Annotated in this window: 53 protein-coding genes, 3 pseudogenes and 1 riboswitch (2 of these 57 cut by a window edge); of the genes and pseudogenes, 32 read left to right on the forward strand and 24 right to left on the reverse strand. The window is 66.2% G+C overall.

The annotated features are described in order from the left end of the window. The 3 genes in view from OHQ90_RS24415 to OHQ90_RS24425 are tightly spaced (at most 57 nt apart) and all read right to left on the reverse strand, a layout consistent with a single transcriptional unit that may run on beyond the window. Positions 1-475, reverse strand: partial view of a (2Fe-2S)-binding protein gene (locus OHQ90_RS24415; RefSeq protein ID WP_328401185.1) — the 5' portion only. Its footprint begins 44 nt before the window's first position; only the first 475 of its 519 coding nucleotides appear in the window; it begins with the start codon at positions 473-475; the stop codon falls past the left edge of the window. Between the two features lie 2 nt (positions 476-477). Continuing rightward, entirely contained in the window at positions 478-1368 is an 891-nt protein-coding gene (locus tag OHQ90_RS24420; RefSeq protein WP_328401187.1) for an FAD binding domain-containing protein, read from the reverse strand. A gap of 57 nt (positions 1369-1425) precedes the next feature. Beyond that, positions 1426-2586, reverse strand: a complete 1161-nt coding sequence (locus OHQ90_RS24425) for an XdhC/CoxI family protein (RefSeq protein ID WP_328401189.1) — start codon at positions 2584-2586, stop codon at positions 1426-1428. Positions 2587-2650: 64 nt separating this feature from the next. Here OHQ90_RS24425 and OHQ90_RS24430 point away from each other — a divergent pair, with 64 nt between their 5' ends. Beyond that, positions 2651-3607: a LysR family transcriptional regulator gene (locus tag OHQ90_RS24430; protein WP_328401191.1), complete on the forward strand. Its 957-nt coding sequence runs from the start codon at positions 2651-2653 to the stop codon at positions 3605-3607. Positions 3608-3643: 36 nt separating this feature from the next. On the opposite strand, the gene OHQ90_RS24435 is transcribed toward OHQ90_RS24430, so the two are convergent. Continuing rightward, positions 3644-4513, reverse strand: coding sequence for a DUF6924 domain-containing protein (locus OHQ90_RS24435; RefSeq protein WP_328401193.1), 870 nt, complete (start codon positions 4511-4513; stop codon positions 3644-3646). Between the two features lie 14 nt (positions 4514-4527). Between OHQ90_RS24435 and OHQ90_RS24440 the strand changes: the two genes are divergently transcribed. Continuing rightward, positions 4528-4803 carry a hypothetical protein gene (locus OHQ90_RS24440; protein ID WP_328401195.1) on the forward strand — a complete coding sequence of 92 codons (276 nt, stop codon included), beginning with the start codon at positions 4528-4530 and terminating at the stop codon, positions 4801-4803. 130 nt (positions 4804-4933) lie between these two features. Here OHQ90_RS24440 and OHQ90_RS24445 read toward each other — a convergent pair. After that, a pseudogene (locus OHQ90_RS24445) lies at positions 4934-5590 on the reverse strand (dienelactone hydrolase family protein); the annotation flags it as partial. A gap of 616 nt (positions 5591-6206) precedes the next feature. Between OHQ90_RS24445 and OHQ90_RS24450 the strand changes: the two are divergent. After that, complete coding sequence (locus tag OHQ90_RS24450; RefSeq protein ID WP_328401197.1) at positions 6207-6983, forward strand: HNH/ENDO VII family nuclease; 777 nt, start codon at positions 6207-6209, stop codon at positions 6981-6983. Next, on the forward strand, positions 6980-7552 hold the full coding sequence (locus OHQ90_RS24455; RefSeq protein ID WP_328401199.1) for a suppressor of fused domain protein: 573 nt from the start codon (positions 6980-6982) through the stop codon (positions 7550-7552). Before OHQ90_RS24450 ends, OHQ90_RS24455 begins: the two co-directional genes overlap by 4 nt. Before the next feature lie 60 nt (positions 7553-7612). On the opposite strand, the gene OHQ90_RS24460 is transcribed toward OHQ90_RS24455, so the two are convergent. After that, positions 7613-16531, reverse strand: coding sequence for a non-ribosomal peptide synthetase (locus tag OHQ90_RS24460; RefSeq protein WP_328401201.1), 8919 nt, complete (start codon positions 16529-16531; stop codon positions 7613-7615). A 1000-nt stretch (positions 16532-17531) separates the two neighbouring features. After that, positions 17532-18173 carry a class I SAM-dependent methyltransferase gene (locus OHQ90_RS24465; RefSeq protein ID WP_328401203.1) on the reverse strand — a complete coding sequence of 214 codons (642 nt, stop codon included), beginning with the start codon at positions 18171-18173 and terminating at the stop codon, positions 17532-17534. A 97-nt stretch (positions 18174-18270) separates the two neighbouring features. Here OHQ90_RS24465 and OHQ90_RS24470 point away from each other — a divergent pair, with 97 nt between their 5' ends. The 8 genes and pseudogenes from OHQ90_RS24470 (at position 18271) to OHQ90_RS24505 (ending at position 22557) form a co-directional block, all read left to right on the forward strand. Continuing rightward, positions 18271-18783 (forward strand): GNAT family N-acetyltransferase, encoded by a 513-nt coding sequence (locus OHQ90_RS24470; RefSeq protein WP_328401205.1) that lies wholly within the window; start codon positions 18271-18273, stop codon positions 18781-18783. Positions 18784-19079: 296 nt separating this feature from the next. Beyond that, positions 19080-19469: an MmcQ/YjbR family DNA-binding protein gene (locus OHQ90_RS24475; RefSeq protein ID WP_328401207.1), complete on the forward strand. Its 390-nt coding sequence runs from the start codon at positions 19080-19082 to the stop codon at positions 19467-19469. A gap of 83 nt (positions 19470-19552) precedes the next feature. Then, positions 19553-19978, forward strand: a complete 426-nt coding sequence (locus OHQ90_RS24480; RefSeq protein WP_328401209.1) for a pyridoxamine 5'-phosphate oxidase family protein — start codon at positions 19553-19555, stop codon at positions 19976-19978. A gap of 62 nt (positions 19979-20040) precedes the next feature. Next, a pseudogene (locus OHQ90_RS24485) lies at positions 20041-20499 on the forward strand (LysR substrate-binding domain-containing protein); the annotation flags it as partial. Between the two features lie 10 nt (positions 20500-20509). After that, positions 20510-21172 (forward strand): hypothetical protein, encoded by a 663-nt coding sequence (locus OHQ90_RS24490; protein WP_328401211.1) that lies wholly within the window; start codon positions 20510-20512, stop codon positions 21170-21172. Further along, positions 21169-21543 (forward strand): hypothetical protein, encoded by a 375-nt coding sequence (locus tag OHQ90_RS24495; protein ID WP_328401213.1) that lies wholly within the window; start codon positions 21169-21171, stop codon positions 21541-21543. Before OHQ90_RS24490 ends, OHQ90_RS24495 begins: the two co-directional genes overlap by 4 nt. Before the next feature lie 145 nt (positions 21544-21688). Then, complete coding sequence (locus OHQ90_RS24500) at positions 21689-21835, forward strand: hypothetical protein (protein ID WP_328401215.1); 147 nt, start codon at positions 21689-21691, stop codon at positions 21833-21835. An 83-nt stretch (positions 21836-21918) separates the two neighbouring features. Continuing rightward, positions 21919-22557: a LysE family translocator gene (locus OHQ90_RS24505; protein WP_328401217.1), complete on the forward strand. Its 639-nt coding sequence runs from the start codon at positions 21919-21921 to the stop codon at positions 22555-22557. Positions 22558-22566: 9 nt separating this feature from the next. Here OHQ90_RS24505 and OHQ90_RS24510 read toward each other — a convergent pair whose 3' ends face one another. Then, a complete protein-coding gene (locus OHQ90_RS24510) occupies positions 22567-24165 on the reverse strand; it encodes a peptide ABC transporter substrate-binding protein (RefSeq protein ID WP_328401219.1) in 1599 nt (532 codons plus the stop codon). Then, positions 24162-24596 carry a dienelactone hydrolase family protein gene (locus OHQ90_RS24515; RefSeq protein ID WP_328401221.1) on the reverse strand — a complete coding sequence of 145 codons (435 nt, stop codon included), beginning with the start codon at positions 24594-24596 and terminating at the stop codon, positions 24162-24164. Before OHQ90_RS24515 ends, OHQ90_RS24510 begins: the two co-directional genes overlap by 4 nt. Before the next feature lie 71 nt (positions 24597-24667). Here OHQ90_RS24515 and OHQ90_RS24520 point away from each other — a divergent pair, with 71 nt between their 5' ends. From OHQ90_RS24520 to OHQ90_RS24555, 8 genes are all read left to right on the forward strand, one after another. Further along, complete coding sequence (locus OHQ90_RS24520) at positions 24668-25606, forward strand: N-acetylglucosamine kinase (RefSeq protein ID WP_328401223.1); 939 nt, start codon at positions 24668-24670, stop codon at positions 25604-25606. A gap of 72 nt (positions 25607-25678) precedes the next feature. Continuing rightward, entirely contained in the window at positions 25679-27208 is a 1530-nt protein-coding gene (locus OHQ90_RS24525) for a sodium:solute symporter (protein WP_328401225.1), read from the forward strand. Next, on the forward strand, positions 27208-28368 hold the full coding sequence (locus OHQ90_RS24530; RefSeq protein WP_328401227.1) for an anhydro-N-acetylmuramic acid kinase: 1161 nt from the start codon (positions 27208-27210) through the stop codon (positions 28366-28368). Before OHQ90_RS24525 ends, OHQ90_RS24530 begins: the two co-directional genes overlap by 1 nt. Before the next feature lie 3 nt (positions 28369-28371). Continuing rightward, positions 28372-29235: a MurR/RpiR family transcriptional regulator gene (locus tag OHQ90_RS24535; protein ID WP_328401229.1), complete on the forward strand. Its 864-nt coding sequence runs from the start codon at positions 28372-28374 to the stop codon at positions 29233-29235. A 148-nt stretch (positions 29236-29383) separates the two neighbouring features. Continuing rightward, a complete protein-coding gene (gene murQ, locus OHQ90_RS24540; protein WP_328413073.1) occupies positions 29384-30214 on the forward strand; it encodes an N-acetylmuramic acid 6-phosphate etherase in 831 nt (276 codons plus the stop codon). Between the two features lie 979 nt (positions 30215-31193). Beyond that, on the forward strand, positions 31194-31835 hold the full coding sequence (locus OHQ90_RS24545; RefSeq protein WP_328413075.1) for a CatB-related O-acetyltransferase: 642 nt from the start codon (positions 31194-31196) through the stop codon (positions 31833-31835). After that, the gene (locus OHQ90_RS24550) at positions 31832-32716 is read left to right on the forward strand and encodes a Vgb family protein (protein ID WP_328401231.1); all 885 of its coding nucleotides are present in this window, start codon (positions 31832-31834) and stop codon (positions 32714-32716) included. The genes OHQ90_RS24545 and OHQ90_RS24550 overlap by 4 nt, the downstream gene beginning before the upstream one ends. Before the next feature lie 50 nt (positions 32717-32766). Further along, the gene (locus OHQ90_RS24555; protein ID WP_328401233.1) at positions 32767-33162 is read left to right on the forward strand and encodes a DUF3224 domain-containing protein; all 396 of its coding nucleotides are present in this window, start codon (positions 32767-32769) and stop codon (positions 33160-33162) included. A gap of 180 nt (positions 33163-33342) precedes the next feature. On the opposite strand, the gene OHQ90_RS24560 is transcribed toward OHQ90_RS24555, so the two are convergent. Beyond that, positions 33343-33501, reverse strand: a complete 159-nt coding sequence (locus OHQ90_RS24560) for a hypothetical protein (protein WP_328401235.1) — start codon at positions 33499-33501, stop codon at positions 33343-33345. Between the two features lie 230 nt (positions 33502-33731). On the opposite strand from OHQ90_RS24560, the gene OHQ90_RS24565 reads away from it, so the two are divergent. Further along, positions 33732-34184 (forward strand): MarR family winged helix-turn-helix transcriptional regulator, encoded by a 453-nt coding sequence (locus OHQ90_RS24565; RefSeq protein WP_328401237.1) that lies wholly within the window; start codon positions 33732-33734, stop codon positions 34182-34184. A gap of 93 nt (positions 34185-34277) precedes the next feature. On the opposite strand, the gene OHQ90_RS24570 is transcribed toward OHQ90_RS24565, so the two are convergent. Continuing rightward, positions 34278-34997, reverse strand: a complete 720-nt coding sequence (locus OHQ90_RS24570) for an esterase/lipase family protein (protein ID WP_328401240.1) — start codon at positions 34995-34997, stop codon at positions 34278-34280. 111 nt (positions 34998-35108) lie between these two features. Between OHQ90_RS24570 and OHQ90_RS24575 the strand changes: the two genes are divergently transcribed. After that, positions 35109-35768, forward strand: a complete 660-nt coding sequence (locus tag OHQ90_RS24575; protein WP_328401242.1) for an RraA family protein — start codon at positions 35109-35111, stop codon at positions 35766-35768. A 33-nt stretch (positions 35769-35801) separates the two neighbouring features. Here the strand turns inward: OHQ90_RS24575 and add are convergent, their stop codons facing one another. Beyond that, a complete protein-coding gene (gene add / locus OHQ90_RS24580; RefSeq protein ID WP_328401244.1) occupies positions 35802-36827 on the reverse strand; it encodes an adenosine deaminase in 1026 nt (341 codons plus the stop codon). 304 nt (positions 36828-37131) lie between these two features. Continuing rightward, a pseudogene (locus OHQ90_RS24585) lies at positions 37132-37661 on the reverse strand (J-domain-containing protein). Between the two features lie 149 nt (positions 37662-37810). Between OHQ90_RS24585 and OHQ90_RS24595 the strand changes: the two are divergent. Beyond that, positions 37811-38332, forward strand: a complete 522-nt coding sequence (locus OHQ90_RS24595) for an ester cyclase (RefSeq protein ID WP_328401250.1) — start codon at positions 37811-37813, stop codon at positions 38330-38332. Positions 38333-38414: 82 nt separating this feature from the next. Here OHQ90_RS24595 and OHQ90_RS24600 read toward each other — a convergent pair whose 3' ends face one another. Continuing rightward, the gene (locus OHQ90_RS24600) at positions 38415-38771 is read right to left on the reverse strand and encodes a hypothetical protein (RefSeq protein WP_328401252.1); all 357 of its coding nucleotides are present in this window, start codon (positions 38769-38771) and stop codon (positions 38415-38417) included. A gap of 253 nt (positions 38772-39024) precedes the next feature. Here OHQ90_RS24600 and OHQ90_RS24605 point away from each other — a divergent pair, with 253 nt between their 5' ends. Further along, complete coding sequence (locus tag OHQ90_RS24605) at positions 39025-39423, forward strand: hypothetical protein (protein ID WP_328401255.1); 399 nt, start codon at positions 39025-39027, stop codon at positions 39421-39423. A 15-nt stretch (positions 39424-39438) separates the two neighbouring features. Here OHQ90_RS24605 and OHQ90_RS24610 read toward each other — a convergent pair whose 3' ends face one another. The 6 genes from OHQ90_RS24610 to OHQ90_RS24635 form a co-directional block, all read right to left on the reverse strand. Next, positions 39439-39783, reverse strand: a complete 345-nt coding sequence (locus OHQ90_RS24610) for a hypothetical protein (protein WP_328401257.1) — start codon at positions 39781-39783, stop codon at positions 39439-39441. Then, the gene (locus OHQ90_RS24615; protein WP_328401259.1) at positions 39780-40103 is read right to left on the reverse strand and encodes a hypothetical protein; all 324 of its coding nucleotides are present in this window, start codon (positions 40101-40103) and stop codon (positions 39780-39782) included. The genes OHQ90_RS24610 and OHQ90_RS24615 overlap by 4 nt, the downstream gene beginning before the upstream one ends. A gap of 174 nt (positions 40104-40277) precedes the next feature. Then, on the reverse strand, positions 40278-40964 hold the full coding sequence (locus tag OHQ90_RS24620; protein ID WP_328401261.1) for a GntR family transcriptional regulator: 687 nt from the start codon (positions 40962-40964) through the stop codon (positions 40278-40280). Between the two features lie 72 nt (positions 40965-41036). Next, the gene (locus OHQ90_RS24625) at positions 41037-41888 is read right to left on the reverse strand and encodes a hypothetical protein (protein WP_328401264.1); all 852 of its coding nucleotides are present in this window, start codon (positions 41886-41888) and stop codon (positions 41037-41039) included. Positions 41889-41971: 83 nt separating this feature from the next. Then, the gene (glpK, locus tag OHQ90_RS24630) at positions 41972-43504 is read right to left on the reverse strand and encodes a glycerol kinase GlpK (RefSeq protein WP_328401266.1); all 1533 of its coding nucleotides are present in this window, start codon (positions 43502-43504) and stop codon (positions 41972-41974) included. 88 nt (positions 43505-43592) lie between these two features. Next, entirely contained in the window at positions 43593-44357 is a 765-nt protein-coding gene (locus OHQ90_RS24635; RefSeq protein ID WP_328401268.1) for an IclR family transcriptional regulator, read from the reverse strand. Positions 44358-44614: 257 nt separating this feature from the next. On the opposite strand from OHQ90_RS24635, the gene OHQ90_RS24640 reads away from it, so the two are divergent. The 4 genes from OHQ90_RS24640 to OHQ90_RS24655 are packed head-to-tail and all read left to right on the forward strand — an operon-like array spanning position 44615 to position 48577. Continuing rightward, the gene (locus OHQ90_RS24640) at positions 44615-44806 is read left to right on the forward strand and encodes a hypothetical protein (protein WP_328401270.1); all 192 of its coding nucleotides are present in this window, start codon (positions 44615-44617) and stop codon (positions 44804-44806) included. After that, positions 44803-46323 (forward strand): glycerol kinase GlpK, encoded by a 1521-nt coding sequence (gene glpK, locus OHQ90_RS24645; protein WP_328401272.1) that lies wholly within the window; start codon positions 44803-44805, stop codon positions 46321-46323. The genes OHQ90_RS24640 and glpK (OHQ90_RS24645) overlap by 4 nt, the downstream gene beginning before the upstream one ends. A 56-nt stretch (positions 46324-46379) precedes the next feature. Then, positions 46380-48059, forward strand: a complete 1680-nt coding sequence (gene glpD, locus OHQ90_RS24650; RefSeq protein WP_328401274.1) for a glycerol-3-phosphate dehydrogenase — start codon at positions 46380-46382, stop codon at positions 48057-48059. 38 nt (positions 48060-48097) lie between these two features. Next, complete coding sequence (locus OHQ90_RS24655) at positions 48098-48577, forward strand: YbaK/EbsC family protein (protein ID WP_328401276.1); 480 nt, start codon at positions 48098-48100, stop codon at positions 48575-48577. A 73-nt stretch (positions 48578-48650) separates the two neighbouring features. Here the strand turns inward: OHQ90_RS24655 and OHQ90_RS24660 are convergent, their stop codons facing one another. Beyond that, positions 48651-49787: a metallophosphoesterase gene (locus tag OHQ90_RS24660; RefSeq protein ID WP_328401278.1), complete on the reverse strand. Its 1137-nt coding sequence runs from the start codon at positions 49785-49787 to the stop codon at positions 48651-48653. A gap of 121 nt (positions 49788-49908) precedes the next feature. Then, the gene (locus OHQ90_RS24665; protein ID WP_328401280.1) at positions 49909-50391 is read right to left on the reverse strand and encodes a group II truncated hemoglobin; all 483 of its coding nucleotides are present in this window, start codon (positions 50389-50391) and stop codon (positions 49909-49911) included. Between the two features lie 165 nt (positions 50392-50556). Here OHQ90_RS24665 and OHQ90_RS24670 point away from each other — a divergent pair, with 165 nt between their 5' ends. The 4 genes from OHQ90_RS24670 (at position 50557) to OHQ90_RS24685 (ending at position 54395) form a co-directional block, all read left to right on the forward strand. Further along, complete coding sequence (locus tag OHQ90_RS24670; RefSeq protein ID WP_328401282.1) at positions 50557-52176, forward strand: hypothetical protein; 1620 nt, start codon at positions 50557-50559, stop codon at positions 52174-52176. Next, positions 52173-52616, forward strand: coding sequence for a FixH family protein (locus OHQ90_RS24675; RefSeq protein WP_328401284.1), 444 nt, complete (start codon positions 52173-52175; stop codon positions 52614-52616). The genes OHQ90_RS24670 and OHQ90_RS24675 overlap by 4 nt, the downstream gene beginning before the upstream one ends. Before the next feature lie 64 nt (positions 52617-52680). Next, entirely contained in the window at positions 52681-53853 is a 1173-nt protein-coding gene (locus OHQ90_RS24680) for a hypothetical protein (RefSeq protein ID WP_328401286.1), read from the forward strand. Continuing rightward, positions 53850-54395 carry a hypothetical protein gene (locus tag OHQ90_RS24685; RefSeq protein ID WP_328401288.1) on the forward strand — a complete coding sequence of 182 codons (546 nt, stop codon included), beginning with the start codon at positions 53850-53852 and terminating at the stop codon, positions 54393-54395. Before OHQ90_RS24680 ends, OHQ90_RS24685 begins: the two co-directional genes overlap by 4 nt. Positions 54396-54422: 27 nt before the next feature. On the opposite strand, the gene OHQ90_RS24690 is transcribed toward OHQ90_RS24685, so the two are convergent. Continuing rightward, on the reverse strand, positions 54423-55793 hold the full coding sequence (locus tag OHQ90_RS24690; protein ID WP_328401290.1) for a purine-cytosine permease family protein: 1371 nt from the start codon (positions 55791-55793) through the stop codon (positions 54423-54425). Next, a riboswitch (TPP riboswitch) is annotated at positions 55788-55904 on the reverse strand. (Overlaps the previous gene by 6 nt.) 294 nt (positions 55905-56198) lie before the next feature. After that, positions 56199-56335, reverse strand: the 3' portion of a protein-coding gene (locus OHQ90_RS24695; protein ID WP_328401292.1) for a hypothetical protein. 13 nt of this gene lie beyond the right edge of the window; the window shows 137 of its 150 coding nt (coding positions 14-150); the start codon falls outside the window, past its right edge; it ends in the stop codon at positions 56199-56201.

Genomic DNA, 56335 nt, shown 5'->3' on the forward strand with positions numbered 1-56335 from the left:
GCTCCGCTGCTTCGCCTCGTTGCTTCGCCGCGGCCCACTGGATCGACCGCACGATGGTGGTATATCCGGTGCAGCGGCAGATTTGGCCCGAGATCGCCTCCCGGATGGTCTGCTCGTCGGGATTCGGGTTGCGGTCGAGCAGGGCGCGGGCAGTGATCATCATTCCGGGCGTGCAGAATCCGCACTGCAACCCGTGACACTGCATGAAGCCCTCCTGCACGGGATCGAGTTGGCCGTCCACCTCGAGCCCCTCGACGGTGCGCACCGCATGACCGCCGGCCATGACGGCCAGCATCGTGCACGACTTCACCGGTTCGCCGTCGACCTCCACCACGCAGGTGCCGCAGTTGCTGGTGTCACAGCCCCAGTGGGTTCCGGTGAGCCGCAACTGGTCTCGCAGGAAATGCACGAGCAGGGTACGTGGCTCGACCTCCGCGGTCACCGGCTCGCCGTTGACGGTCATGGTTACCTGCATGGCTAATTCCCTTCCAGCGCAGGATGATTCAGAACGCGCTCGACGGCGGTGCGCAGCACGCGAATCGTCAGTTCGGACGCGAGATGGCGTTTGTAGTCCGCGCTGCCGCGCGCATCGGAGCCAGGTGAGCACGCTGCGCTCGCCCGGCGGCCCGCCTCCGAGAAGACCTCCTCGGTAGGCGGCTCACCGAGGAGCACGTCCACCGAGGAGGCGAGCGCCGCTGGGTCGGGATTGACCGCCGTCAGACCGATCCGCGCGGCCGCGATCGTCCCGCCTTGCAGTGTCACCGTCGCGCCGGCCGCCGCGATCGCCCAGTCACCGACCCGGCGCTCCACTTTCGCGTAGGCACTCGATGTCCGATGTCGCACGGGAATTCGGATCTCGATCAGAAGTTCGTTGTGCGACATGGCGGTTTCGTACGGACCGACCAGGAAGTCGTCCATGGCGATCTCCCGGTCGCCGGACGGTCCGCGCACCAGGCAGGTGGCGCCTAGGACCGTGCAGACCGTGCAGAGATCTTCGGCGGGATCGGCCTGACACAGCGAACCACCGATCGTGCCGCGGTTGCGCACGACCGGATCGGCGATCACGCGCTCGGCATCACGGAAGATCGGGCACACCGCGGCGAGATCGTCGGACTCGAGCACATGCCGATGCCGGACCATCGCACCGATTCGTACCAGGGTCGGATCGGTGACGATGTAACCCAGTTCGGCAGCCAGGTCGTTGATGTCGATGAGATATTCCGGATTCGCCAGACGCAGCTTCATCATCGGCAGCAGACTGTGCCCGCCCGCGACGATGCGCGCCTCCTCCCCCAGCCGGTCCAGTAGTCCGATGGCGTGATCCACGCCCGTTGCGCGCTCGTATTCGAATGGCCCAGGAACTTGCATGTGATCGACCTCACATCAGCGGGAATACGCCAAGCCTCTGCCCCGCCCATTCAGTCGTCAAGACCGATTTAAGGAATCACTTAATTCGCTGTTCGCGACCGGTGTGTGGTGAATCCGGCCGCCGGTTTGGGCCAGTGAGCGGCCGTGTCCGCCCCAGCGTCGCGCGATGATCTCGGCCGCGATGGACACCGCCGTCTCTTCCGGTGTCCGGCCGCCCAGATCCAGCCCGATCGGGCTGGCAAGTCGGGCGAGTTGCTCGGCGGTGAGGCCCGCCTGTCGCAGCCGGGACAGGCGCTCGTCGTGCGTGCGTCGCGACCCCATGGCGCCGACGTAGCCGATCTGCGGCGCGCGCAGTGCCACCTCGAGCAGCGGAACGTCGAACTTGGGATCGTGGGTCAGCACGCAGACGACGGTCTGCGAGTCGACCGCGCCAGCCGCGATCTGCGCGGCCAGGTAGCGGTGCGGCCAGTCGACGACAACCTCGTCGGCGGTCGGGAACCGGGCGGAGGTGGCGAAGACCGGCCGCGCGTCGCACACCGTCACCCGGTAGCCGAGGAACGATCCCTGCTGGGCGACGGCGGCGGCGAAATCGATCGCCCCGAACACCAGCATCCGCGGCTGTCGGGCATAACTGGCGACGAAAACACCCATGCCCTCGCCCCGACGTTGTCCGTCCGGACCGTAGGACAGCACCTCGCTGCGGCCAGCCGCGAGCAGCCCGCCTGCGTCATCGATCACCGCATCGTCGGCGCGCGCCGACCCCAGCGTGCCGTGTGCATTGCTCGGCCGGATCAGCAGCCGTCGCCCTACCCAGGCGCCGTCGGGGTGCTCGATAACGGTCGCGATCGCGATAGGCCGCTGGTCGGCGATGTCTGCGGCGACCTCGCCGAGTTCCGGAAACGTCTCCCGCGAGATCGCTTCGACGAAGATGTCGATAATGCCGCCGCAGGTGAGACCAACGGCGAAGGCGTCCTCGTCGGAGAGCCCGTACCGCTGCAGCACCGGATGACCGGTCCGGACGACATCGGTGGCGAGTTCGTAGACCGCGCCCTCGACGCAGCCACCGGAGACCGAACCGCCGACTGTCCCGTCCGGGGCAACGACCATGGCGGCACCGGGCGGTCGCGGCGACGACCGGAAGGTCCGCACGACCGTCGCGACCCCAGCCGTGCCCCCGGCGTTCCATGTTGTCATCAGATCCGTGAGCACGTCCTGCATAATGCGTCCTCCAGACGCTGTGTGGCTCTCGGCGCTGCGTCCACCTCCAAACTAGACTCGGATTGTGACGCCCGCCCAGCTTCGGGCCTACTCGACCGTGGTGCGGCTCGGCTCCGTCCGTGCGGCGGCCAGAGAGCTGGGGATGACCGACGCCGGTGTCTCGATGCACATCGCCCAGCTGCGCAAGGAGCTCGACGACCCGCTGTTCACCCGCACGGCGGCGGGTCTGGCTTTCACCCCCGGCGGGCTCCGCTTGGCCAGCCGGGCGATCGAGATTCTTGGACTGCAGCGCCAGACCGCCATCGAGGTGAGCGAGGCGGCGCACGGCCGGCGGCTGCTCCACATCGCGGCATCGAGCGCGTTCGCCGAACATGCCGCCCCCGGCCTCATCGACCTGTTCGCGGCGCGCGCGAAGGATCTCTCGGTCGAGCTGAGTGTGCATCCCACCAGCCAGTTCCGCAGCCTGATCGAGTCCCGTGCGGTGGACATCGCGCTGGGGCCGGGGCAAGACGGCACCGACACGACCCTCACCGCCCGGCCGTTCCTGAAATATCAGATCATTTCGGTCGCGCGCCCGGACAGCCCACTTGCGGACGTCGCGCCGCATCCGGCGCTGCTGCGGGAGCAGCAGTGGATGCTGGGCCCTGGGGCCGGAAGTGTCGACGGGCACATCGCGACGATGCTGCGCGAGTTGGCCATTCCCGAATCCCACCAGCGGATATTCCAGAGCGACGCTGCTGCCCTCGAAGAGGTCCGCCGTGTCGGCGGCATCACCCTGACGATCGGCTTCGCCGTCTCCTCCGACCTCGCGGCTGGTCGGCTTAGCCACATCAAGGGGCCCGGCCTTCAGGTATCCGATGAGTGGTGCGCGACCACCCTGCCGCCCGACACCCGCCAGCCCGCGGTGTCGGAACTGCTGCGGTTCATCACGACCCCGCGATGCATGCAGGCGATGATCCGCGGGTCCGGCGTGGGCGTGACGCGGTTCCGCCCGAAAGTGCATGTGACGCTGTGGAGTTGAACCTGGGCACCGCCGCGCCGCGCTCGCCCGGCACTATCAGTAGTGCTCTTCCCGATAGACGCCGTCGGCGTCGACACCACAGCCCCACCCACCAAAGCTCGTGTTCGCCAGCTCCATGTTGGCGACGAAGGAACCGGCCGCTGCGAGGGTGATCCTGAACGGATCATCGTCATCGTCGGGCAGGTTGTTCACGGCCAGCAACGGGAACTCTGCGGAGGCCAGTGCCCGCTCGTCGGCGATGAGGACGACGGTACTGCCGGGCCGGTCCTCGTCATCGCGCCCGATCCGCGCCTGGATCTGATCCGCCGTGAAGCCCGCGTAGGCGCGGTTGTCGACGACGGTGATCGACTCGTAGTGCTCCGAGCATCCTTCGAGGGCCTGGAGCAGGCGTGCCCACCCATCTGGCTGCTCGAAGGACGTCCGCACCAGGAGCGGACCTGCGGCCTCCTCCATCGCGGCGGAGGTCGGCTCGGGCTCTGCCGCCGTACGCTCGCCGGGGATGACGTGGATGAGGAAGCGGGGCTTCTTGCCGTCCGACGACCGGTCACTGGCATGGACGCGGATCAGATAGGGACCGACTCCTGCGGTGGCGAGATTCTCTTTGCGCAGAGGCGCATATCCGCTGTCGCACAGGGCAAGGAAGCCGGTCGTGGAGATCACGGTGATCTCTTCGACCTCGTCCCAGCCGCTCTCTGCTCCCGGGTCATCTCCGGCGTAGAGGGTGACGATGGGGTTCTCCAGGGCGCTTCCGGCGTCGATGTGCAGCCAGTCTTTCTCGGCCGCCAGGAACCCGCGTCCGCGCGGCCGCTTGCCGGCGTCGGGGTCCATGACGGCCAGGTCGCCCCACTCCTTCATCTCGAGCGGCCGGGTGCGGCCGTCAAGAAGCGGCCGGTTGGAACGCTGCATGGAGAACCCCCATCGTGCTTGTGTGCCTGCCGGTTTGGTTGGCCGATCGGGAAGGTCAGCTTCCTGATCTGCCACCAGTGCCGCCGCGGTTCGTTGGCAACATCGACGTGCAGAAGAACATGTGGGGCCACGGTATCGCCACCTGCGCACTGACCGAGATCCGCGCGCAGGTGCCCGACTACGTCTGGCGCATGAGCCTGCATGACCTCACCGCGAAGAGTTTCTGGCTGCTGATGGCCGAAGCAGCGGCGAGGACTACATCGACGCAGACCGCACGCACAGGGCAGTAGTAGACGCCGTGTACACCGACATGAACGTAGGTGCCGCTCGGCCTGGTTCCGCATGACGACCTGCTCCACCACGCGTGAGCCTCATTGGAGGTGAACGCTTTCGGCAACTCCTGCCGTGGAGTGATGGTGTTCAAGGCTTCGCAACGCTGAGATGGCGGCCGAACCAGTCGAGGGCCAGATCCGCCACCTGCTCGAGTGCGCCGGGCTCCTCGAACAGGTGCGTCGCGTGGGGGACAACGTCGATCTCGCTCGGACACGGCATTCGCAGCCGGGCCTCCCGATTGAGCTCCAGCACGCGCTTGTCGTCACCACCGACGATAAGCAGCGTCGGTGTGCGGACCAGCGCCAGCCGCGGACCGGCCAGGTCGGGGCGGCCGCCACGAGAGACGACGGCCGCAATCTCGGCGCCGGGTTCGGTGGCCGCCCAGAGCGCGGCACCGGCTCCGGTGCTCGCCCCGAAATATCCGGTGGGAAGGCCGCTCAGGGCCGACCGCGTGCGCAGCCAACGGGTGACGTCGACGAGACGATGGGCGAGCATCTCGATATCGAAGACGCGGGCACGATCGCCCTCCTCGTCCGCGGTCAGCAGGTCGAGCAGCATCGTCGCGAGTCCCGCACGATTCAGCACATCGGCGACGAATCTGTTCCTCGGACTGCGCCGACCGCTACCGCTCCCGTGTGCGAAGACGATCAGAGCAGTGGCGTTCCGCGGGACGGCGAGTAGCCCCGCCAGCCGGGCGGGCTCCGACGGCACGGTGACCTCGTCGGTCCGCGTCAAATGATCGGATGCAGAGGGCGGCATCGAACACCTCCTGGTATCCGGAGTACTCGACCAGTCCGTCATGTGCAAGAGGTACGGATTTTCGGGTAAGGCACCCAGGTTGCAGTCCGCGAGGTCGAGCAGCGCGGTGAACTGTCACACCTGCTCCAGCGCCAAACCGAGGTGGGCGTCGGGTCGCGGCTGGCGGGGCCTTCGGCAACGAACGACCCGGACACCGAGCACTCGCGTGGCAAGCGTCCACACTTAGGCGATGGAGGTGACTGCCGCTCCCGCTGCCAACGCACCAGAACTGCGGCACAGCGAGCGAACTGAAGCACAGGCACCATCGGCACTGCCGGGTGGGTTGACCAGGCACCATCGAGCCGCAGCGGTTTCCACGAGAGCGCAAAACACGCTGACATGGTCGAACCGGCGCCCCGCGTGGCGGAAATCACCACTGCACCGATCAGCCGGTCAGGTCCATCGACAGGTCGCATAACAGCTGGAAGATGAACGCGCCGTAGGGACCCCGCAGTTGGTTACTCGCGTCATACCCCGGCGCCGGACAGTGATGCTACCGATCCATCACGTGACGGAGCGGTAGCATCACAAAAAAGGTTATGGCTCGTCGACTATTCGAGCCATGACGACAACCGGGCCGCACAACTGCGGTGGTGGTTGCAGAGCCCTTGCGGGGCAAGGCATTTGCGGTGAGGAGCTCGGTTCCATGACTGATATTTTGGCCATGGCATGGCGAGAAGCCGCGCAGCGCGTCCGTGTAACGCTCAGCGATCGGACTCCCTTTGTGCTCGCGCATATCTACCATACGAACGGCGCGAAGCTGGATTTCATGGTCTCGAAAGTCGAGCAACTGGACCTCGAAACCGCGAAGCGCATCATGAAGGCGGCGGAGGGTGGAGTGCAGAGTCGCCTCCCGGTGGGCGCAATCGCAAAAAATGTGGAGCACATCCGAAGCACGCGCAGCACCGGCCTTGCCGCCGGAAATCAGATGAAGATCCAGCTGCCGGAGACCCGGCAAGCTTTGGACGATCTGAAAGCGCCGCCCGCCACCGTGCGTCCGGATGCCGAATCGCAGCTATCCTCCACCTACAGTCGCCCGACCGGCTACCGCACAGGTGTGCGGCAAAAGGTCTGGGATATGAACAAGGACACCGACGGTCTCGTTCGCGACAAGTTGACCGGCCAGGTGCTCGACCCCACCAAGCCGTGGCACATGGGACACAAGCCAGGCTTGGAGTTCTGGAAACATCAACGCCATGCCGCGCTGCGCGGGATCACGCGAGAACAGTTTCTCGACGAGCACAACGACGTCCGGCGATATCGACCCGAACTACCGAGCTCTAATCTGAGTCATCGCGGTGAAGACCGCAGTGCCAACTACTCGGGTGGTGACCTTTGACAGTCAGTGCGGATAATCGGCGAATCGCGGCGGCGGCCAGGGACGTGTTCGGCGGGACTCCCCGTGTCGTGCAGTATCTCGACGCAGACGAAAAGTCCGAGATCGACGTGCTCAGTAGCGTCGATCGGCCGGCGGCCGGGCTGATCTCGTTTTGCACCATCGGACTGTCCGATCACCCTATTCCCGGCCGGGTCCAGCCACCGCTCGGAGTCGAGATCGTCGCCGTCAGCCCCCTGCCGGGTTTCGCGGCCGTGCTGTCGACAGCGGCCTTCTGCGTCATCAACAGTGGTTGGCTCGCCGAGCCGGGGCGGGTCTTTCCCGATGTCGTCGGTGCGCACATATCCGACACCACTGTCCCCCACCTGATGTTCGTCAGTCCTTTTCTCTGGGACGATTCCGACTTCGAGACCCAGACGATGACTGGAAAGACCGTGGCGTGGGTGCAAGGTGTCGCGATCAGCGACGCCGAGATGGAGTACGTCCGGGCGCATGATTCGGACGCTCTGGAGGACTTGTTCGTGTCCGCCCAGCCCGACGTACTCGATCTCCATCGGCCCTCCGTGGTGTGAGCCACGCAAAGCCGAGCGGCGCTGGGGTCGAGTTGCGGACCGTCAGCGACGTTCTGCGGATCACCGTCCGCCGGGCAGCGCACCTATGGCACGTCGCGCGAAGTCGGACCCGATTCCTTGGGCATGTTCCTCGAGTACTCGACCGATCTCGGAAAGCGCTTCGGGCGTGGTCATCTCGTCGTGCGTGACGTCGAGTGGATAGATGGCGACGGTTCCCGCGACATGCCTGCGCCAACACCGCGCCGCTGCGTTCGGGTCCGCCTTCACGGCGCCCTCGTGGTCCCGTGCCGCGGCGAAGAAGACCAGATCGCCGTCGAATCGCCGCGGGCGATGGCACCCGACCATGCGCACTGACGCGTTGTAGGAGGCAATCCACCGCTCGAGGTCGGCGCCGGTGACGTCGAGTGTGCCCGCCGGACTGTGCCGCAGCGCCGCGGCAGCCGCCGCGGCATTCAGTTCACTCGATTCGACGTGCAAGCCGAGCAACGGACCGAACTCGTGGACGAATTGACCGGAGGTGAGCTGATCCGGTGGCTCGAGGTGTCGCGCCGCCAGATCGGTGTCGAGCAGCACCAGCCGCACATGTTCACCGGCACGTCGCAGCCGTGCCGCGATCTCGTGTGCGACGAAGCCGCCGAAGGACCAGCCCAGTAGTTCGTACGGGCCGCGCGGCGCGATCTTGCGGATCTCGTGTACATAGCGGTCGGCGTACTGGCCGATGGTCGCCGGACCGTGGTCGCCGGGTTCGGCCGACAATGTCGGCGACTGCAGCCCGTAGATCGGGCGGCGCGGGTCGATATACGCGCCCAGCCCGGCATAGCACCAGGCCACGCCCGAGGAAGGTGCTACACAGAACAGCGGTGGCAGGTCAATGCTTTCGAACTTGGCGCGGATCGGCAGCAGCACCTGCAGGGCCGCTCGAAGCGCTGCGGCCGGTTTCTTCGCTCCCGCCACACCCTTGTCGATGCATTCGGCCAAGCCGGCGACGGTCGGATCGGTGAACACGGCTGGAACCGCGATCTCGGTGTGCAAGGCTGCCCCGAGCAGCCGGGCTATCCGCACCGCGCCGAGCGAATTGCCGCCCAGATCGAAGAAGGAATCGTCGATGCCGATGCCTTCGATGTCGAGCACCTTCTCGAATACGTCGATGATGGTCCGCTCGCGGTCGGTGCGCGGCGCCCGGTAGGCGCGACGCGGCCCGGCATGCAGGTCCGGTGCAGGCAGGGCGGCGCGGTCGAGTTTGCCGACCGGTGTGATCGGGATGCTGTCGAGCGGGACGATGACGGCAGGCACCATGTAGGAGGGCAAAACCGAGGCGATCCGGCTGCGTACCTCATCGATATCCGGCCGTATCCCGTCGGTGGGCAGCACGTAGGAGACCAGCACGGTGGCGCCTGCCGGACCTTCTTGCCCTGTGGTGATCGCGAACTCGATATCCGGTAGCCCGGTGAGCGCGCTGTCGATTTCGCCGATCTCGACCCGTAAGCCTCGAATCTTCACCTGGAAATCGGTGCGGCCCACGTATTCCAGCGTGCGGGCGTCCGCGCTCCAGCGCACGAGGTCCCCGGTGCGATACATCCGCCCGCCCGCGTCGCCGAACGGATTCGCGACGAATCGCGTGGCAGTCAGGCCGTACCGGTCCAGATAGCCGCTCGCCAAGGCAGGACCGGCCAAGCACAGTTCACCGACCGTGCCCGCGGGCACCGGGCACAGCCAGGAATCCAGCACCAGCGCCGCGGCGCCGTGGATCGGGGCGCCGATGGTGACCGGCTCGTTCACGGCCAACTGATCGCTTCCGGTTGCCCAGATCGTGAATTCGCTCGGGCCGTACACATTCACCATGCGCCGGCCCGGCGCCCACTTGGTCACCAGTTCCGGACCGCAGGCCTCGCCCCCGACAACGAGCACCCGCAGGTCGGGTAGATTCGCCGATTCCATGGTGGACAGCACCGATGGGGTGATCGCCATGTGGCTGACGTGTTCGTCACGCAACAGATCTTCCAGTGCCCCACCGGCATACACATCGGGACGCGCGACCACCATGCGACCACCAGAGCCGTGTGCCATCAGCAGCTCGAACATCGAAGCGTCGAAACTCGGTGAGGCCACGTGCAGCACGCTCGCGGAGGGATCAACCAGCAGCGATTCCTGTTGGGCGGCAACAACACCTGCGATGCCACGATGTCCGATCTGCACCGCCTTCGGCGTGCCGGTGGAACCGGAGGTGTAGATCAGGTAGACGGCCTGATCCGGGTGCATCACCCCGCCGCGCTCGCTGTCGGTGATCGGCGCGGTCGAGCGGGTCACCGAGGCGGCCGCTGTGGCGACATCATCGAGGAGCAGCCAATCCACCGTGTCCGGCAGGTTCGCTCGGCGGCCGGTGGTGGTGAGACCGAGCTCGGCCCTGGTATCGGCAACCACGTAGGCGATCCGGTCGGCCGGATAGCCGGGATCGAGCGGGACGAACGCGGCTCCAGTCTTGGCGACGGCCCACACGGACACCACCGATTCGACCGAGCGGGCCAGGGCGAGCAGTACCCGGCTGTCCGGTCCGGCGCCATGCTCCAGTAGTAACCGGGCCAGCTGATTCGATCGCACGTCCAGTTCGCGGTAGGTCAGGTCGATGCCATTGCATGACAGCGCGATCGCCTCGGGCGTGCTGGTGACGACCGCGTCGAGGATCGCGGGCAGCGTCCGAGGCTCGGGCGCCGGCGGTCCCGAGACCACCACCACGGCAGCGGCTGGACCGAGAGCGGCCAGCTTGGTCTCGGTAGCAGTTGCGAGTTGTGCCAGCAGCTCCTCGAAACGGTCGAGCAGCCCGGCAGCTTCAGTGGTATCCATGACGCCCCCGCGATACTTCAACGTCACCCGCAGCGTTTCGGTCCGCTCGCCTTCGGCGTCGCGCTCACGGCCGGGCACTACTTGCAGGCACAGCGGATAGGGCGTGCTGTCGGTGGCGGTGACATCGAGCACCCGCATACCCGCGATGTCCGGTGTCTCGGCCAGTGCCGCTCGATCGAGCGGGTAGGACTCGAACACGGTTGCGGTGTCGAACAATTCGCGGTGGCCGATGGCATGCTGGATGTCGGCCAAACCGGCGTGATGATGGTCGAGCAGCGCGGCCTGCTCGGATTGGATGCGGCACAACAGTTCGGCGACGGTCAGGCCTGGCTCCAGCCGCACCCGGACCGGAACCGTGTTGATGAACAGGCCGATGGTCGATTCCACGCCGGCAAGCTGCGGTGGGCGACCAGAAACGGTGACGCCGAAGACGACATCGTCGCGGCCGGTGCGAGCGTGCAGGATCAGCGCCCATGCGGCCTGCACGGCGGTGTTCACGGTGACGCCGAGTGTCTGGGATAGCTCCTGTAACCCCGCCGATGTTCGCACGTCGATCTCGCGCGACAGCTGCCCGGCCGCCGCTGCGGCAGGACCCGCCGCAGCGGCCAGGGTCGGCGCGTCGATCCTCGCAAGGGCGGTGACCCACGCGTTTCTGGTCACCTCTGCGTCCTGTGCCGCGAGCCAGGCAAGGAAATCCCGATATGACGGCGCGGCAGGCAGTCCGCGCGCATCGCCGTTGGTCGCGTACAGGGTCAGCAGTTCCCGCACCAGCAGCGGGGTCGACCATCCGTCCAGCAGGATGTGGTGGTTGGTCAACAGCAACCGATAGGTCTCGGTGCCGAGCCGGATCAGGTGCAGTCGCAGCAGCGGCGGATGCGCCAGATCGAAGCGAATTTCCTTGTCCTCGGCGATAATTCGCTGGTATTCCGCGTGTGCCGAATCCTCCGGCAGCCACGCAAGGTCGGTGGTGCGCCAGCCGATCTCGGTCGACCCAACGACAAGTTGCCGAGGCCCGCCGTCGGCGGTGACGAACGCCGTCCGAAGACTGTCGTGGCGGGCCAGCAACGCGGCCGCGGCGCGGCGCAGCCGATCAGCGTCGACGGTTCGCGCCAACGACAGCACGGTCTGCACCACGTAGTCGTCGACGCCGTTGTCGAATGATGCATGGAAGTACATTCCGAACTGCAGTGGCGAAAGCGGCCACACATCGGTCAACGCCGGGTAGCGCCGCTCCCAGCCGTCGATATCCCGCTGAGTGGTGGCGGCGAGCGAGAAGTCCGACGGGGTGTGTCCGCCCGCCTCGGCCGTTTCAGCATGGCGGCCCAGTGCACCGAGCGCCTCGACCCAGAGGTGCGCTAGTGCCTCGACCTCGTCCGTGCCAAGGATCTCGGCGGCGAAGGTCCAGGTGGCGGTGATCTCGTGGCCGTCGGACAGGGCATCGACATCGACCACCGCGGGCAGTGGCATCGCATCGTCCTGGGTGACCGCGAACGGCTGGCCGGAACAACCGGATATCACAGGGCGGGGCAGCCACGGTCCCGATAACCCCTGGGTAGGGACCCGGCCGAGATAGTTGAACCCGACCTGCGGCGCGGGCCGGTCGGCCAGCACGGTCGCCGTGCCGGGGTTGAGGTGGCGCAGTAGACCGTAGCCGATGCCGTTGTCCGGCACTGCGCGCAACTGCTCCTTGATTTGCTTGATCGCCCGGCCTGCATGCGAGCCACCGGCGAAGGCGTCGTCGATATCGATCCCACTGAGGTCGAGGCCGACAGGGAACACCGTGGTGAACCAGCCGACGGTGCGGGCGAGATCGGCCCTCGGTGCAGGTGTATCCCGCAGTGCGACAGCCGGACTCGCGGCGGCATCCGCCGGGTTGGCACTCGGCCCCGGCGCAGCGCCTGTGCCGCCGCGGGCTGCCACGTTGCGGGCGGCATCCTCCTCACGGCCGTGGCCTTCCAGCGCAACCAGCGTGCATGCGGTCTCCACTGCACCGCGTTCGGCTCGCCAGCGGGACACCGCCAACGCGAGTGCGGTCAACAGCACGTCGTTGGCGCCACCGTGGAAGCGTTCCACCGCAGTGCCGAGCACGGCCGCCGTGATGTCCGCGGGCACCCGGATGTCGATACGACCCATGGTCGCTACGGTGTCGCGAACCGGATCCAGCTGTCGCACATCGAGATCGGCGTGCGGCAGGTCGAGTACTTCCTGCCAGTAGGGCAGTTCGGCGACCCGGACCCGGTGTACCGCCTCATCGGCCATTGCCCGCGCCCAGCGGCGCAGCGAGGTGCCGACCGGTTCCAGCACAGGCGGCCGTCCCGAAATCAGCTGCCCCCACGCGTTTGCCAGGTCCGGCAGGATGATCCGCCACGACACCCCGTCGACCACCAGGTGGTGCAGCACCAGCCACAACGAATCGGGTCGGTCCCCACCGCGTTGCAGCCACACCGCCCGCACCATGTCGCCCGAGGCCGGATCCAACTCGTCGGCGGCGAGTTGCAACTCCTGCGCGGCCCAGCTGCCGTTTCCGGCAGCAGTGTCCTGGGCGGCATGTTCGCCGCTGTCGTCACCCGATCGACACGAAATGCCCAGGCTCGGAAGCGCTTCCCGACCGGCAACCCCGTCCGGTGCGGCGGCGGGCCCGCGGTCGGACTCGGAGCGATCGACGACGGCGTCGATGCGGCTGTGCCGCAACACGGATTCGGCACGCACCATGCCGACCGGCTGAGTGACCATTGTCCATGTTTCGCCGGTCCGGGCCAGCCGGGACCGGAGCATGTCGTGGTGGTCGATGACCGCCTGCAAGGTGGCGCTCAGAGTGGCACGGTCGATGCCCGATGGGAGCTCGACGAGCACCGCTTGGGCGAAACGGGCGAAGTTGCCGTGCGCCAGCACCTCGTCGGCGATCGGCATCGGCGCTATCACGCCGATGCCGCCGCCGGGCAGCTCCTCCAGTATCGCTGCCGCACCGGCCACCTCGGTGGCGACGGCGGCCAGGCCGGCAACGGTCTTTCGCTCGAACACATTCCGCGCGGTGAAGGCCAGACCGGCCGCATTCGCCCGCGCGACCAGCTGTACTGCGACGATGCTGTCGCCGCCGAGCGCGAAGAAACTCTGCTCTGCTCCCACCTCATCCAGGCGCAGGACCTCCGCGAACAATCTGGCGAGCAGGTGTTCGCGCGGTGTCGCCGGCGGTCGCGAGACCTGGTCGCGCGCACCGAAATCCGGAGTAGGCAGTGCGGCGCGATCCACCTTGCCCGCAGTGGTCAGCGGCAGCTCGGCGAGCAGCACCACGGCCGAGGGCACCATGTACTCCGGCAGGAAATCGGCGACGAAGATCCTCAACTCGACCGGGTCCGGCGCGGTCTCCGACTTGGGCGCCACGTAGGAGACGAGCACAGTGCCGCCGGCCGGTGTGGTGGCGGGGACAGTGACCGCCATCGCCACCTCCGGATGCCGCTCCAGGCAGCTGTCCACTTCGCCTGGCTCGATGCGCAGGCCGCGAATCTGCACCTGCAGATCGCTGCGGCCGAGGAATTCCAGCTCGAGGCCGCGTCCGTGGTCGGCCCACCGCATCATGTCACCGGTGCGGTACATCCGTGTGCCCGGCGCGGCGAACGGCGCGGCCACGAAACTCGCCGCCGTGAGGCCGCATCGGCCGAGGTAGCCGCGGGCCAGGCCGGAGCCGATCAGGTACAGCTCACCGGCGGCGCCCACCGGGACGGGACGTAGTCTGCGGTCGAGAACGACGGCCGTCATCCCGGGCATCGGCCCGCCGATCGCCATCGGGGCATCCTCGTGCATGGGGTCGGGCATTGTCGCGGCGATGGTGGCCTCGGTCGGCCCGTAGCTGTTCACCAGGCGAACCCGGAAGGCCCACCGCGACACCAGGTCTACCGGGCAGACGTCCCCACCGACGACCACCGCACGCAGCGCGGGCACCTCGTCGGGGTCGATCGAGGCGAGCACGGCCGGGGCGACCGAGAGCTGGGTGACCTCGTTGCTGCGCAGCACCGCGGCGAACTCCGGTCCCGCGTAGGCCTGCGGCGGCACGATCACCGAGGTGGCGCCGGATGCGAAGGCCGCGAGCAGTTCCTCGATGGAAGAGTCGAAACTGGGCGAATCCGCGTGCCCGAGCCGGGATGTCGCGTCGACGTTCAGCGCACGGCGCGACTCGGCGACCAACGTTGCCAGTCCGCGATGGGAAACGGCCACGCCCTTGGGCAACCCGGTGGATCCGGAGGTGTAGATCACGTACACGGTGTTGTCGAGGCGGATCGGGGCGCGGCGGTCGGCGTCGGTGATCGGGGCCGGATCTTGCCGTGCGCACAGTGTTTCGACGCGCGCGTCGTCCAAGTCGAGCCAATCGATGCCGACGGACAGTCCTGCCTGCGCCTCGGTGACGGTCAATCCGAGGACCGCGCCGCAATCTGCGAGCATGTGGGCGATCCGATCTGCGGGCAGCATCGGGTCGATCGGGACGAATGCCGCGCCGGTTTTCGCCACCGCCCACACCGCGAGTACCGACTGCACGGACCGTCCGATCACGATGGCGACCGTGCGTTCCGGGCCCGCACCGCGCGCGATGAGCACCCGGGCGAGCCGAGTCGATTGCGCATCGAGTTCGCTGTAGGTCAGCTGTGTTTCGTCCGAGACAACGGCGGTGCCGTGCGGATTACAGCGTGTACCCAGTGCGAGCAGCTCCGGGAAGGATTGCGGCGCAACCGGTTCCGCCCCCCGCACGGACGTCAGCTCGGTGTACTCGCCGGAGTCGAGCAGTTCGACCGACGACACCGGCCGCTGCGGCCCGGCCGCGAGGAACCGGTGCAGGTAGCCGACGAACCGTTGATGGTGGCGTGCCAGCTCCGCCTCGGTGTAGAGATTCGGGTTGGCTTGGAAATCGATATTGGCGCTCTCGCCGCCGATGCCCGGATACAGATTGACGAACAGGTCGTCGATGATCCCGGAGGTGAGCACCCGCAGCCGACCAACGGCTTCGCCGAGGACCACTTTGGTATCGAGCGCCATGATGTTGATCGAGGGGCCGAAACTCGCGGCTTGATCGCTGGCATAGCCGAGGTCTCGGAAGATGTCTTCCTGGCGATAGCGTTGCCTGCGTAGCGCACCGGTGAGCTCATGCTGCGTGGCACGGATGGCCGCGCCGACCGTGATTTCCTCATCGATGGCGATACGCAGCGGCACCACATTGGCCACCATGCCGCCGGAATGACGCAGTGCGGCGGTGGTGCGCGCCGAAACGGGCAGGCTCAGCAACACATCGTCACTCTCACTGTCCCTGGTGCCGCTCGTGACTCTGGCGAGATACGCCGCGAACGCGGCGACCAGGACCGGCGCCGGGCTCGAGTTCGCCGCATGAGCCACCGATTCGAGCAGCTCGGCGGTTTCCTCCGGCAGGGTTGCGCTCACCAGCAGTGGATGCGCGTCCGCCACCGCCACCGCGCCGGAAAGGCTCACCGCGGTCGGTGCCCCGTCCAGCCGCTGGGCCCAGTACGCACCATCGGCGCGAAAGCGCGCGGAATCGCGGTAGGCGGCGTCGGCAGCGACGATGTCGGTCAGGCACTGCGCCCGCGACGGTGGCTCGGGCGTTCCGTTGACTGCGGCGGTGTAGAGCTCGGCGATCCGGCCGACCATCGTTGCGGCCGCGTAGCCGTCCAGCGCGATGTGGTGGATCCGGCAGTACCACAGCCAGGTGTCGTCGCCGATACGCAGACCGGCGCCCTTCACTAGGCGGTCGTGCAGGAGATCCAGCGGCGCGGTGTAGTCCGCGTGCATCCATTCTCGGGCCGCTCGCATCGGATCCGGTTCCGCACGCAGATCAATGATCGCCTGCTCGGTCTCCATCGTCGGGTCCACCGCCTGGTACGGAATGCCGTCGATCTCGATCAGACGCAGGTAGCCGGTGCCGAACTCACGTCCGGCCCGGCAACTCGCAGCGATCATTGCCTCGAGGTCGATGTCGCCGATGCTCTCGATGTACTGAGCCATGGAGATCGGCACCGACCCGGCGATCTGCTGCGCGAACCAGATGCCACGCTGCGCCGCCGAAAGCGGAAACGGACCGGCCGCCATATCCCGTGTCGTCGTGGGATCGGTGTCTACATCCGCCGGTCGGTGCCGCATTGTGTTCCTCGCTCGAGCTATTCCTTGCCCCCGACCATCGGATGCAAGAACGCTCCCACAAATCGCTGCATTCGAATCTCTCGCTGCACGCCTCTTACATCCCGACGTCACTGTCCGGATGACGTTCCGAGGGGTTTGCATCCCTCGCGAGGTATGGGGCGTACGACCTGTCCGGATCGAGCCCCGAATCTCGTCTACTAGTGGATCGTGCCACCAATGTTCACGTGTTACACGATAAAATTGAAATGCGATGTGCGAGAAGTTTACCTCCGCGCCGAAGTGACCGAAAAATCTTGCCGATCCAGACACGGATACAACTGTGCCCGTCACCGATCTTGTTCAGCGCCACACCACCGCGCGACAGGACAGCGATTCGGTGTTCGACGGGCCACGATCGTCAGTGCAGCGCGGCGACGGGGCACCATCCGGTGACCAGAAGTCTCTGCTGGTGGAGTCAGTACGCATAGGCGGTCGTATCCCGCAGCGGATCACTGGTACTGGATCCGAACTCGACCTGAAGGCGAGGTTTATGCTTCCCCGTATCGACCTGCGTCATGACCAGAAGGTGGTTACCCCCACCAAAGAGTTTGCACGTCGCGAATCTGCAGCGAGAATCCGTCGACCACAGCGTCAACGCATTGCGTGTGTGATTCCATCACGCATGCAAGCGCCACCGAAGCGCCCTCCCCTGACTTGAATCTGCTCAGTGGGTTCTGATCGCACGTGTACGACATCAGCGATGTATACAAATTGGGCGCGAATTATCGATGCGCTGCGCATTCCTGGAAAAACAAACACAATGCGCCAAGTTCGCATCGCGTTCATCAATTAAGTCTCGTTCGTCGACTTGGGAGTTCGCTCCTATTCCCAGGAATCGCATTGGGACACGCGGAGATCAGTAACGGAGATCATGGGCAGCAAAGCATGGCCGCCCACAATCCCACTCGTCCTCCGAATGTGTCGGCATAACAACACAATCAGGCGAGCTCACCTTTCGCTGCTACTTCTCGGCGCGACGCACCCTGGCCAACCAGGCCGCTTCGTCGACCACGCTGCCCGGGGTGAGTCCGAGTTGCTCGGCCTCGGTAACCACCTCGGTGACACGGCCACGGTAACGAACGGGCTGCAACCCCTCGAGCACCCAGCCGCCACCGAACGCGTCCGCAATGGCCTCACGGCCGATGCGCGGACCGAAACCCGGTTCGGCGGTCGAGAGGGCAAGGACATGGACCAGCCCGCCGGGTTTGCACACCCGGTGCAGACTACGGACGTAGTCGGCCGGGTCGCCGTTGTCGTGTGCGAAGACATGGAACAGCGCGCTGTCGATGATGGTGTCGTACAGGGGTTCTCGGCCGAGATCCAGTGCATCGGCAACCTCGAAACGCGCGGAGACACGGTGTGCCTCCGCATTGGCCCTGGCGTAGGCGATCGCGCTCGGCGACAGATCCACCCCGAGCACGTCGTAGCCGAGCCGGGCCAGATGAATGGTGTGCTCTCCGGCTCCACACCCGACGTCGAGCACCGCGCCGCGCACCAGGCCCTGTGCGATCATGTCGACGATCGCGGGCTGAGGCTCGCCGATCACCCACGGCGCGGCACCGCTGTCATAGACGGAATTCCAGAATTCGGCAGGTTGGATCATCCCTCCAGTTTCCAACCTCAACTTCGATTCATGTCAACGCCGGGCCGCGTCGTTCTCGGCCGTGACCGCGGCCGAATCTCGCTGATACATTGCGCAGATGACGGATGCCGGTGCGGCCGTGGAGCTGCGTGAGGCGCGGGCCGAAGACGCGGAGTCCATTGCGGCTATCTGGTACGCCGGATGGCGCGACGGCCATCTGGGAAACGTTCCCGACGAGCTCGTCGCGATCCGTCCGCAGGAGTCGTTCGCACTGCGTGCTGTGCAACGGATCGACGACACGACGGTGCTGATGGTCGCCGGCGAGGTCGCCGGGTTCGTGATGGTCGTCGATGACGAAGTCGAGCAGGTCTACGTTTCCGGTGACCACCGCGGCAGCGGCGTCGCAGCACCGCTGCTGGGCGCCGCAGAGGATCAGGTGCGTGCCAATGGATACCAACGTGCATGGCTGGCCGTAGTGCCAGGCAATATTCGCGCTCGAAAGTTCTATGCCCGCAACGGCTGGTCGGACGAGGGCCCCTTCGCCCATCTCGCGCCCGGCCCCGACGGTCCTGTCTCGGTGCCGTGCCATCGCTATGTCAAGCGCCTCGCTCGACAGCTGGAATTACGCTGAGATCGGTGCGTCAGCGACGATGCGCCATGTCGTACCACTCGTGGGGAACCGACCAATCCCACCGTGTGGCAGGCTGTGCGTCGACGGGATTGTCGCGGGTCCACTCCGCGTAGCACCGCGCCGATCCGCCGAAGCACGCTCCGCACAGGATCAATCCACGAAGCAGGTGGCGCCACAGAGCGCGGCCTGAAATGCGTCGCGGCATCGCGACCTCCTCGACGATGACGGCGGTTCCGAGCAGAGACATAGCCTCAGGTCACGGACGATACCGCCGGGCAGCCCTGGAGGAATGCGAAATGAAAGTTGTCGGTGCCCAGTGGCACGATCGGCGCATGGTCACCGTCGAGGACGTGCGCGGACTTGCACTCACCCTCCCTCGCTCCTACGAGGCGGTCATAGCGGACCGCATCAAGTTCCGCGTCGGTCGGATCGTATATCTCGCTTTCTCCCGCGACGAGTCGGTCATGGGCTTCGCCTTTCCCAAGCAGGAACGCGCCGCGCTCATCGCGGCCGAACCGGAGAAGTTCCGGATGCCGCGGGTGTCGGATCAGCGCTACAACTGGGTCGACTGCTGGACGGCCGCCATCGACGAGCAGGAGATGCGCGAACTCGTCATCGACGCGTGGCGCATGGTGGTGCCGAAGTTTCTGCACGATCACCCGAACACGTCCACGTCCGATTCGTAGTCCGGCTCATATCCATCGCGCCCATGGCTCTGCGGCACGAGCGATCGTGCCGCCTCGGCCGTGCCGACGGGTTAACCTCGGGCATGCCAACTACGTTGCCTGCCAAGGCTGTGGACGCGATCAACGGCGGTTTGCTCGCCCATCTGGTCACGACCAACGCCGACGGCTCACCGCACGTCCGCTGCGTGTGGACCCACGCCGAGGCCGACGCACTCACCATCGGGTCGATGGGCCTGGACAAACGCTATGTCCGCAACCTACAACGCGATCCCCGCGTCGCGGTGTCCTATCAGTCCGGCCGGATCGACGACTACGGTCTCGCCGAATACGTGGTCGTCGAGGGCAATGCCGTGGTGGCCGGGCCCGGTGGCCGTGAGCTGCTGAACCGGCTCGCCAAGTCCTACATCGGACCCGACTCCGACTTCCTCTCCGATCCGGCGGCCGGTGACGGTGAACTCATCCGCGTGACCATCACCAAAGTCAGTGGCATCGGCGACTGGCTGAACTGACTCACCCTCGCGGCCGCGACAGCAGCGCCGCCGAGCGCGGCCGCGCGGGTTCCGATGGCCCGGAGCTGGACCTGGTGTTCGGCAAGCGACTCCCCGGCGAACAGCACGGCGAGCTGATCTGGCGCTACCGCCTGGTGTGGGCAGGCCCGCCCGGCGTTGCCGCTGCGGACGATCCGATCCCCTTCATGACGTACCCGCCGCCCAGTCTCACCAGACGGATCGCATTACAGGCACTCGATCGCGCAGGCCGAGTCTGGCGCACCACCTGTGTCAGCGACAGCAACTCGGCCTGCGCGCCGCAGCGCTCGCCGGACTCGGCTACGTCGTCCACGCCCGCAAGCCTGCTGCCCGACGGCCTCTCGAACTCGAGGCGCCACCTGCCTGCCCTCGGCGACCTCGAATTCGTCCTCATGCATCGCCGCACCCACACGACCGCTCCAGAACAGGCACTCCACGATGCCATCACTGCCGAACCGCATCGCCTGCCAGGACTTCGGCCTTCCGACACCGATGCCCGTTAGCATGCCACCCATGACGCAGACCCGGAGATGGCGTACGTCGATGCTGGGAGCCTGCGTGGTAGCGCTGACTGCCACGGGATGCATCGGTGCAGTCGATCGCGGCGACTTCGAGAACCTGGTACACGAACGGGGCGGCGGGTTGGTGACCGCACTGCCGGCCGCGGCGATCGAGGCCTTGCGGGAGCGCTTGGGGGTGGCGGACTTTCAGACCAGCGTCATCCTGTTGACCGCGCCGAACTCGTCGCAGTTGCGGATCGTCGTGCCCGATCAGCCGCCCCAGCTCACCCGATTCCTCAGCGGGAAAGACAACCTCGCAGGCCCGCAGGCGATGGCGCACTTGCGTATTCGAGTGCCGCAGCATTCGGAGCAGCTCGACGACTACACGTTCGGTCAGGGGTCGCTGAGCAAACCCGCGCCGGTGCAGGTGTCGGCCTCCGATGATCTGGACGGGGAGGCGTTCGCGGTCAGTGAGGTGACCGGCTTGTCGCGGATCGAGGATGTCGTCGATACCGCACTCGCGCGCAGCGGGCTCGAACAGGGCTATGTATCAACGATTTTGGTGAATCGATTCGGCCGCGACATTCTGATCACTGTCAACGTCACCTCGCCGCGTGCCGCAGCGGTCGCCCAGTTCGACAGCGCCGGAGCGTTCATTCGGGTGCAGCGGGCATGAGTCTCGGGAAACTGATGATGGCCCTCGCCGCGATCGCGGCATGCACCGCCATTGTCGGATGCGTACTGCCGATTGCTGTCTGGCCCGGAGAGGCGAAGCTGACCGCACCGTTGTTCTGCGCCGAACCGTACCCCGAACCGATGGTCGTATCGGACACCTTCGTCGACTCCGAAGGCACCGGAACAAATTTCACGCTGTATTGCGTGGGCGATCGTGGCCAGTTCACCGATGAGGGCTTCCTGCTGCCGTGGCTCGCACTGTGGGCCGCACATACGGTGCTCGCCGGCGTGGTGGTGCTGCTGATCGCCGCATCCCATCGCAACCGACCCGAAATTTCCGACACCGTGCCCGAAATCTCCGACCCGCTGTAGTTCGGGCACGGACCGGCGGTGGGCCGGTGTTGACACTGGCCAGTGTGAACACTGATCAGGACGTGCCCTACCTTCGCAAACAGTGGACATCCTCCGATGGCAGACGTTGGATCGAACCATTCAGCACTGTGGAGGGAGGTCGACGATGAAGCTTTCCGCGCTCATCCTCGCCACCGCCGGGATAATCCTTGCCGGATCCGGAACCATCGAATTGCTCGACGCCATAGACGGGCCCGCGCAGACCTCGGTCGTCCAGCTGACCGACAACCACCCGATCGGTGAGTGCCGGTAGGGCGAACGCCGTTCCGGGCTCGACGATCGTGGCCGTACGTGCACAGCGAGTGGAAGATGCGCTGAGGCAAGTAAGTTGAGTCCATGAGTGTCTGGATGGGCCTGGTTTCCTTCGCCGCTGTGGCAGGACTGCTCACGCTGGTTCCCGGCGTGGACACCGCACTGGTGCTGCGCGCCGCCATTGTCCGAGGCTCCCCCCACGCCTTCGCGACGGCGCTCGGCGTGGGGACCGGTGTGCTGGTCTGGGGCGCGGCTGCGGCGTGCGGCCTTTCGGTGTTGCTGACCACCTCGCATCTGGCCTACACGGTGTTGCGGATCGCGGGCGCGGTGTACCTCGTCTGGCTCGGCGTCAAGACCTTGGTCACGCTGTGGCGCGGTCGTGGGTCCACCGCCGGCGACGGCGACGGCGACGCGAGCGGTGGCCTGCTGCGCGCGTGGGCGCGCGGTGCGGCCACCAATCTCCTCAATCCGAAGATCGGCGTCTTCTACATCGCGATGCTGCCCCAGTTCATCCCGCCGGAGGCGCCACACCTGGCGATGGGGGTGGCGCTCGCGGTGGTCCACGACATCGAGGGAATGCTGTGGTTCAGTGTGCTGATATTCGGCGTGCAGTTTACGAGAACGTGGATAGCCCGCCCCTCGGTCAAGCGAGCGATGGAAGCGATGACCGGCTCGGTCCTGCTGGCTTTCGGAGTGAAGCTGGCATTGTCCGAGACGCCGTGAGCATTGCGGCTACTTCTCGATTCCTTCGAAGTCGAACAGCCCGTTCCAGGTGAGCTCGGCCTTCTTCACTCGGTCCGACCGTCCCGCGGCAGCAACGTAATCGAACAGCGGGATGTCGGCCATGTCCTTGATCAGCAGAGTCTGAGCCTGGGCCACGATCTTGTAGGACTCCTCCAAGGTCGCAGCGGCGAGCGCCGCATCGAGCAGGGCGTCCAACTCGGGGTTCTTGTAGTCGACATTGTTGATCGTGGAGAAGCTGTAGTACATGGAGGTCAGGAACTGCAGCATGGTGGGGTAATCGCCCTGCCAGCCGTAACGGAACGCTTTACCGATGGCCCTCGAATTCACCAGGTCCCGAATGTTTTTGAACGTCGGAGACGGCGCACCGACCGCATCGATACCGAGGGTGTTCTTGATACTGTTCGCGACCGCTTCGACCCACGCTTGGTGGCCGCCGTCGGAGTTGTAGGCGATCTCGTAACGACCCGACCACGGTGACATGGCATCCGCCTGCGCCCACACCTTCTTGGCCTCCTCCGGGTTGTACTTCAATACCTCGGAGCCCGGCAGGTTGCCGTTGAATCCGGGCAGGGTGCTCGCGGTGAAATCACGCGCGGGCTTCCTGAGACCCTGGAAGATGTTCTCGGAGATCTGTTCTCGATTGATTGCCATCGACAACGCTTTGCGGCGCAGCAGACCCTCCTCGCCGCCGAAGTGCGGAACATTGGTCTGGATGCCGAGGCACGCTTTGTACGCGATCGGCTTGGTGATCGCCCGGTCGCCCAGATCTTTTTTGTAGGTCGAGAGTGCTGAGTCCGGGATGATATCGAGGGTATCGAGATTGCCCGCCAGCAGATCGGAGTAGGCCGTGTCGAACGACTGGTACATCACAAATCGCAGGCCCTTGTTCTTGGCCGGGCGCCCGCCTCGATAATCGGGGTTGGGCGCCAGATCGATCTCGACGTTGTGCTCCCACGTTTCGAACTTGTACGGCCCGTTGCCGACCGGGTTCGCACCGAAGGCCTTCATGTCCTTGAACGCAACCTCGGGCAGCGGATAGAACGCGATGAAGCCCAATGCGGTCTCGAAATCGATGGACGGTTGCTTCAACTCCACGGTGAAGGTTCGTTCGTCGACGACTTTCAGCCCCGACATCGTCTGTGCCGTCGGCTTTTCCGCCGACACCTCGTCGTATCCGAGGATCGGGTCGAACACCGAGCCCTGCAACTGCGCATTGGTGCCGAATGCGCCGTAGTTCCAGGCGTCGACGAACGACTTCGCCGTCACGGTCGTGCCATCGGTGAACTTCCAGTCCGGCTTGATGGTGATCGTGTAGTTCTTCCGATCCGTCGACTTGATCGACTCCGCCACCTCGTCATGGGCTACCCCGTTCGCGTCGTAATACTTCAGACCCGCGAACAGTCGATCGGTGACACGACTGCCCATATTCTCGTTGGTATTGGTGGGCACCAAGGGGTTCTGTGGCTCGCCGCCATTCGTCGTGACGATATCGGCCTCGGCATTGTCGCTCGACGAACATGCGGACAGCCCGACACTTGTGGCAAGCAGTGCCGTCGCGATCAACGCTGTAGCTCTGGTGAATCTCAACGCGCTCTCCTGGTTAGAGAAGGAGCGAATCCACGGCACGCACGTGAGGTCGACCACCGCAATGCCGATGTGGTTCGCCTAATGCCCTCGGACAGTAGCGATTCGAATGCACGTTGTCCTCGGATCCACCGATCATCCGATCCCTTCGGGCTCGTCGCGTGGTCGACCGGCACCGCGGCTGAGGTCAATGTCTGCGCCAAGAACTCATCGATCATGTCCCGGGAGCGCGCCTCGGCCGTCGCCGAGTAGACGAGGCGAGCCGTCGGATCGGTGCCCGCTTCAGGGTTGTAGAAGGCGTGGTGGGTGCCGGTGTAGAGGACGATCGTGGCGTCGTTGCCTGCGTTGTCCATCTCCTCGGACAGGGCCTGAACCATGCCCATCGGGCACACGACATCCTGTGTGCCGTGCATGGCAAGGACCGGCACCGACACTTTCGCTACTTTTCGGGGAGATTTTCCGCCACCGCCGACTCGGCCCGCGGTAACTGCAAAGATATTGGCTCATGACCAGCTATGTCCTCGCCGTCGACCTCGGCAAGACAAGCTGTCGGGGCTCCTTGCGGGTCGACGGCGGCCAGACTCGATACGCCGAAGGGCGGGGCTCCCCCGCCCTCGCGAACGCGGGCGGCGTTGCCGCGGCGGAGCATGCGATTCGCGCCGTCATCGACCAGATCGCTCCGACAACGCCTTTCGTCCTGTCTGTTGGTGCGGCGGGGGCCGCGTCCGATCCGGAGGCTGCCGCGGTCCTCGCGCAACACCTGGCCGCGGTGCGCACCATTTCCTCGGTCGCCGCCGCATCGGTCGCGGTGACCTCCGACGCCGTCACCGCCCATGCGGGAGCGCTCGGCGGATCACCGGGTGTCGTCCTCACGGCGGGCACCGGAGCCGTCGCGACAGCGGTCGACGCCGCCGGGCGTTTCACCAGGGTCGATGGTTGGGGACCGCTGCTCGGTGACGAGGGCAGCGGCGGGTGGATCGGTTCCGAAGGCTTGCGGGCCGTATTGCGCGCCCACGACGGCCGCGCTCCACGCACCGCTCTGGTCGATGCGGTCGGTGAACTGTATGGCATCACCCTGGACGAGTTGCCGAAATATCTGGGGCAACAAGACAATCCAACTCTGATCGCCGCTCGCTTCGCCCCGTTCGTCGCCACGGCCGCCGCGACCGATGAGACAGCGGCCACCATCATGACGGCCGCGGGCGGTGCGCTGGCCCGGACGGTCCTCGCCGCGATCGACCGATCCGGCATCCGTCCTCCGGTGCCGTATGCGATCACCGGAGGCCTGCTGAAACTCGGCGCAGCGTTACTGGACCCCCTCGATCATTCGATAGCGCACGCGATCGATCGCCGGGCACCGCTGGGTGATCCGATCGACGGCGCGGCACTCCTGGCCCTCGACCCGACGACCGCACTCGAAGCATTGGTGGCGCGAATAGTCTGACAAATATTGACACCGCACATGTGACGACTGACACTTATTTGCATTAGTCCGCCGCGTCACCGGGGAGTTGCGATGAACGCACTCAATCTCGCCGTCATCGTCGTATACCTCGTCGTCGTCGCCTGGATCGGCCTACGCCTGTCCGGGAAGCAGAAATCCAGCAGCGACTACTTCGTTGGCGAGGGGCGAATGCCCTGGTGGACAGTGTGTTTCTCGGTTGTCGCGACCGAGACGAGCGTGCTCACGGTCATCTCCGTCCCCGGCGGCGCCTACACCGACCAGGGTTTCGGCAATGTCGAGCTGGCACTGGGCTACATCATCGGCCGCACGATCGTGGCGATCGCCTTGATCCCGCTGTACAAACGCGGCGGCTTCGTCAGCGCCTACCAGTACCTCGAGCTGCGGTTCGGCCGCTATCTGCAGGGTGTCGCTTCGGTGACATTCGTCTTCACCCGGTTGCTCGCCGAGGGCGTGCGCCTGTTCGCCTCCGCCATCCCGATCAAGCTGCTGCTCAGCGAGTTCGGCCTGAACATCGGCTACGACGTCATCATCGTCGCACTGACACTGCTGACGGTCGTGTACACCTACCTCGGCGGCATCAAGGCCGTCATCTGGACCGACGCACTGCAGATGGGCCTCTACCTCACCGGAGCCATCATCGCGATCTGCGTCCTCACCGGTCATGTCGGAGCCGACGGCTGGTCGGATGCGTTGCACGCAGGCAAGTTCCGTGTCTTCGACACCGATTTCGATCTCGGGCACGTCCTCACCAACAGCTTCGCACTGCCGACGGCGATCCTCGGCGGCGCACTCTTCGCCATGGCCTCGCACGGCTCCGACCAGTTGATCGTGCAGCGCATCCTCGCGACGAGGTCACTGCGCGACAGTCAGCGGGCGATGATCGCCTCCGGTGTCTTCGTCGCGCTGCAATTCGCGGCGTTCTCCCTGGTCGGTGCGTTGCTGTGGTCATACAACGGTGGCAAGACACCCAAAGAGCTCGGCCTGTCCAGCGCCGACAGCCTGTATCCCGACTTCATTCTGCACGGCCTGCCGGTGGTGATATCGGGGCTGCTGGTCGCCGGAATCCTCGGCGCGGCGATGGGTTCGCTGTCCTCCGCGCTGAACTCGATGGCGAATTCGACCGTCGCGGACATCATTCGCAGCTTCAGCCGCACCGCGATCTCCGATGAGTCACTGCTGCGGCTGGCGCGGGTCATGACGCTGGTGTGGGCGGTGCTGATGGCACTGTTCGCCATGGGATTCAGCGCGACGACCGGCAACGTCTACCTCACGGCGCTCACGATCGCGGGATACACCTACGGGGCGCTGCTCGGGGCCTTCTTGCTCGGTCGGCTCGTCGCGCGCGCCAACCAATTCGATGCCATCGTCGCCTTCGTCGTCACCGTGATCGTGATGACGTTCGTCGTGCGGGTCATCAAGATTGATGTCACGGTCGCGGGGAAGGTGACAGAGAAGGGCATCGCCGCTCAGTGGCTGGTGCCGATCGGCGTGCTCGTCACGTTGGCGGTCGGTGGGCTCACCAGCCGCTTCCATCCGGCACCCGCACGCACCGAGCCCGAACCGATCGAGGTGGTGGCCTGATGCGGGTCATCGGGTTGATGTCGGGCACCTCCCACGATGCGATCGACGCCGTCGGCGCGGACATCGTCGCGCGGGAGGGCACCATGTATGTCCGCGTAGTCGGGCTGCTCAGCCGGCCATATCCCGACTGGCTGCGCGCGGAACTGATCGCGGCACTGCCGCCCGGCTCGCTCGACATGGCGGCCGTGTGCAGGCTCGACACCGCCATCGGACAGGCGTTCGCTGCTGCCGCCGGTGCGGCCATCGACGAGTTCTTCGGCGGCACAGTGGATCTCGTCGCATCGCATGGTCAAACCGTCTACCACTGGGTGCGCGACGGCACCACGCACGGCACGCTGCAGCTCGGGCAGCCCGCGTGGATCGCCGAGCGCACCGGTGTGCCGGTCGTCAGCGACTTCCGCGCACGCGACGTCGCCGCGGGCGGGCAGGGCGCACCACTGGTCGGGCTGTTCGATGTGCTGTGGCTGGCCGGGCGCCCGGGTTGCTCGGCAGCGCTCAATATCGGCGGCATCGCCAACGTGACCGTCACCGGCGACCCACCGGCGGCGTTCGACACCGGACCGGGCAATGCGTTGATCGATGCGGCGGTCGAGCTCGTCACCGGCGGCAGCGAACACTTCGACCGCGACGGTGTCCGCGCTGACCGCGGGATGGTGGACGACTCGCTACTGGAAACCCTTCTCACAGAGCCTTATTACGACGCCATGCCGCCGAAGACGACCGGTAAGGAGCTGTTCAATCGCGGCTACCTCGAGCGCGTGTTGCAGGGCCGGACGTTGGCCGACGACGATATCGTCGCCACCGTGACCGCAGTGACCGCACGCACCATCGCCGATGCCCTCGACTCTTTCGAACCCACCGAAGTCATCGCCTCGGGCGGGGGAACACGCAACCCCACCCTCATGGCGATGGTGCGTGAGCACCTGCGCACCACAACGCTGCGCACCTCCGACGAACTCGGCCTGCCCTCGGCCGCCAAGGAGGCCACGGCATTCGCCGTACTCGGCTTCCTCACCGTGCACGGGCTCGCAGGCAACCATGCAGCCTGCACCGGAGCGGCACATGCGACGGTGCTCGGGTCTCTTACACCCGGCGCAGCGGGATTCGACTTCCCCGCGACTCCGACCACGCCCCTGCAACGCCTCACGGTGGCGGGGTGAACCATGACAGAACGTGAGGACATCCGCACCCGACTACTCGCGGCCATCCCACAGCTCACCCCGAGCGCGCTGAAGGTTGCGCGGGTGATTCAGCACAACCCTTCGGGCGCCGCGCAGCTGACGGTGAATCAACTCGCGGAGCGGTCCGCGACGAGCACGTCTGCGGTCGTTCGGCTGGCCAAAATGCTCGGCTATGAGGGCTATCCGCAGCTGCGTCTCGCACTGGCCGCAACGGGCGCCGAGGACCGGGCACCGGTGTTCGCCACCGACATCGACGCCGACGATGCGCTGTCGAAGGTGCTGCACAAGCTGACCGCCTTCGAGACCGAGGGGATGCTGGCGACCGCGGAACTCGCCGACCCCGCGACCATGGAGGCGGTCGTCGACGCACTGGTCGGGGCGCGGCGGGTGCAGCTCATCGGAATCGGGGCGTCCGGGCTCGTCGCGATCGACATGGCGCAGAAGCTGACCAGGATCGGAATGTGGTGCGGTGCTTGCACATCCGAGGACGACGCACTCGTGCAGGCGAGCCTGCTGGAGCCAGGCGACGTGACTGTCGCTTTCTCGCACTCCGGCGAAACCGCAGGGGTCGTCGACGCGGTGCTGCGCGCGGTGAGCGCCCAGGCGACGACGGTCGCGGTGACGGCCGGAGCCCAGTCGAAGCTGGCTCGTTCGGCCGCACACACAGTGCTCGTGGCCGGCCGCGAAGACGGATTCCGTTCCGCGGCAATGGCGAGCCGGATGAGTCAGCTACTCGTCGTGGACGCGCTCTACGTCGGTGTCCTGCAGCGCACGCCGTCGGCGCCTGCGGCCTTGCGCCGAACCTATGACGCCGTCGCGGATCGCCGGACGAAGGAGCTGGGGTGAGCCGCACTCGCGGTGCACTGACGGCGTGGGCGAACACCTACGGCGCACGGATCGGGTCGATCTCACGCGGGACACAGGAGGCGAAGTGCACAACATCGGATCATTGACCACCGAACTGCCGAACCCGCGCACCACCGCACTCGACTCGATGCCGCTCGTCGAGCTGCTGGCCACCATGAACGCCGAAGACGCAGGCGTGGCCGCTGCTGTGGCACAAGCAATTCCGCAGATCGCACGCGCCGTCGAGCTGATCGTCGAGTCGCGGCGGCGCGGCGGCAGGCTGATCTATATCGGTGCAGGCACCAGCGGCAGGCTCGGCGTGCTCGACGCGGTCGAATGCCCACCTACCTTCGGCATCGATCCCGGTGAGGTGGTCGGGATCATCGCCGGCGGTCCCGAAGCATTCTCGAAGGCCGTGGAGGGCGCCGAGGACGATCCGGCGCGCGCCGAACAGGACCTGGCCGCAGCAAATCTCACTGCTGCGGATGTCGTCGTCGCCCTGGCGGCGAGCGGGCGAACCCCCTACGCCATCGGGGCGTTGCACTACGGGCGGTCGGTGGGTGCCGCAACCGTCGCGATCTCCTGCAACCGCAATGCCGACTCGAGTGCGCATGCCGACGTGGGCATCGAGATCGAGACCGGCCCGGAGGTAGTGACCGGTTCCACCCGGCTGAAAGCGGGCACCGCACAGAAGATGGTCTGCAATATGCTCTCGACCGCGACCATGGTCCAGGTCGGCAAGGTCTACGGCAACCTCATGGTCGACCTGCACCCGACCAACGCCAAGCTCGTCGACCGGGCCCGTCGCATCATTGCCGAGGCCACCGGAGTTGACGCGCCCACTGCCGCAGCCCTGTTGGATGCCGCGGGCGGTCACGCGAAGACCGCCATCGTCATGCAGCTGGCCGGGGTCGACGCAGCGGCTGCACGGAAACTGCTCGACCGAACGCAAGGATTCGTACGCACCGCCGTTCGGTGAATCGTGGCCACCAGTGTCGAGCGGCAATAGCGCGGTGGCGCACGGGATCGGATTTCCTCTGTGCGGTCCATTCGATGACCGCGCCCACCCCATCACCCCTGACCAGGAGATCACGAAACTACCGGCACGCTGTGGCGATCCACGCTGCGATCTTGGTCGAGCCCTGAAAGCTGGTAGCTCCAGTCCGCTTCTCGTCGAGCAGGCACGTGGGGTCCACTGACGCGAAAAGTCGCGCTTAGCGCTGTGTGCCCTGTTCGGGCAGAAACTTCGGCTGGCTCGCCGCAGACGCGGGCCGGTGTTCCTGACCGACCGCAAGGCGAAACCCGGTGTCGCCGTGGACGATATCGACCCGCCGACCCTGCGGGGACGGTTGTCGTATCGACGGGCCCTCGAATTATTCGAGTACCACACCGCCGACTTCGCCCGCGGGCCCTTCACGCTGCATCAACTCCGTCATAGCCGGTTGACGCACGCGGCGGAGGACGGGGCGTCCACGCCGATGCTGATGCGCATGAGCGGCCACGCCTCGGTACTGTCCCTCGGAAAAGTACGCGCGCCCGTCGGCCGAGTCGTTGATTCGGTGGCAGGCTCAGACCGATCCCGCCGCCAGCCACCGCCGTTGAGCTATCGCGCGGTGGCCGGATCCCAAACGAGGTGCCCACGCGGATGCAGCTGCGCCTCCGCCATATTCCGCGGTGGGAGTGGCTCTTTCGTAGTGACAGTTGGTCACGCGGCGGGTTGATGGTCGTCGAGGGGTGGATTCGTTGGTGTTCCCGGGTGAGGGACCTGGACAGACTCGAACCGCTGATCCCGGAGCACATTACGACGACATCGACCGGCATATCGCCGAGGGCTGACGAGATCCCGGCCGCTACCGAGCCAGCTCGATGCCGCCCTGCACCTGCGGCGCATGCATAATTGCTGGGCCGCTGCTCTCCGGCCGTATCAGGAAAGGACTTTTGGTTTGTCGCCCGATCCGATGACCGTGCACCCACTGCCTGCCCATGACCGCGTGGTGTTCCTCAGGCCGCTGATCAGCTCGCCGAAAATCGTTGTGGGGGACTACACCTACTACGACGATCCCGACGGTGCGACCGGTTTCGAGCAGCGCAACGTGCTCTACGCCTACGGGCCGGAACGGCTGATCATCGGCAGGTACTGCGCCATCGCGGCGGGAACCCGGTTCCTGATGGCCGGGGCCGAACATCCGACGATGGGCGTCTCGACGTTCCCGTTCACGATGTTCGGCGGCCGCTGGGCCGAGCAGACTCTGGATATTGTCACCGGGATGCCCAGCAGGGGTGACACTGTCGTCGGCAACGATGTGTGGTTCGGTCACGGCGCGACCGTGCTACCCGGGGTGCGTATCGGTGACGGTGCGATTATCGCGGCCGGTGCGCTGGTCACCGCGGACGTTCCGCCCTACACCATCGTTGGCGGTAATCCGGCCACGCCGATCCGCCGTCGTTTCGACTCTGCCGACGTCGACCGCTTGCTGCATGCCGCCTGGTGGGATTGGCCGGTCGAGCTGGTCACCGAGCACGCCCGCACGATCATGGCCGGCGCCCCGGCAGACATCGAACGCATCGCCTCCGGTCATCGTGGGGCGAGCGGCCGATGACGACCGTCGAAGAAAATCCGGTAGCCGGCGCCGACGAGGGTCCGTACGCCATCGTCACAGGCCCCGATGGCGCACTGTGGTACACGCTGGTCCACAGCGGCCGGATCGGGCGACTAATTCCTGGCCGGCAGCCCACAATCCACCAACTCGACCCGGACTGCGGCCCGACGATCATCGCCGCCGGACCTGATGATGCGTTGTGGTTCACCGAAAACCGGGCCCACAGGATCGGCCGGATCACTACTGACGGCGCGGTGCGGGAGTTCGCGCTGCCCACTGCCGAGTGCGGGCCGTTCGGCATCGCCGCAGGACCCGACGGTGCCCTGTGGTTCACCCAGACCAATTCCGACAGGGTCGGCCGGATCACTCCGCAAGGCCAGGTGACCGAGTTCCCGCTCCCCACCCCGGGCATGTTTCCCGCCGCGATTACCGCCGGTGCCGATGGCGCACTGTGGTTCACCCTGAACGCCGGCAACGCGATCGGCCGCATATCCGTGGGCACGAACCCGGCCATCTCCCTGTACCCACTACCGACCGAGGCCGCGGCACCGGTCGGCGTCACCGCCGGACCGGACGGCGCAATATGGTTCGTCGAGATCGGCGCCGGTCAGATCGGCCGCATCGACACCGACGGTGTGATCACCGAATTCCCGCTGCCCGACCGAGCCGCCCGACCGCACGCCATCACAGCCGGTGACGACGGCACCCTCTGGTTCACCGAGTGGGGCGCCAACCGCATCGGCGCCATCACCATCGACGGCGTAATCACCACACACGAGCTGCCGACCGCCTGGTCAGAACCCCACGGCATCACCCAGGGCCCGGACGGCGCGATATGGGCAGCATTGGAAATCGGAACCCTCGCACGCCTCGCCGCCTAACGAAATTGAAAGGAAGACAAGGGATCTGGTCCGCAGACCCGGAACCACCGATGGACGATCAACAGCAAACCCACACTATCGACGCACATTTCGAGATCACCGAATTCGACGAGACCGTCTACGACGAACCCGCCGAGGGACCCAAGCTGACCCGGGTCCGCATCCACAAGCGCTACCACGGGGTGATCGACGGCGCCGGTGTCGTCGACGTGCTCACCGCACAAGGCCACGATGGCGCCGGATATGTCGCCAGCGAGCGCGTCGAGGGAACCTTGGACGGACGCCGCGGCACTTTCGTTATCCAGCACGGCGGCTTGGCCGAGGGCACCACCCAACGCACATTCGGCACTATCGTCCCAGGCTCGGGGACGGGTGAACTCACCGGCATCTCCGGCCGCGCCGAAGAGGCGCAACGAGAGATCCTCACACTCGAATACACTCTGTGAAGGTGTTCGGGCCACCCCCCAATGCGTTTCGATACCTCGGCGATGGGCAATAGTTGGTAGGCGCACGCCTCGCCGCTGCGCGCACTCGGTGCCGTTGATGAACCGCGCTCGCTGTTCGGTCGAATCAACCGGGTCAGAACAGCATCTCGGCCGGATCCGCCGGATCGGCGACCGGCCCATTCACCAAGTCCGCGAAGCGTGAACCAGCCCCGAACTGCCCTGCGCAGGATCCGGCGGATACAACACCGGATCCAGATCCGCGGCGCGCAAAGCCAGCACCTCGCCGATAAGCAGCTGCGCTTCGGCGATCAGCGCCGCCGCATTCACCGCCTCGGTCATGCCCGCATGATCCCACCGACCACCGACACCCCCGACCAGGAAAGACACCGCTAAGCGCGACTTTTCACGTCGCTGGACCCCATATGCCGAGCAGGCGCGCGAAGCGGGTGAACAGGTCGGCGATTTCGATACGGTCGGCGATCAGGGTATCCGTGGGCATGTCATTCCATTTCGTTGGCGACGCCAATATTGGCGACACCACAGACTTTCATTGGCTGCACCAACGATGTATGGTGGCTGTCGCGGAAGAGACGCCCGCACGCCTGACCGTGAAGCCGAGTTGGCTGCTCACCCAGTTGGCAGTGCACGCCCACCGGTTGGCGTCCGACGGCTTCGGCGAGGTGGGTGCGCGTGGGTATCACTACCGCATTCTGGCCGCGCTGGACGAGTTCGGGGTAGCCACCCAGGCCGAGCTCGGTCGCCGGTGCAGCATGGACCGCAGCGACGTGGTGGCGGCGATCAACGAACTGGCCGAGCAGGGTTGCGTCGAGCGGACGCCGGACCCGGACGACCGAAGACGCAACATGGTGACCCTCACCAAGGCCGGCGATCGGCAACTGCGACGCATAGACCGAGCGCTCGACAAGGTGCAGGACGACCTACTCGGACCGCTTTCGGCCGAGGACAGACAGAACTTGACCTGCCTGCTCGCTCGACTGCTCACACACCACCAGCGGGGATGAGGAGGGCCGGCCCGCGCGTCGGCAACGCGCCGCGACCGGAACTCGTCACCGAGCGATGATCAGTCGATCGTGTCGTCCGGATCGCTGGTCGCGCTACGGGCAGCTGGTCGTGAGCGGCCCACCCCGCAGTGCGGAATCGATCAGTTCCCGCACCGCGCCATCGACGGGTTCGTCGGCGTGGCCGACCTGTCGTCCGGGGCAGAACGACTGGATGCTCCGGTTGGTAGCGCCCGGCAGCGAGTTCGTCTCTCCCCCAGCACCTTCGGTGAACAGATGGTAGGCGGGCAGGCCGGGCGGCACTGCGGGGTCGGCGTTGAGTTCGGTGAGGAACTCCGATCCCGGAGCCAGGTCGCGACAGCCCTGAGACCATGTCGAGCACAGCCATCCGAGCGGTTCACCGAGTTCGGGCGTGCCGAAGTCGACATAGGTGCCTACCTGATCCGATCCGCCGAGGAACTTGGCGTAGTGCCGTTGGGCCAGACCACCCATGGAGTGGCCGGCCAGGTCGACGCGCACCGCGCCGGTCTCACGCCGGATCTCCGCGACCTTGTCGGCCACCGCCCGCGCCGACTCGACGATCGCCGCGGTTCCGGTCGGGTTGCCGAGCAGCACCATCGAATACGCGGGATACCCGCGCGCGCCGAGCCATGTCCGCAGGCTTTCCAGCTTCCCTTGATCGGCGTCGTACCCCCCGATCACCAACACCGGATTTCGACCGACTGCGGGGGCCGCGGCCGCATGACCTGCGACCGAACCGACTGCCGCGCACGCCATGACGACGGCCAAGCGAACAATCCGAGCAAGCATGAGCATCGACCTGCCTTCAGCGACGGTCCCCCGGTCCGGGTCAACCTTACCGACGTGCCACTGACCCGTACGATGCCACCTGGATCACACACATCGAGCCTCGAAGGGGCGTTACCGATGCCGCACGACCGGCTCCGCGCGAAATTCCTTGCCGTCGACACCACCGCACTCTGCGACGCCGACAAGGCAACGCGCGTGCTGCACAGCGCCATTCGATCCCGCTCCGCCACCACGAGAATCTTCGGGCCCGCATACACCGTCCGATGCCGAGACGACTTCTTCGCCGTTCTGCGCGCCATCGAATCCGCTGCGCCAGGCGATGTCATCGTCGTCGACGGCGGCGGCAAGGAGATCGCGCTGGCCGGTGAACTCTTCGCGCGCGGCGCCCTCGCAAGGAAGCTCGGCGGCATCATTATCGACGGCGGCTACCGCGACATCACCTACGTCCGCACCTGCGAGCTACCGATCTACAGCCGCTATGTGACCCCTATGGCAGGCACCACCGCAGCCCTGGGCGAACTGCAGATCCCGATCACCTGCGGCGGCGTCCCGGTGGCCCCCGGCGATCTGATCCTCGCCGACGACGAGGGCGTCGTCGTCGTGGATCCCGCCCGCGCCGAGGCCCTGCTGGACGCGGCGGCAGCCGTCAAAGCCGCCGAAGCGGCCGTCGTCGCACAGTTGAACACAGGATCGACCTTGAGTGATGGACTCAATGTCGCCGAACACACCGCGCTGTTGCTCGACGGTGAGCCGTCGTCACTGCGATTCCTGTCCTGATACCGGCGCGCTGTCGGGTCCGCAGCACTGTTGTCAGGCTCCCTGGTTCTGCGCGACGTAGTCGTCGATCTCGCCGAGGAACGCGTCCAAGCGGGCAGGAGTAATCCACGACGCCCGGAAGGAGTTCTTGGCCAGTGCGACCACTCGGTCGATGTCGAGACCGGCATGCGCGGCGAGGGCGAGGTAGTTGTCCGCCGCGTAGGCGTCGAAGTAGGACGGGTCGTCGCTGTTGACGGTGACCGCGAGCCCCCGGTCGAGCAGCGCGATGATCTCGGTCGACTTCATCTGCTCGGTGACGAACGAATTCGAGACCGGGCAGCAGGTCAGTCCGATGCCCTTGGATTTGGCCAGCTCGACGAGCCGGTCGTCTTCGACGATATTGGTGCCGTGGTCGAGTCGATCGACGCCGATGTCCTCCAACGCCTGTCGAATATGCTCGATGGAGTCGGTTTGGTCGATGTCGCAATGCATGGTCAGCAGGAAGCCTTCGCGCCGGGCACGGGCGAAAACGGCGGCGAATTTGCTCGGCGGGTTACCACGCTCGTCGGAGTCCAGCCCGACCCCGATGATCCAATCCTTGTACGGCAGCGCTTCGAGCAAGGTCGCCATCGCGTACTCGGCGGAGTAGTCGCGCAGGAAACACGGGATCAGCTCGGCGGAGATCCCGAACTCCCGGCGCGCCTGCACGATCGCGGAGCGGTAGCCGGTGATCACCGCGGCGAAAGCGACACCGCGGCCGGTGTGCGCCTGCGGATCGAAGAACATCTCGACGTGGCGGATCCCGTCGGCGTGCGCCCGGGTCAGATAGTCGAACGCGAGGTCGTGAAAGTCCTGCGACTGCTGCAGCACCCGCATGGCCGGGTAGTAGACCTGCAGGAACGAGGTCAGATCGTGGAACTTATAGGTCTGTTTGACCTCGGCGACAGTCTTCTCGACCAACTCGATGCCATTGCGCTGAGCCAACCGGAACTTCAACTCCGGCTCCAACGTGCCTTCCAGATGCAGGTGCAATTCGGCCTTGGGCAGGCCCCGAACGAACGCGGCGAGATCCGATGACATGGAGCCATCATCCCCCTCCGACGCCACCTGGCCCGGCAAAGGCGTCAGGTCCGCGGCGAACTCGTAACGCCGAGGGCGCCGACGTTGATGAAAAGGATGTCACCTCAGAGCTTTACGCAGGTCGACCGACCGCGCGGTATATCGCCGGAGGGCTGGTCGATCGACTGCGTCCATCCCAGCATGCTCACGGGTTTGTGGCGCGGATACGAGGTGGAACAGATGACGGTGGCGGCGCTGATGTTCGCGCTGCTGGCTGGGGTTGTCTGCCGCCGAGCAGGCTCCGCGGTGAGTCCTCGACCGACTGTCAGCGGGAGGATCCCCGGTTCGTGCGCCGCGTGAGGCGCCGCCACCAACTCGGCTGCTCGGCTACGGGTTCCGATTCACGCTGCGGCTGAACCGCTTTCGCTGGCACGGTGGTGTTCGGCAGTGCCGCGCCGCGTTCGCTGCGCCACTGCGCGACGACGTCGTCGGCATCGACCGGAGCGACCGGAACATGCGGCCCGGTCGGCAGCCGCAACCACTCGACGATCCGCCGGTTCAGCTCGGTCACTGTCTCGCGCACCTGCCGTTCGGTGTCCAACTCCCGCACGAGCTCCGGCAGCCGCTCCACATCACGACGCAACAGCAATGACGGCGGCAACATCGCGTCGGCGCTCGCCCCTTCGCGCCGCAGGTAGTTCTTCAGCCACCAATTCTCGTCATCCACGCCACCGGACCCGGGAATAGGCTTCCCGCACCGGGCAGGTTCTGGAACTCCCCACGCTCGGTCGCCTCGCGGATCTGCTTGTCGATCCACGATTCGAAGGAAACACCCAACGGCTTGCGCTCGGTCATCGCCACAATTTCGACCGCACGTGCATACCTCGATATTACGGAGGGTGCGGAATCGGACGCCGTGTGGAGAATATTCGTCGAAACCGACCTGGCGCGTGGTTGTGTTCGGCACGGTGGGAGCAGACTCGGCACGAGAGGAGACTGACGGGATGACCACACCGACGAACCCCGGCGCTGTTGCGCGTCGGTACATCGAGGCACTCGCGGCGCAGGACTGGGCTACGGTGGCGGCCTGCTGGCAGCCCGGCGCGATCGACGACTTCGTCGGGGTCGCCCGACTGCGCGCGCCCGAGGACGTTGTCGACTACTTCCGGGCGGTCCATCGTGCGGTGCCCGATTTTCGGGCCGAGATCATCTCGGTGACCGAGCAGGACGACCGAGCGGCGGTGCACTGGCGCATGTGGGGCACCTTCGACGGTACGGAGCCCTTGATCGGGGTCGCACCCAACGGGTGCGCGCTGAACATCCTCGGCACCGACGTGTTCGTCGTGCACGACGGCGCGATCGCGGCGAACACCGCAATCTCGAACGGCCTCGAGATCGCCAGGCAGTTGGCGATCATGCCGGCCCAGGGTTCGCGAGCCGAGCGGTTGATGTTCATGCTCGTCAATTCCGTTGCGCCGGTTGCCAAAGCACTGCGTGCGCGGCGACGGCGTGGCGCGGCAATCTGACCGACCGCCGCTGCCGCGTGCGCGGAGAAGGCCCCTCGGCCTGCTCGAGCGCGAGGACGCGCACCAGCGGACACGACGCGTGTCACCGTCGAGGTGGCGCAGCGGCCGCGCGGTGTGCCGATGATGGAGTCCGACCAGTGCATTCGGTGTGCCGGCTGGAGTTGGCTGCCAGCCAGTCGGCGAAGGCTCCATCGAGGCAGTGGGGCAAGAGTTCGCGTTCGGCATCCGACGGCGCCACTGTTTCCTGCAACCCCAGTCGAGATGCGGACAATTCGGCCGCCGCGCTGGACATATCGATGACGACATCGATGCGGCGCGGCGTCCGGTCGGACCGAGCGATCTCGACGACCTCGTGCCCCTCGCGGCGCAGCGCCTCGACAAGTTCTCGGCCTGCGCGTCCGGTGGCACCGACCACCGCAAACCGGCTCGGGTTGTTCATCCCAGCACTCCATCCCATCCACTCACCGGTGATCCGGCAGGCCACTCACCGGTGATCCGGCAGGTTCCAGGATGTGCGGCCACGTTGATAATCTCGCGATACGTCCGCGATGCGGTGCTCGGTCCGGACGAAAAGCGGGGCTCCCCCATGAGCACTGTCCTCGGGTTGTGCGCCGGCTTTCCCCGGCCGTCAGCGTTCGGAAGCAGAATCACCAGGTGCGGAAAACCCTCTCCAGATCAATACGATCACCGACATGAACGAGCTGACTTCCCCAACTTTGTCCCACCTCGACCAGCCTGAATCGGTTGCGGAGAATCGCGGGAACCCATTGCGGGGCTGGGAGAATGAAAATCACATCAGCAGCACCCAGTATCAGAAGGCGCTCGCACAATACGAGTCGACGCGTCAGGCGGTACTTGCCGCGCTGTCGGACGATCCGACCGTCGGCCGAATGACCGAAATCGGCCGCGAGTACGGCGAAGCATTCAACATCCTCGAGGAAGAGGACCCCTTCATCGACACCACCGACCGTGAGGACCTTTTCGATGCACTCGACCACATCCTCGATGAAGCGGAAGCCGAGCTGAGTCTCGACCTCGATTGGGCGCGTGAAAGCGTCATCGAAGGCGCAGAGTCCGTACGTGACTGGTAGCCGCCGGGTACCTGGTCATCGCGCGTAACGCTCGGATCTCAGGTCGGGCTTGATCCGTCCGGCGGCGACCAGGGTTTGGAAGGCGACCCGCTTCCACGGGCACGATTCGACTCGGCAGTCCCGGTGCGTGCGCATCAATGTGTGCGCCTCATCGATGCTGAAGGCCTTGGCCGCATCCTCCGGCGGGGCATCGACCGCGGGCCATCCGAGCGCACAGAACGTCTCGCGGTCGATACGATCGCGAGACTGATAGGAAGTCGACTCTTCCCGACGTTCATTGCGGACCGACATCGCGAACAGCCCGACCGCGGTGACCGCGACGACAACCAGCACGCCGAGAATCCACTGCCAGCTGGTCATGGCCGGTCGCTTTCTGCGCTGTGCCGCACGCCGCGGCGCAAGGTTTGGTGCGGGGCGATGATGATCAGGTCGGCGACCACGAGCAGCGCGCGAGCGAAGTCGGCCACATGGACGTGGCTGGGTGTGATCACCACGTCGGCGTCGGTTCTGCTCACGGCCACCAGGATCCGGCTGAACGGGTGGGGGACTTCCGGACCGACACTCACGATGGTGTCGACACGGTAGCCCTCGGCCGCTGCGAGATCATTGATCGCCTTTTCATCGACCTCCCGGTCGTCGCCGGAGATGTCGCGCCGGAGGAATCCGATCGCGCGTTTCATCGCATTCCGGCCAGCTACGCTGGACATGCTTCAGGGGGCCCAATCTTCTGAGGTGTACGGAAGGCTGAAGCGGCTGGAACCGCTTTGGTGCTTTTGGCCCCCGGTGGCTGGAACCACCGGGGGCCAGTCTTATCGAGGCCCGGAACGATCACGGGCCAACTCCCGATCGGTCTGCTACGTGAAACCATCCACCTCCGGGTCGTGATCGAGTCTCATCCGGAACACGAAGGCGCTGTATCGATCGCGCGGATAGCTGACGTCGGAGATCATCACCACTTCGTCGGCGGCATTGATGAATCTCTGGTGCACAGTCTTGACGAGTTCGCCTGCGGTGGTGCCCAACCATGTGGCGTGTTCGGGCGCGGGTGGCCGGTCGGTGATCGTCTCCTCCAGGTATGCCGGGGCCTTCTGTACGTGGTCGACCGGCTGATAGGTATCGGAGATCGAGATCGGTCGCCCGTCCTCGGTGACGCGAGTGATCACGTGCATTACCTCGTCGTCGGGAGCGATGCCGAGCAGTTCCGCCAGGTTGCCTGCTGGAAGCCGGCGAACATCGCGATCTACACACACCGGACGATCCGACTCGTTGCCGAAAGAACCCTCCGCGCTTTCGAACTGCCGCTCGGGAGATACCCGAACCAGATCCGGTCGCTCCGAGACGAAAGTCCCCTTGCGTGCGACAGTGCGGACCAGCCCCTGACTGAGTAGCAGTGCGATCGCCTGACGGATGACAACACCCGAGACCTCATACAGCCCGGCCAGTTCCGAATAGCTGTGTAATTGGGTGCCGGGCGCAAGCTTGCCGGTTCGGATCTGCTTCGCGATTTCGCCGGCGATGGCGACGTATGCGGGTTCCGGCATCGCGAGGTCCTTTCAACAACGTGAGCCGAGTGTATACGTCCCTGTGTATACACAATCCGGAATCGCCGAAAGTCAGGAGGAGTGTCGGCGCCAGCACTGCGCGGTGTCGCCGAGGTTCCACCATGCGACAAAGTTCGAATCCTGATCGAGCAGCTGCCACTCGGTATCGAGGGCTTCGAAGAAGGCGTCGTCCGCCGTCTTTCCGCCACGCGGTTCGCCGATATAGATGACGCGATCACCGCCTGCCCGCCGGTAGGACGCGAGCGCTTCCGACGCCATCGGGTTACCCCAGCCCGGCGGCCAGCACAACAGCAGCACACCCGCGCCATCGCCACCGGCGGCGCGCAGCGCCGACAGCTCCCCCAGATCGCCGACCCGACCCCAGGTCGCGGGTTGACCTGCGGCAACGGGGAAAGACATGTTGTCGTGAACGCCGGGCGGTTCGGAATCGAATGCCAGCACATCGCCCCCGCCCCTGGCGATCTGATCGGCCCAGTATCCGCGGCCGGCCCCGACTTCGAGCACCCGCCTGCCCTCGCACACCTCCGCGATCCAGCTCAGGGTTTCCGGCGAAGGGATGGCGTAGGCATAGGCAGCCTGCAGAACGGTCTGTGCGTACCCCAATCGCGCACTTCCGTTGTCTCGCCCTCCGTTCACCACCCTGCCGGTTGCCTCCCCCGCCCGGTCTGTGACGGCGGGAGCGACGATGTCCCAATACGGGTTGTCGCTCGGCCCACCGGTCATGTAATGCAGCAGCCGAACGTCGAACGCACGATCGGCCTCATCATCACCGCTGCTGGGCAACCGCGGGGCCGTGTCGAGGTAGTCCGCCACCGTCGGATACTCGGCCCGAAACCGCGCGTCATCGCCGAGCAGGGCAGCGAGCTCGTCTCGCCGATCGGGTGATAGTAGGAATTCGGTCACCCTTTGATTCTGACCGTCTCGTCGCGCCACCGCCGAACCAATGGCAAATCTGGTGTCCAGCAACATCTTTCGTCAGGACAAGATCATGATGCCGGCCTGGTGCTGTCGTGTGCCCGTTTCGAACGTGACCAGCCGAAGGTCAGCGACACCGCGCGCTTCCAGTTGTCGTATTCCTCGGCGCGCAGTTCGGGATCCATCTGCGGCATCCACTGTCCGGCCAGGCGCCAGTTGTTGCGCAGGCCTTCGAGGTCCGGCCAGTAGCCCACGGACAGCCCTGCGGCGTAAGCCGCTCCGAGAGAGACGGTTTCGGGGACGAAGGGACGCATGACGGGGATCCCGAGCACGTCGGCGACGATTTGCATGAGCAGGTTGTCGGAGGTCATGCCGCCGTCGACGCGCAGGGTGCTGGCTTGCAGGCCGGAGTCGGCGTTCATGGCGTCGACAACTTCGCGAGTCTGCCACGCGGTGGCTTCCAGCACGGCGCGGGCAATATGGCCTTTGGTGATGTAGGAGGTGAGGCCGGCGATGAGGCCGCGGGCGTCGCTGCGCCAATGCGGGGCATAGAGACCCGAAAAGGCGGGGACGATGTAGCAGCCGCCGTTGTCTTCCACTGTGCGGGCGAGGGTTTCGATTTCGGGGGCGCTGGTCACCAGGCCGATATTGTCGCGGACCCATTGCACCAGGGAGCCGGTGACCGCGATCGGGCCTTCCAAGGCATAGACCGGCTCGGGGCCGATCTGATAGCCGATGGTGGTGAGCAGACCATGGGTGGATTGCACGAGTTCGGCGCCGGTGTTCATCATCAGGAAGCCGCCGGTGCCGTAGGTGCACTTGGTTTCCCCACGGGCGAAACAGGTTTGGCCGAACAGAGCCGCGTGCTGGTCGCCGAGAGCCGCGGCAATGCGAATGCCGGGGACAACGCGGCGAGTGGTGCCGTAGTCCCCGGTCGAGGGTTGGATCCGCGGCAACATCGCCGCGGGGATGCCGAAGAAACCGAGCAGCTCCTCATCCCAGGTGAGCGTGGCCAGGTTCATCAGCAGGGTACGGCTGGCGTTGGTGACGTCGGTGACATGGCTGCCGCCGTCGACGCCGCCGGTGAGGTTCCAGATCAGCCAGGATTCCATGGTGCCGAACAGAACTTCGCCGCGTTCGGCGCGCGCACGCAGACCGGGAGTGGTGTCGAGCAGCCAGCGCAGCCGGGGTGCGGCGAAGTAGGTGGCCAGGGGTAGGCCGCACAGTTCGCGGATCCGCTCCGCGCCGGGTTTCGTCGCCAGTTCGTGCACCAGCTCTTCGGTGCGCACGTCTTGCCAGACGATGGCGCGGCGCAGCGGGGCGCCGGTGCGGCGATCCCATATCACCGTGGTCTCGCGCTGGTTGGCGATACCGAGGGCGGCGATCTGATCGACGGCTATGCGGGAGTCGCGCAGCACCTGCGGCACGATGCGGTCGACATTGCGCCAGATCTCCATTGCATCCTGCTCGACCCAGCCCGGCCGCGGATAGTGCTGCTGATGTTCACGCTGAGCGACACCGACCAGGCGGGCTCGCTGATCGAACAGGATGCACCGGGTGGAGGTGGTGCCCTGATCGATCGCCAGCACAAAGCGTTGTGTCATCCGCAGCTACTTCCTGTCGGGATCGGTGGCCGCATCCCCAGGTCACGGTCGGGGAGCGAATTCGGGTCGTGCCCGCGACGTGGCAAGGTCAGTGTCCGGCACCGAGATCACGCGACACGGCGTGCGCGGCGTCGAGCACATGACCCACCAGCGTGCGCCGATGCCGCAGCTGCGAGTCACAGAGCCGATCGACGGGGCCGCTGATGCCGATGGCGCCGACCACGAGTCCACCGTGGGCGCGGATCGGCGCCGCGATGCCCGCTTCGCCCGGCCTGAATTCCTCGGTGTCACCGGCCCACCCGGCCTGGCGGACCCCGGCAAGCGCCCGGGTGAGCGCGACACGGTCGACGATCGTTCTTCGGGTGAGCGAGGGCAGGTCGCTGCCGCGCACCGCGGCCGCCAGGTCGGAGTCGTAGGCCAGCAGCACCTTGCCGAGCGCGGTCGCGTGCGGCGGTAGCAGCTCCCCGACCTCGAGTGCCTGTTCGGTGTTGTCGGGCCGGAAGACGTGATGGACCACCACCACAGTTCCTTCGGCCGGAGCCCCGATACGCACCGACTCACCGGTGCGCGCGGCAAGTCCGTCGGCCCAGTTGATCGCCCGTGAACGCAGCTCGTTGGCGTCGAGGTAGCTGGTGCCCAGGTGCAGCAATGCCGCGCCGAGTTGGTATTTGCCGCTGGCCGGGTCCTGTTCGACGAATCCGACACCATGCAAGGTACGCAGGATGCCGTGTGCGGTGGGCTTGGCAAGACCGAGTGCCCCGGCGATGTCGGCGACGCCGAGGCGGCCGGAACCGCGAGCGAGCAACCGCAGCACGGCCGCCGCTCGCTCGATCGATTGGATCGGACCTGGCATAACCGGAAACTTAACCGGAACCCTGCGGTTCGACAATGTCGAATGCGCAGTAATCGTGGAGCAACACTCGCGCCACCGGACACGACCTGCGTCATAGCGACCTCCTCGACGGCCGAACAGTAGCCGTGGCAGCTCCCCACCGACACCTCGATCGTTCAGCATTGTCGAACGCGAGGTATGTCCGATCACGAAATCCCTCCGTAACGTCGAATCGACGGTCGCGGTCGCGACCAAGCACGGCGAACGGAGACTCAACGGTGAACTTCGGCTCGATCTCGGTGAGTGCAGCACTGGACATGGGAATGCTGGTGCTCCTCGGAGTCGGTGTGGTCGCGACTGTGTTGCTGACCAATACAGGGTGGGCGCTCAGGACAGCCATAAGCGAGCACATCATCAACTCACCGCTCCTCGGCATGACGAAGCCCAGCCTCAGCGAGGCGCAGTCATGAGCCGGTACGTCGGCGCCATCGATCAGGGCACCACGAGCACCCGCTTCATGGTGTTCGACCACGGGGGCAACGAAATTGCGCGTCACCAGCTCGAGCACGAACAGATCCTGCCGCAACCGGGCTGGGTGGAACACAATCCCACCGAGATCTGGGAACGCACCAGGGCCGTCATTCAAAGCACCCTCACCAAGGCTGATCTGACCGCCGCGGATTTCGCCGCCGTCGGCGTCACCAATCAGCGCGAAACCACGGTGGTGTGGAATCGCCGGACCGGGCGCCCCTACGGCAATGCCATCGTTTGGCAGGACACCCGCACCGACCGCATCGCCGCCGAGCTCGAACGCGCAGGCCACGGCGAAATCATCCGCCGCAAGGCCGGTTTGCCACCCGCCACCTACTTCTCCGGCGGCAAGCTGCGCTGGATCCTGGACAACATCCCCGGCGTCGCGGCCGATGCCGAACGGGGCGAGGCGATCTTCGGCACCACCGACACCTGGCTGCTGTGGAACCTCACCGGCGGCACCGACGGCGGCGTACACGTCACCGATCCCACCAACGCCGCCCGCACCATGCTGATGAGCCTGGAAACCCTCGACTGGGACGAAGAACTGTTGTCGCTGTTCGGAATTCCGCGCGTCATGCTGCCTGCGATTGCCCCTTCCGCCAACCCCGCGCTGTTCGGCACCACACGCACCGACGGACCGTTCGGCGGCGCGGTGCCGCTGGCGGGCATCCTCGGTGATCAGCAGGCGGCCACCGTCGGCCAGGTGTGCTTCCGTCCCGGCGAAGCGAAGAACACCTACGGCACCGGAAACTTCCTGCTGCTCAACACCGGTCACGAAATCGTGCACTCCCGGCACGGGCTGCTCACCACCGTGGCCTACCAGTTCGGTGCCGAGAAGCCCGTGTACGCGCTGGAAGGCTCGATCGCGGTGACCGGCTCGGCCGTGCAGTGGCTGCGTGATCAGCTCGGCATCATTTCCGGTGCGGCACAAAGCGAATCGCTGGCGCGCCAAGCAGAGGACAACGGCGGGGTGTACTTCGTGCCCGCATTCTCCGGACTGTTCGCACCCTACTGGCGATCCGACGCCCGCGGCGCGATCGTCGGCCTCTCGCGCTACAGCACCAACGCCCATCTCGCGCGCGCAACCCTCGAATCCATCTGCTACCAGACCCGCGACGTCGTCGAAGCCATGGAGGCCGACTCGGGGGTGCGGCTGGATGTGCTGCGCGTCGACGGCGGCGTCACCGCCAACGAACTGTGCATGCAGCTGCAGGCCGACTTCCTCGGCGTCGCCGTGTCGCGTCCGATGGTCGCCGAGACGACCGCGCTCGGCGCCGCCTACGCCGCCGGTCTTGCCGTCGGATTCTGGGGCAGCACAGACGAACTCGTGCAGAACTGGCACGAGGACAAACGCTGGAACCCCACCGGGAGCGAACACCAGCGCGAGCGCGGCTACGCCCGCTGGAAAAAGGCGGTCGCGCGCACCCTCGACTGGATCGACGTCGAGGACTGAAACGCCTCGACGACCCGTTATCGACTACTGACTAGCACTGAAACAAGGAGAACGCAGTGTCCGCTCGTTTGGACCCCGCCTACCGCGCTGCCGCGCTGAACACATTGGGCGACCATGAAATCGACGTCCTCGTCATCGGCGGCGGCGTCGTCGGCACCGGCGCCGCCCTCGACGCCGCCGCGCGCGGCCTGTCGGTGACTCTGGTGGAGGCCAGGGACTTCGCGGCCGGTACGTCGAGCCGGTCGAGCAAACTCATCCACGGTGGGCTGCGTTATCTCGAGCAGCTCGACTTCGCGCTGGTGCGCGAGGCATTGCAGGAACGCGGCCTACTGCTGCGTAAACTGGCGCCGCACCTGGTCCGCCCGGTGTCGTTTCTGCTGCCGCTGCAGCATCGGGTGTGGGAGCGCGCCTACATCGGTGCGGGCGTCGCACTCTACGACACGATGGGTGGGGCACGCGCGCTGCCGATGCACCGGCATCTGTCGCGCACGCGTGCACTGGAATTGGCGCCCGCGCTGCGTGCCGACGCGATGACCGGCGCCATCCGCTACTTCGACGCACAGGTCGACGATGCCCGCCACACCATGACGATTGCCCGCACCGCCGCGCAGCACGGGGCCACGGTACTGACCCGCACCAAGGTGACCGGCCTGCTGCGCGACGGCACGCGCGTCGTCGGCGCGCACGTCACCGATCTCGAATCCGGCCGCGAATACACCGTGCGCGCCCGCCGCGTGATCAGCGCGACCGGCGTATGGACCGACGAGATGAATCAGATGACCGGCGTGGAGTTCCCGTTTCATGTCCGCACCTCCAAGGGAGTGCACGTTCTGGTTCCGCGCGAACGCCTCGACCTGGATACCGGGCTGATCATGCGCACCGAGAAGAGCGTGCTGTTCGTGATTCCGTGGGGCAACCACTGGATCATCGGCACCACCGACACCGATTGGTCGTTGGACAAGGATCATCCCTCGGCAAGCAATGCCGACGTGCAGTATCTGCTCGACCACGTCAACGCGGTCCTACGCGAGCCGCTGACCCGCGCCGACATCGTCGGCACCTATGCCGGCCTGCGCCCCCTGCTGTCAGGCGCCTCCAGCGACACCGCCACGCTCTCGCGCGAACACGCTGTCGCCGAACCGGTTCCGGGCCTGCTGGTGATCGCGGGCGGCAAATACACCACCTACCGGGTGATGGCCGCCGATGTCGTCGACGCCGCGGTCGAGGGTCTCGGTCGCGCGGCCGCACCGTCGGTGACCGAGCATCTGCCGCTACTCGGCGCGGTCGGCTACCAGGAACTGGCCACCGACGTGCACAGCGTGGCACAGCGAGTCGGACTGTCCACCACCACCGTCGAACGACTGCTCGGCCGCTACGGCTCTGCCGTCTGCGATCTGTTCGAGCTGATCGTCACCGACGCCGACCTCGGCAAGCCGATCACCGGCGCCGAGGAATACCTCGCCGCCGAGATCGTCTACGCGGTCACCCATGAGGGTGCGCTGCATCTCGACGACGTCCTCACCCGCCGCACCCGCATCTCCATCGAATCCCGGGACCGTGGCCTGGCCGCTGCGCCGGAGATCGCCTGGTTGATCGGCCCCCACCTCGGCTGGGACGCCGCCGACACCGACCGCGAGGTCGCCCGCTACCTCGACCGCGTCCAGGCCGAACTGGCGGCCAACGAGGCAGCCGACGACGAAACCGCCAACGCGGCCCGCTTGGTCGCCTGCGTCTGAACCGGTCGGTCCGGATGGCCACGGCTAGGATCGCCGCCATGGACGAGATCGCCCGCAAGCCAACTGTGCTCGCCGTCGAGGCCGCCCTGCGCGCGGCCGGAGTGACCCCCGTGGTTCGGGTCCTCCCGGAAACCGCCCCCACCGCGGTCGCCGCGGCCGAACAACTCGGTTGTCCGGTCGCGGCAATCGCCAACAGCCTGATCTTCGATACCGGCGGCACCCCGGTGCTCGTGCTCACCAGTGGCGCGCATCGGGTCGACACCGGCAAGGTCGCCGCGCACCTGGGGGTCCCCGAACTCGCTCGCGCGAGTGCCGCATTCGTGCGCGAACACACCGGCCAGGCCATCGGCGGTGTGGCCCCGGTCGGGCATCCGGCTCCGATCAGGACCGTGATCGATGAGACCTTGGCCGAGCAGCAGCAGATCTGGGCCGCCGCCGGACATCCGCACACCGTTTTCCCGACCACTTTCGACGAGTTGGTCGCGGTCACCGGCGCCGAGGCGATCGCGGTCAACTAGCCCGGTTCGGACGGCGCCGACGCAACAGCGCTTCCCCGGCGAGAACGCTCGTCGTGCCGCCCGTGAACTCCGGTCAGCTCTGGGGTGACCGCAACACCAGGACGGTGATCTCGCTCGGCGCGAAAACCCGCAGCTGCGGGCCCCAGAATCCGGTGCCGCGGCTCGTGTACAGCTGGGTTCCCGCGCCGTGGCGGCTCAGGCCGGCAACGACCGGCTGCTCGAGGCGAACAAGGTAGTGGAACGGCCAGATCTGACCGCCATGGGTGTGGCCGGAGATCTGCAGTGCGACACCCGCAGCGGCGGCTTCGGCGACCTGGCGGGGCTGATGGGCGAGCAACACGATCGGTGTGTTCGGTTCCACGCCCGCGAGTGCGGCAGACAGGTTCGGCCCGTGGCCTTCGAGCCCGACACCGGTCGGGTCGTCGATGCCCGCCATCACCAGTTGGTCCGCGCCCCGGCCGACGGTCTCGTGCTGATTGTGCAGCGGCTGCCAACCGATCGAGGCCATGTGCTCGATCCAGCCGGGCGCATCGCCGAAGTATTCATGGTTGCCGGTGATGTAGAACTTGCCGAGCTCGGCGTCCACCTTGCCGAGCGGATCCACTTGCGCGCGCCGCTTCGCGACCGACCCGTCCGCGAGATCACCTGCGTGGCAGGCGATATCGGGCCGCTGCGCGTTGACGACCTCGACGACCCGCTCCGACCACCGCAACCGGTCCAGCGCCGCGAAATGGGTATCGGTGATGACGACCATCCGCAGCCCGTCGAGTCCGCGCCCGAGTCCGGGGATCGACACCTCCAGCGTGCGCACCCGAGGCACCCGCCGCGCCTCGACGATTCCCCACACCGTCAACACTGCCGCCACCGCGAGCACTCCGACCGCGACGATGCGCGACCGTCCCGGATCCGCCACCCCGGCGACGATCAACCCCACGCGGGCCATGTTGCCGATCACCGACCAGCTGAACACCACCCACATCACACCGAGCAACGTGTCGCCGACGATGGATGCGGCATCCGACTGGGCCGGCCCGTGCCCGAGGAACATGGCCGCGGGCAGGCTGAGGAACCCGAGCAGGAACACCGCCGACCCGAGCCAGAACAACGGGCCGTCGCCGCCGGTCGGCGCTTCGACCACGGTCCACCAGGGCAGTAGGAACAGCACGGCGGGAATCGCCAGGAACAGAACAACACGCGGAACGTACTTCAACAGGATTCGTCCTTGGTGGCGCAGGTGCAGCGCGCGGTCCACTCCCGCCCGGCGCTATGGGCGCTATCGACGATAACAGCGTTAACCCAACGTCGGCGTCGACCGCACGCCACCACAGAACCTACGGCTGATACGGCGGCGCGACGCCCCAGCCCCAATGCGGCATCGGCGCTTCCAGCGGCGGGTGTACCTCGGGCTGCGAGTTCGTCTGCGCGATACGGGTGCCCCACTCGATGTAGGAGGCGAACGCGGCGCGGAATTCCGGGTCGGCGGGCAGACCGACCTCGTCGGCGGCATCCATCAGCAGGTTCACCCAGCGACGACGCTGCGGTTCGGTGATCGCTTTGCCGAGGTGCTGACGCACCATGTGGTGGTAGCCGCCGCGCTCGCTGCTGTAGGTCTCGGGCCCGCCGAACACCTCGGCCAGCCACATCGCGACATATTTCGGATGCCCGGGGTCCATGCCGCGAAACAATGGGCCGACCACATCGTCCTTCAGGACCTCACGGTAGAACGCGGTGGTCAACGCCTCGAAGGCCGGCATGCCGCCCGCCCATTCGAACAGGGTCGGTACGGCGGGATCGCCGACAGCAGAGTCCGTCACCAGCCCAACCCTACACAAAACCCGAACCGCACTGCGGGCGCGCGAACATCCACCGGGCGTCGGATTATCCAGGACTTCCCCCAGCGCGGCATCACTCCGGCGAGGGAGGCCAAATCCCCACTGAAGGTGATGATCTCGCCGGTTCCCGCCCCTACCATGGCGGTGGTGACCGTTGCCGCTCATGCCGTTCGCGGCCGCGTCCTGCTCGCCGCGGGACTGTGCGCTCTGTTCGTGTCCGTGTGGATGGCACCGGCGTTCGCCGACTCGCCGGCCTCGGGCGCGGACGTGTCGGTCGCCCAAAGCCTCGGAGATCGCGAACTGACCCTCGTGCTGCGCCGGGTGACCAGCGTCCCCGGCCCGCTTCGCGTGGACGTCGTCACCCACACCGGGACTGCCGCAGGACAACTCACGCTCGCGGCGACACCGACCGGAGCAGTAGCACACCCGAGGGCGCCTGCCCCGGGAGCGCCCAGCACCGAGGCGGTAATCGACCTCGGCGGCACACCCGGAATGTACTCGGCCACACTGGCAATGGATCGGGCCGGGCCGCGGGAGCTGGCCGTCGGCGACGGCGTGCGCGTGGCGCGGATTCCGTTCGTGGTGCCCGCGCAGGTCACATCACCGCCGGAGCGTCTGGTCTACGGCGGGTTCCTGGTCGCAGGAGTGCTGCTGCCGGTGTCGATCCTGATGGCGATCCGTGCCCGCCGCAGCGGGTGGGCACTGCTTCCGGCCGGTGGGATGGTGGCCGGGATCGCGGTGTCGGTAACGGCCGCGTTGCTGTCGGCGTCGCTACCGCTTCCTCCGCAACCCGGCAGCCAGCTCGACCCGACGGTGGACAACGTCGAGAATCCCTATGCCCTACAACAACCGTTGATCTCGGACTTCTCCCGTCCCCCAGTGCTGCTCACCGTGGCAGGTGGCCCCGTGTCCGCTGGGCAGCCGGGCGATCTCGATCTGGTCGTGATCGACGCGGCCACCGGCGCACCCGTCGACGACCTGCTCGTGCACGACAGTGCGCTGATGCATCTGCTGGTGGTCGGCCCGTCCGGTCGACTGTCGCATCTGCACCCGATCCGGATCGCCCCTGGCCGCTATCAAGTCCATCTGGCCTCGCCCGAGCCCGGGCATCATGCCCTGTCCGCCGAGCTGGCCCGCCGCGGCGGCGGGATCCAAATGGTGCGCGCCGCAACCGGTTTCACTGTCACACCGGGTGTGACAGCACAAGGTCCGCCGGCGACCGCGGTATATCTGGGCGCAGCAACGACCACCGCATCGACCGTAGTGGACGCCAACCCCATCACGGTCAGAACAACAACGGCGGTAGCCGGCACACCGACCACCCTCACCGTCGAGGTCGGAGATACCGCCGACTTGCAGCCTTGGCTCGGCATGGTCGGGCACCTGATCGTGGCCGGACCACTGCCGGACATCGATGGCACCGATATCGCTGCGGCCGTACAGAATTCGCCCATCTGGGGACACGCCCACTCGATGGGCTCGACATCGATGACAGGTATGTCCGACATGCCGGGGATGCGCGGCATGCACGAGATGGGTGGCTCGACCGCCGCCGCGGGTCGGGGAACCATGCTGATGCCGCCCGTGAACGGCGACAGCGCCCCGGACGAAACCGTGGCCGCCTACGGGCCCGATGTCCCTTTCACCTACACCTTTCCTTCGGCGGGCCGATACCGACTGTGGATCCAGATCGAACGGCACTACACCGTGCTCACTGTCCCGCTTGTGCTCGATGTCGCCGCCTCGACGGCAGGAGCGCACCGGTGAGCGCCGCACCGGTAACCGGCCAGGGTTCGTGGCGGCCTGGTGTTCTCGTCGGTGGTGGTGGCGTCGTCATCGCTGTCATTGCCGTCATCGTGTGGCTGGTGTGGCCGCGCTCGCCCGCCCCGGTGGTGCTGAACACCGGCACACCCCAACATCTCGTGACCGTCACCGTCGACAGGCTGCGCCTCGGCACCACCGACATCGACATCACGATCACCGATCGGGCCGGTGTCCCGATCGACCACGGCGCCGTGCTGCTTCAGGCGAACCAGCCGCTCATGGGCCATGCCGGGCAACCGGTGACGGCGGAGCCAATGAGTCCCGGCCACTTCCATGCGGCGGGTGTGGCCCTGATGATGACCGGTCCCTGGGACCTCCGGCTCTCGATCGATACCCACGACGGTGGCGAGCAGCTCACACTGCCGGTGTGGGTCGGTGGCTGACATCGATGCGGCTCACACACCAGCAACCACCACAGCAGCACGACCAGAGAAAGGACCGCCCGTCATGAGCACCCCAGCACCGTCCGACACGTCCGCAGACCGTGCCGGACCGTCGGTGGCCACCGCAGAATCCGCACCGGCCGCCGCTTCCGACAATGGCACGGCGGCTCGCATCGGGGTCTGGGTCGTCGTCCTCGGCACCGCTGTCACATTGGTGGGCTTGAGCTGGGATATCCAGTGGCACAACGAAGTCGGCCCCGACACCTTCTTCACCCTGCCGCATCTGTTCCTGTACTCCGGCAGTGCCATCTCCGGGTTCGCGAGCCTCGCCATGGTCCTCATTGCCACCTCCGCCCAACGCGCTGGACGACCGGTGCCCCGTATGGGCGGCACGCCCATACGGGTGTTCGGCAGCAATCTCACCGCACCGCTGGGCTACATGATCGCCGGAGCCGGTGCGGCATTGTTCCTGCTCTACGGTCTCCTCGATCTGCAGTGGCATTCGATCTACGGCTTCGACGCGGTGCTCAACACCCCCTCGCACGTGGCGCTGTTCCTGTCCATCACGCTCACCATGATCGGCAGCATCATCGTTTTCGCCGCCCATCGCGACCACCGCTGGGGCCGGATCGGCATCGTGGTGGCGATCCCGATCCTGATCACCTTCGCGCCGATCCCCACAAACGCTTTGAACAACCTGGAGCTGCCCGCCGATCCGACCATCCTCGGGATCGTGCTGTTCGGGCCGATGCTGCTGATCCTCGGCGCGGCGTTGCTTGCCCGCGCCGGGGCCGCCATCGCCATCGCCGGCTCGCTGGGAGCGATGCAGGCGATCCTGTGGTGGTTCTCGCCGTGGGCTGCCGAAACCTATGCCTCGGCGATCGGGCTGCCGCTGCGTGACGGTCTCACCGGCCGGCCACCGGAGCTGCCCGCGATCATGCCGATGTTCCTGATCGTCGCGGCCGCCGTAGTCGAAGGGTTGTTCTGGCTGGCCCGCACCCGCGGCTACGACGCCAAGAAGATTGTGCTGGTGGCCGGAGTCGCGACCGGCGTAATCGTCGGGGTGAGCTTTCCGCTGCAAATGAACCTCACCCACGCCATGTCCCACCTCGCATTCGCCGACGTCCTGACGGTCACGCTGCTCGGGATTCCGCTGGGATTGCTCGCCGGATTCCTCGGCGGCCGATTCACCACCATGCTGCCTCTTCTCGCTCCCGCAACGGAGGACCACCGATGATCGTGCTGCGCAGACTCGCTGTCGCTGTGTTGGCTGCTGTCACACTGTCGTTGATCGCGATCGCACCCGCCGCCGCGTACGCGCCGGTCGACGTCGTGCACATCGAGCGGGTCCAAGCCGGCCCGTACAGCCTCACCGTCGGGTTCTCCACCTGGCCACTGCGTGCGATGAAGTCCCTGGACTTCACGTTCATGCCCGATGGCGGCATCGCCGACAAGTCCGGAACCTTGCGCGTGACCGGCCCCGCGATCAAACCGGGACGCCGCGCCGCGCCGCTGGTACGGCACCCCCGTAAACGCGATTCCTGGGGCTTGGATGTCAAAGCGTTCGACGACCCCGGCAGCTACCGCTTCGTCTTCAGCATCGACGGGCCGCTCGGGCACGGTGAAGGGACCCTCGACGGCGTCGAAGTTCTCGACCAACCCGGACCACCACTGCCGCTGAGCTGGACCATCGGCACCCTGCCACTGCTCGGCCTGATCGTGTTCCTCACAGTGGCCTGGCGTCGCACCCGACCGGGCCGCCGAACCTTGATCGTCTGAACCTGCCGTAGGCGAATCGCGGTGCTGTCAGGCCGATTTCCGGGCGGTCGCGACCCACCCGACAATCCAGGCCACCAGCACCGCGGCCAGGAACGACAACAGTGACGCGCTCATCCACGGCTGTTTGGTGAAGTGCAGCTTCTCCTGGATGTTCACCCAGAAGTCGGTCCAGACACCCGCGTCACCCGGGTTGATGAGCTGATACACCGACAAGCCCACCAGCCAGGCGACGATCATCCCCCAGCGCGACGGGGCATCCGGTGCGGTATTCCAGTTCCCCTTCGCGCACAGGAAGAAGTCGGCGACGAGCACACCGAGCAGCGGCACGAACACCGAACCGATCAACCCGAGGAAACCGAAGTAGTTCTCCATCTTCAGCTGCAGCGCAAGCACCGTGATCAGCGCACCGAGGCCGATCGACAGCACCCGACGGTCGATGCGCGGCGCGAGGTTCTGGATGGACACAGCCGTGGAGTACACATTGGCGAAAGACTGATCGGCCTCCCGCAACACGAAAACGAAGAAGAACACCGCACCGAGACTCACCTGCAGGAACGGCGTGTACTGGCCGCCGTCACCGGTCGCGAGGGCCAGCGCGAACAAGCCGAGGATGTAGGCGACGATCTGGGTGATCGCATACGCCCCGCTGGCCGCACCGAAGGCGGCACCGGTGCTGCGGGAATGGCGGGTGTAGTCGGCCGCGACCGGCACCCACGAGATCGACACGGCCAGCGCCGCATCGGTGGCGATCCAGAACAAACTCCAGTCGACACCGAACGGCCCAGCACCCTCGGGGCCGGGATTGGTGGTCAGGTCGGGCAGACCCTTGTGCAGGAACTGGATGTAGAACCAGATCAGGGCGATGACCACGCCGACGGTCACGAACCGTCGCAGCATTCGGACCGAGCCGAGCGGCCAGATCGTCAGCACGGTCGTCAACACACCGGCCACCACCACATACAGCCAGTGCGGACCACCGCCGAACAACTCTTCGGCCGCATTACCGATGACGATCAACTCGAAGGTCCCCCAGCCGATGAGCTGGGCGATATTGAGCACGGTCGGAAGATAACTGAGCTTCGCGCCGAACAAGCCACGCAGCAACACCATCGCGGGCTTGCCGGTCTGCGCCCCCGGCACGGCGGCAAGCCCGAGCATCACACCGCCGAGGACAGTTCCCACGATCATCGCGAGGATGCCCGCGGCGATCGAGATCTGCGGCGCGTACTCGGTGTTCGGAGCCAGCACAGTGTACGCGCCGGTAAACGCGACGAGGCTGACGCCGAGATTGGCCCAGAAGGCGCTCTGGTCCCAGAACGACAGCACCTTCGGTGCGGGCTCCTCGAGGGTCAGCGGCGCCTCGTGCCGTTCGGATTCATCCAGGGTCGGTGCAGACATACCGGAGCACTACTCCCTACGCCGGCATTACCCGGACAGGTTCATGCGGTCGGCGAAACATCGGGTCCGCCCTCTCAGCCCGGCCGTGCCCGAGCTCCCGCGGTGGGGTCTTATTCGGGCGAATAGTACACGCGACGCACCATGTCACATAGCCTTCGGTCCTTCGACCGAATCCAGCAACTGGGCGTCGTCACGCACGGCCCAGTGTTCGACCACCAACCCGTCGGAACCGGAAAGATGTGCACCTGGGCCCAGGCCACCGGGCTTCCCTCGATGCGACGACCGTGCAACCGCGGAAACCCATTGCCGATGTGCCGACCGCGAAAGGTGCACCACCATAACGCGGTCTTCGCTCGACAGCACCTCGTGCAATTCTGCACTGCGGTCTGTAAAACTCGTGTAGGACTACTGGGCGACGACGTCGAGGATGTCCAGCCCGCGGCCACTGACGTTGTCGTAGAAGTCCGGTGCGAACAAACTCAGCACGGTGCGGTCGCCGCGCGGGGTGTAGTCGAGCCAACCGGTGGCCAGTGTACGAGCAT

Source organism: Nocardia sp. NBC_00403 (assembly GCF_036046055.1).
In the GTDB taxonomy this organism is placed as follows: Bacteria; Actinomycetota; Actinomycetes; order Mycobacteriales; family Mycobacteriaceae; genus Nocardia.

Excerpts from the sequence above, each read along its gene's own strand:
- OHQ90_RS24420 (WP_328401187.1), bottom strand. The coding sequence starts at position 1,368 with ATGCAAGTTCCTGGGCCATTCGAATACGAGCGCGCAACGGGCGTGGAT.
- OHQ90_RS24425 (WP_328401189.1), bottom strand. The coding sequence starts at position 2,586 with ATGCAGGACGTGCTCACGGATCTGATGACAACATGGAACGCCGGGGGC.
- OHQ90_RS24435 (WP_328401193.1), bottom strand. The coding sequence starts at position 4,513 with ATGCAGCGTTCCAACCGGCCGCTTCTTGACGGCCGCACCCGGCCGCTC.
- OHQ90_RS24450 (WP_328401197.1), top strand. The coding sequence starts at position 6,207 with ATGACGACAACCGGGCCGCACAACTGCGGTGGTGGTTGCAGAGCCCTT.
- OHQ90_RS24460 (WP_328401201.1), bottom strand. The coding sequence starts at position 16,531 with ATGCGGCACCGACCGGCGGATGTAGACACCGATCCCACGACGACACGG.
- OHQ90_RS24465 (WP_328401203.1), bottom strand. The coding sequence starts at position 18,173 with ATGATCCAACCTGCCGAATTCTGGAATTCCGTCTATGACAGCGGTGCC.
- OHQ90_RS24470 (WP_328401205.1), top strand. The coding sequence starts at position 18,271 with ATGACGGATGCCGGTGCGGCCGTGGAGCTGCGTGAGGCGCGGGCCGAA.
- OHQ90_RS24475 (WP_328401207.1), top strand. The coding sequence starts at position 19,080 with ATGAAAGTTGTCGGTGCCCAGTGGCACGATCGGCGCATGGTCACCGTC.
- OHQ90_RS24480 (WP_328401209.1), top strand. The coding sequence starts at position 19,553 with ATGCCAACTACGTTGCCTGCCAAGGCTGTGGACGCGATCAACGGCGGT.
- OHQ90_RS24490 (WP_328401211.1), top strand. The coding sequence starts at position 20,510 with ATGACGCAGACCCGGAGATGGCGTACGTCGATGCTGGGAGCCTGCGTG.
- OHQ90_RS24495 (WP_328401213.1), top strand. The coding sequence starts at position 21,169 with ATGAGTCTCGGGAAACTGATGATGGCCCTCGCCGCGATCGCGGCATGC.
- OHQ90_RS24500 (WP_328401215.1), top strand. The coding sequence starts at position 21,689 with ATGAAGCTTTCCGCGCTCATCCTCGCCACCGCCGGGATAATCCTTGCC.
- OHQ90_RS24505 (WP_328401217.1), top strand. The coding sequence starts at position 21,919 with ATGAGTGTCTGGATGGGCCTGGTTTCCTTCGCCGCTGTGGCAGGACTG.
- OHQ90_RS24520 (WP_328401223.1), top strand. The coding sequence starts at position 24,668 with ATGACCAGCTATGTCCTCGCCGTCGACCTCGGCAAGACAAGCTGTCGG.
- OHQ90_RS24525 (WP_328401225.1), top strand. The coding sequence starts at position 25,679 with ATGAACGCACTCAATCTCGCCGTCATCGTCGTATACCTCGTCGTCGTC.
- OHQ90_RS24530 (WP_328401227.1), top strand. The coding sequence starts at position 27,208 with ATGCGGGTCATCGGGTTGATGTCGGGCACCTCCCACGATGCGATCGAC.
- OHQ90_RS24535 (WP_328401229.1), top strand. The coding sequence starts at position 28,372 with ATGACAGAACGTGAGGACATCCGCACCCGACTACTCGCGGCCATCCCA.
- murQ (WP_328413073.1), top strand. The coding sequence starts at position 29,384 with ATGCCGCTCGTCGAGCTGCTGGCCACCATGAACGCCGAAGACGCAGGC.
- OHQ90_RS24545 (WP_328413075.1), top strand. The coding sequence starts at position 31,194 with ATGACCGTGCACCCACTGCCTGCCCATGACCGCGTGGTGTTCCTCAGG.
- OHQ90_RS24550 (WP_328401231.1), top strand. The coding sequence starts at position 31,832 with ATGACGACCGTCGAAGAAAATCCGGTAGCCGGCGCCGACGAGGGTCCG.
- OHQ90_RS24555 (WP_328401233.1), top strand. The coding sequence starts at position 32,767 with ATGGACGATCAACAGCAAACCCACACTATCGACGCACATTTCGAGATC.
- OHQ90_RS24560 (WP_328401235.1), bottom strand. The coding sequence starts at position 33,501 with ATGACCGAGGCGGTGAATGCGGCGGCGCTGATCGCCGAAGCGCAGCTG.
- OHQ90_RS24565 (WP_328401237.1), top strand. The coding sequence starts at position 33,732 with ATGGTGGCTGTCGCGGAAGAGACGCCCGCACGCCTGACCGTGAAGCCG.
- OHQ90_RS24570 (WP_328401240.1), bottom strand. The coding sequence starts at position 34,997 with ATGCTCATGCTTGCTCGGATTGTTCGCTTGGCCGTCGTCATGGCGTGC.
- OHQ90_RS24575 (WP_328401242.1), top strand. The coding sequence starts at position 35,109 with ATGCCGCACGACCGGCTCCGCGCGAAATTCCTTGCCGTCGACACCACC.
- add (WP_328401244.1), bottom strand. The coding sequence starts at position 36,827 with ATGTCATCGGATCTCGCCGCGTTCGTTCGGGGCCTGCCCAAGGCCGAA.
- OHQ90_RS24595 (WP_328401250.1), top strand. The coding sequence starts at position 37,811 with ATGACCACACCGACGAACCCCGGCGCTGTTGCGCGTCGGTACATCGAG.
- OHQ90_RS24600 (WP_328401252.1), bottom strand. The coding sequence starts at position 38,771 with ATGAACAACCCGAGCCGGTTTGCGGTGGTCGGTGCCACCGGACGCGCA.
- OHQ90_RS24605 (WP_328401255.1), top strand. The coding sequence starts at position 39,025 with ATGAACGAGCTGACTTCCCCAACTTTGTCCCACCTCGACCAGCCTGAA.
- OHQ90_RS24610 (WP_328401257.1), bottom strand. The coding sequence starts at position 39,783 with ATGACCAGCTGGCAGTGGATTCTCGGCGTGCTGGTTGTCGTCGCGGTC.
- OHQ90_RS24615 (WP_328401259.1), bottom strand. The coding sequence starts at position 40,103 with ATGAAACGCGCGATCGGATTCCTCCGGCGCGACATCTCCGGCGACGAC.
- OHQ90_RS24620 (WP_328401261.1), bottom strand. The coding sequence starts at position 40,964 with ATGCCGGAACCCGCATACGTCGCCATCGCCGGCGAAATCGCGAAGCAG.
- glpK (WP_328401266.1), bottom strand. The coding sequence starts at position 43,504 with ATGACACAACGCTTTGTGCTGGCGATCGATCAGGGCACCACCTCCACC.
- OHQ90_RS24635 (WP_328401268.1), bottom strand. The coding sequence starts at position 44,357 with ATGCCAGGTCCGATCCAATCGATCGAGCGAGCGGCGGCCGTGCTGCGG.
- glpK (WP_328401272.1), top strand. The coding sequence starts at position 44,803 with ATGAGCCGGTACGTCGGCGCCATCGATCAGGGCACCACGAGCACCCGC.
- OHQ90_RS24655 (WP_328401276.1), top strand. The coding sequence starts at position 48,098 with ATGGACGAGATCGCCCGCAAGCCAACTGTGCTCGCCGTCGAGGCCGCC.
- OHQ90_RS24680 (WP_328401286.1), top strand. The coding sequence starts at position 52,681 with ATGAGCACCCCAGCACCGTCCGACACGTCCGCAGACCGTGCCGGACCG.
- OHQ90_RS24685 (WP_328401288.1), top strand. The coding sequence starts at position 53,850 with ATGATCGTGCTGCGCAGACTCGCTGTCGCTGTGTTGGCTGCTGTCACA.
- OHQ90_RS24690 (WP_328401290.1), bottom strand. The coding sequence starts at position 55,793 with ATGTCTGCACCGACCCTGGATGAATCCGAACGGCACGAGGCGCCGCTG.